The organism is Pseudomonas sp. 13B_3.2_Bac1, assembly GCF_025466205.1.
GTDB lineage: Bacteria > Pseudomonadota > Gammaproteobacteria > Pseudomonadales > Pseudomonadaceae > Aquipseudomonas > Aquipseudomonas fluorescens_H.
Window position 1 is genome coordinate 1 of the sequence record NZ_JANLOG010000103.1, and the last position, 44,697, is coordinate 44,697.

Annotated in this window: 34 protein-coding genes; 26 read left to right on the forward strand and 8 right to left on the reverse strand. The window is 62.1% G+C overall.

Annotated elements, in window-relative coordinates:
• Window positions 1-110: 110 nt before the first annotated feature.
• The 7 genes from prmA (at window position 111) to NTD85_RS15970 (ending at window position 9,842) form a co-directional block, all read left to right on the forward strand.
• Window positions 111-989 carry a 50S ribosomal protein L11 methyltransferase gene (gene prmA, locus NTD85_RS15940; RefSeq protein ID WP_027613592.1) on the forward strand — a complete coding sequence of 293 codons (879 nt, stop codon included), beginning with the start codon at window positions 111-113 and terminating at the stop codon, window positions 987-989.
• A 30-nt stretch (window positions 990-1,019) separates the two neighbouring features.
• Window positions 1,020-2,312, forward strand: coding sequence for a DUF3426 domain-containing protein (locus NTD85_RS15945; protein ID WP_262142645.1), 1,293 nt, complete (start codon window positions 1,020-1,022; stop codon window positions 2,310-2,312).
• 185 nt (window positions 2,313-2,497) lie between these two features.
• On the forward strand, window positions 2,498-3,508 hold the full coding sequence (dusB, locus tag NTD85_RS15950; RefSeq protein ID WP_003221277.1) for a tRNA dihydrouridine synthase DusB: 1,011 nt from the start codon (window positions 2,498-2,500) through the stop codon (window positions 3,506-3,508).
• Window positions 3,505-3,825, forward strand: coding sequence for a DNA-binding transcriptional regulator Fis (gene fis, locus NTD85_RS15955; RefSeq protein WP_003221275.1), 321 nt, complete (start codon window positions 3,505-3,507; stop codon window positions 3,823-3,825). The genes dusB and fis overlap by 4 nt, the downstream gene beginning before the upstream one ends.
• Window positions 3,826-3,907: 82 nt before the next feature.
• A complete protein-coding gene (gene purH / locus NTD85_RS15960; RefSeq protein WP_103520952.1) occupies window positions 3,908-5,515 on the forward strand; it encodes a bifunctional phosphoribosylaminoimidazolecarboxamide formyltransferase/IMP cyclohydrolase in 1,608 nt (535 codons plus the stop codon).
• Between the two features lie 157 nt (window positions 5,516-5,672).
• Complete coding sequence (gene purD / locus NTD85_RS15965; RefSeq protein WP_262142646.1) at window positions 5,673-6,968, forward strand: phosphoribosylamine--glycine ligase; 1,296 nt, start codon at window positions 5,673-5,675, stop codon at window positions 6,966-6,968.
• A gap of 99 nt (window positions 6,969-7,067) precedes the next feature.
• On the forward strand, window positions 7,068-9,842 hold the full coding sequence (locus NTD85_RS15970) for a hybrid sensor histidine kinase/response regulator (RefSeq protein ID WP_262142647.1): 2,775 nt from the start codon (window positions 7,068-7,070) through the stop codon (window positions 9,840-9,842).
• Between the two features lie 21 nt (window positions 9,843-9,863).
• Here the strand turns inward: NTD85_RS15970 and NTD85_RS15975 are convergent, their stop codons facing one another.
• Both NTD85_RS15975 and NTD85_RS15980 read right to left on the reverse strand, forming a co-directional pair.
• On the reverse strand, window positions 9,864-10,589 hold the full coding sequence (locus tag NTD85_RS15975; RefSeq protein ID WP_262142649.1) for a hypothetical protein: 726 nt from the start codon (window positions 10,587-10,589) through the stop codon (window positions 9,864-9,866).
• A 57-nt stretch (window positions 10,590-10,646) separates the two neighbouring features.
• Window positions 10,647-11,438: a hypothetical protein gene (locus NTD85_RS15980; protein WP_262142650.1), complete on the reverse strand. Its 792-nt coding sequence runs from the start codon at window positions 11,436-11,438 to the stop codon at window positions 10,647-10,649.
• Between the two features lie 258 nt (window positions 11,439-11,696).
• On the opposite strand from NTD85_RS15980, the gene NTD85_RS15985 reads away from it, so the two are divergent.
• Window positions 11,697-12,293, forward strand: coding sequence for a MarC family protein (locus NTD85_RS15985; RefSeq protein WP_003221263.1), 597 nt, complete (start codon window positions 11,697-11,699; stop codon window positions 12,291-12,293).
• Between the two features lie 59 nt (window positions 12,294-12,352).
• Here the strand turns inward: NTD85_RS15985 and NTD85_RS15990 are convergent, their stop codons facing one another.
• The 6 genes from NTD85_RS15990 to NTD85_RS16015 form a co-directional block, all read right to left on the reverse strand.
• Window positions 12,353-19,411 carry a TcdA/TcdB pore-forming domain-containing protein gene (locus tag NTD85_RS15990; RefSeq protein WP_262142651.1) on the reverse strand — a complete coding sequence of 2,353 codons (7,059 nt, stop codon included), beginning with the start codon at window positions 19,409-19,411 and terminating at the stop codon, window positions 12,353-12,355.
• A 406-nt stretch (window positions 19,412-19,817) separates the two neighbouring features.
• Window positions 19,818-21,518 carry a precorrin-3B C(17)-methyltransferase gene (gene cobJ / locus NTD85_RS15995; RefSeq protein ID WP_262142652.1) on the reverse strand — a complete coding sequence of 567 codons (1,701 nt, stop codon included), beginning with the start codon at window positions 21,516-21,518 and terminating at the stop codon, window positions 19,818-19,820.
• Window positions 21,518-22,252, reverse strand: a complete 735-nt coding sequence (locus NTD85_RS16000; RefSeq protein WP_408980417.1) for a precorrin-2 C(20)-methyltransferase — start codon at window positions 22,250-22,252, stop codon at window positions 21,518-21,520. Before NTD85_RS16000 ends, cobJ begins: the two co-directional genes overlap by 1 nt.
• On the reverse strand, window positions 22,249-22,875 hold the full coding sequence (locus tag NTD85_RS16005) for a precorrin-8X methylmutase (RefSeq protein WP_103520958.1): 627 nt from the start codon (window positions 22,873-22,875) through the stop codon (window positions 22,249-22,251). Before NTD85_RS16005 ends, NTD85_RS16000 begins: the two co-directional genes overlap by 4 nt.
• Window positions 22,868-24,166: a precorrin-3B synthase gene (cobG, locus tag NTD85_RS16010; protein ID WP_315975144.1), complete on the reverse strand. Its 1,299-nt coding sequence runs from the start codon at window positions 24,164-24,166 to the stop codon at window positions 22,868-22,870. Before cobG ends, NTD85_RS16005 begins: the two co-directional genes overlap by 8 nt.
• Window positions 24,167-24,313: 147 nt before the next feature.
• Window positions 24,314-24,970 (reverse strand): hypothetical protein, encoded by a 657-nt coding sequence (locus tag NTD85_RS16015; protein ID WP_262142654.1) that lies wholly within the window; start codon window positions 24,968-24,970, stop codon window positions 24,314-24,316.
• 234 nt (window positions 24,971-25,204) lie between these two features.
• Between NTD85_RS16015 and cbiE the strand changes: the two genes are divergently transcribed.
• The 18 genes from cbiE (at window position 25,205) to urtD (ending at window position 44,638) form a co-directional block, all read left to right on the forward strand.
• Window positions 25,205-26,416, forward strand: a complete 1,212-nt coding sequence (gene cbiE, locus NTD85_RS16020; RefSeq protein ID WP_262142655.1) for a precorrin-6y C5,15-methyltransferase (decarboxylating) subunit CbiE — start codon at window positions 25,205-25,207, stop codon at window positions 26,414-26,416.
• On the forward strand, window positions 26,409-27,506 hold the full coding sequence (locus tag NTD85_RS16025) for a cobalt-precorrin-5B (C(1))-methyltransferase (RefSeq protein ID WP_262142656.1): 1,098 nt from the start codon (window positions 26,409-26,411) through the stop codon (window positions 27,504-27,506). Before cbiE ends, NTD85_RS16025 begins: the two co-directional genes overlap by 8 nt.
• Window positions 27,503-28,231, forward strand: coding sequence for a cobalt-precorrin-6A reductase (locus NTD85_RS16030; RefSeq protein WP_262142657.1), 729 nt, complete (start codon window positions 27,503-27,505; stop codon window positions 28,229-28,231). Before NTD85_RS16025 ends, NTD85_RS16030 begins: the two co-directional genes overlap by 4 nt.
• A 159-nt stretch (window positions 28,232-28,390) precedes the next feature.
• Window positions 28,391-28,693 (forward strand): type II toxin-antitoxin system RelE/ParE family toxin, encoded by a 303-nt coding sequence (locus NTD85_RS16035; protein WP_003221246.1) that lies wholly within the window; start codon window positions 28,391-28,393, stop codon window positions 28,691-28,693.
• 3 nt (window positions 28,694-28,696) lie between these two features.
• The gene (locus NTD85_RS16040) at window positions 28,697-28,987 is read left to right on the forward strand and encodes an addiction module antidote protein (protein WP_003221244.1); all 291 of its coding nucleotides are present in this window, start codon (window positions 28,697-28,699) and stop codon (window positions 28,985-28,987) included.
• Window positions 28,988-29,084: 97 nt separating this feature from the next.
• Window positions 29,085-29,483: a DUF2946 domain-containing protein gene (locus NTD85_RS16045; RefSeq protein ID WP_003221242.1), complete on the forward strand. Its 399-nt coding sequence runs from the start codon at window positions 29,085-29,087 to the stop codon at window positions 29,481-29,483.
• A 47-nt stretch (window positions 29,484-29,530) separates the two neighbouring features.
• Window positions 29,531-30,010 carry a copper chaperone PCu(A)C gene (locus tag NTD85_RS16050; RefSeq protein ID WP_103485965.1) on the forward strand — a complete coding sequence of 160 codons (480 nt, stop codon included), beginning with the start codon at window positions 29,531-29,533 and terminating at the stop codon, window positions 30,008-30,010.
• Window positions 30,011-30,031: 21 nt separating this feature from the next.
• Window positions 30,032-30,478, forward strand: coding sequence for a DUF2946 domain-containing protein (locus NTD85_RS16055; protein WP_262142659.1), 447 nt, complete (start codon window positions 30,032-30,034; stop codon window positions 30,476-30,478).
• A gap of 85 nt (window positions 30,479-30,563) precedes the next feature.
• Window positions 30,564-32,684, forward strand: coding sequence for a TonB-dependent copper receptor (locus NTD85_RS16060; protein WP_262142660.1), 2,121 nt, complete (start codon window positions 30,564-30,566; stop codon window positions 32,682-32,684).
• Window positions 32,685-32,856: 172 nt separating this feature from the next.
• Window positions 32,857-34,236: a PepSY-associated TM helix domain-containing protein gene (locus tag NTD85_RS16065; protein ID WP_262142661.1), complete on the forward strand. Its 1,380-nt coding sequence runs from the start codon at window positions 32,857-32,859 to the stop codon at window positions 34,234-34,236.
• A 219-nt stretch (window positions 34,237-34,455) separates the two neighbouring features.
• A complete protein-coding gene (locus tag NTD85_RS16070; protein WP_262142662.1) occupies window positions 34,456-36,579 on the forward strand; it encodes a TonB-dependent receptor in 2,124 nt (707 codons plus the stop codon).
• Between the two features lie 114 nt (window positions 36,580-36,693).
• Window positions 36,694-37,482, forward strand: coding sequence for an ABC transporter ATP-binding protein (locus tag NTD85_RS16075; RefSeq protein ID WP_262142663.1), 789 nt, complete (start codon window positions 36,694-36,696; stop codon window positions 37,480-37,482).
• On the forward strand, window positions 37,479-38,426 hold the full coding sequence (locus NTD85_RS16080; RefSeq protein ID WP_262142664.1) for an ABC transporter substrate-binding protein: 948 nt from the start codon (window positions 37,479-37,481) through the stop codon (window positions 38,424-38,426). The genes NTD85_RS16075 and NTD85_RS16080 overlap by 4 nt, the downstream gene beginning before the upstream one ends.
• Complete coding sequence (locus tag NTD85_RS16085; RefSeq protein WP_262142666.1) at window positions 38,423-39,433, forward strand: FecCD family ABC transporter permease; 1,011 nt, start codon at window positions 38,423-38,425, stop codon at window positions 39,431-39,433. Before NTD85_RS16080 ends, NTD85_RS16085 begins: the two co-directional genes overlap by 4 nt.
• A 328-nt stretch (window positions 39,434-39,761) precedes the next feature.
• Window positions 39,762-41,027: an urea ABC transporter substrate-binding protein gene (urtA, locus tag NTD85_RS16095; protein ID WP_003221226.1), complete on the forward strand. Its 1,266-nt coding sequence runs from the start codon at window positions 39,762-39,764 to the stop codon at window positions 41,025-41,027.
• Window positions 41,028-41,190: 163 nt separating this feature from the next.
• Window positions 41,191-42,693 carry an urea ABC transporter permease subunit UrtB gene (gene urtB / locus NTD85_RS16100; protein ID WP_262142667.1) on the forward strand — a complete coding sequence of 501 codons (1,503 nt, stop codon included), beginning with the start codon at window positions 41,191-41,193 and terminating at the stop codon, window positions 42,691-42,693.
• Window positions 42,693-43,772 (forward strand): urea ABC transporter permease subunit UrtC, encoded by a 1,080-nt coding sequence (gene urtC, locus NTD85_RS16105; protein WP_262142668.1) that lies wholly within the window; start codon window positions 42,693-42,695, stop codon window positions 43,770-43,772. The genes urtB and urtC overlap by 1 nt, the downstream gene beginning before the upstream one ends.
• Entirely contained in the window at window positions 43,769-44,638 is an 870-nt protein-coding gene (urtD, locus tag NTD85_RS16110; RefSeq protein ID WP_401065072.1) for an urea ABC transporter ATP-binding protein UrtD, read from the forward strand. The genes urtC and urtD overlap by 4 nt, the downstream gene beginning before the upstream one ends.
• Window positions 44,639-44,697 lie beyond the last annotated feature (59 nt).

The following is a 44,697-nucleotide window of genomic DNA, read 5'->3' on the forward strand; positions in this document are numbered from 1 at the left end:
CGCTCCCACAGGGTGCAATGCAGCTCCCACAAAACCTGCGCGCTCGCGTAAACTTGCGCGCTTCTCGCTGGCCGCTAGGCTGCAATCATATTTTTTCAAAGGTGCCCGCCATGCCTTGGCTGCAAGTACGTCTCGCCATCAGCCCGGAACAAGCCGAAACCTACGAAGACGCTTTCCTTGAAGTCGGCGCCGTTTCGGTGACCTTCATGGACGCCGAAGATCAGCCGATCTTCGAGCCGGAACTCAACACCACCCCACTGTGGGCGCACACGCACCTGCTGGCCCTGTTCGAGGGCGGCACCGAGCCTGCGCCGGTGCTCGCGCACCTGGAACTGCTGACCGGCAGCCCGCTGCCCGAGCATCACAGCGAAGTCATCGAAGACCAGGACTGGGAACGCAGCTGGATGGACGGTTTCCAGCCAATGCGTTTCGGTCAGCGCCTGTGGATCGTGCCGAGCTGGCACGCCGCCCCCGAGCCCGATGCGGTCAACCTGCTGCTGGACCCGGGCCTGGCGTTCGGTACCGGCACCCACCCGACCACCGCACTGTGCCTGGAATGGCTCGACGGCCAGGACCTGAAGGACTGCAACGTGCTGGACTTCGGCTGCGGCTCGGGGATTCTGGCGATTGCCGCCCTGCTGCTCGGCGCGAAAGAAGCGGTCGGCACCGACATCGACGTGCAGGCGCTGGAAGCCTCGCGCGATAACGCCGGGCGCAACAATATTGCCGACGAGCTGTTCCCGCTGTACTTGCCGGAAGATTTGCCGCAGGTCAAAGCCGACGTTCTGGTCGCCAACATTCTGGCCGGCCCGCTGGTTTCCCTGGCGCCGCAGCTGTCCGGCCTGGTGAAAACCGGCGGTCGTCTGGCACTGTCAGGCATCCTCGCCGAACAAGGTGAAGAAGTCGCTGCAGCCTATGCGCAGGACTTCGATCTCGACCCGATCGCCAATCGCGATGGCTGGGTGCGTATCACCGGCCGCCGGCGCTAGAATGACCGACTGCATAATCCGGATCGCCGCATGACTGACAGCTTCGTCACCCAGTGCCCGCATTGCCAAACCAGCTTCCGCGTCAGCCATGCTCAATTGAGCGTGGCCCGCGGGGTGGTTCGCTGTGGCGCCTGCCTGCAAGTGTTCAATGCCGCCAAACAGCTGCTGGAACAACACGCCGGCAAGGACGCGGTCACCCCGGTGGCGCCGGCCATGGTCGAGCCAGTACCGTCTCAGCCGGTGGTCAGCGAGCCGCCGCCGGTGGTCGAAGCGCCCGTCAACGACGAACCGCCCGCGCCGCGCGCCATCAGCCAGAAGCAATGGAGCGCCAACGAGCTGGACCTGGACAGCCTCGATCTGGACGAAGAACTCGCCCGGCTCGAACAACGGGAAATCCAGCCGACCACCGAATTCGGTCGTCAACGCGAAGAGTCTCTGAGCGCCCGCCGCGACAGCCACGAAAGCGATGAAACGGAGTGGCGCGACAGCCTGTTCAGCGCACGCGACGATGAGCGTCTGCCCGAGCCCGAAGCTGCAGTCGAGCCTGAGATCGTCGAAGCCGAACCACTGAAAACCACGCGCACCGAGCCTTCGTTGTCGCTGGAGCCGGTGGATCTGGACGACGAACCGCCGATCCCGCAACTGCGCCTGCACGACCCGATCGACCCAAATGCCCGCCGCGAACGCCTGTCGGCCAACATCGAACCCGACGATGACGACCTGCCATCGGTCGCACCGCTGCGCAAAAAGCGTGAGCGTGCCGAACCCGGCGTGCGCGCTGAAGTGCTGCAGGACCTGACCGACGACCCGCTGCAACTGGACTGGCAGAAACGCCGTTCGCCCTGGGGCCGACGCCTGCTCTGGGGCTTGCTGGTGCTGTTGGCCGCCGCCGGTCTGGCAGGTCAGTACATCGCCTATCATTTTGACGAACTGGCGCGGCAGGATCAGTACCGCCCATGGTTCCAGCAGTTCTGTCCGCAGATCGGCTGCACGGTGCCGTCCAAGGTCGACATCGGCAAAATCAAAAGCAGCAATCTGGTGGTGCGCAGCCATCCGGAGTTCAGCGGGGCGCTGGTGGTGGATGCGATCATCTACAACCGCGCGACGTTCTCCCAGCCGTTTCCGCTGCTGGAACTGCGCTTCGCCGACCTCAACGGTCATCTGATCGCCAGTCGTCGCTTCAAACCCGGCGAATACCTCAACGGCGACCTGGAGGGCATGGCGGAAATGCCGCCGCAAACGCCAATCCACATCGCGCTGGATATTCTCGATCCAGGCCCCAAAGCGGTGAATTACAGCCTGAGTTTCCACTCGCCCGAGTGAATCGCTTCATCGCTTCAGGTTTGACGGCAGTTTTCTGACTTCGTCCGCGGCAACCAAACCGCTGGCAATAACAGAATAACTGTTCAGATTTTGTTCAATTCAGCCTTTATCCAGTCATCGAGAGCGGGTATCATGCCAACCCTTTTTCGAACTCTCATGATCCGGCCCCACTTCAGGGAAGTCCTATGTCGGCGGTACGCATCGGCCCATATACATTGCAGAACGGTTTGATTCTCGCCCCGATGGCGGGCGTCACCGACCAGCCCTTTCGTCAGCTGTGCAAGCGTCTGGGCGCAGGGCTTGTAGTCTCGGAAATGGTCACCAGTGACATGAGCCTGTGGAACACCCGCAAGTCGCGCATGCGCATGATCCACGAAGGCGATCCCGAGCCACGCTCGGTGCAGATTGCCGGTGGCGATGCGCAGATGCTGGCGGATGCGGCACGGGCCAACGTCGAACTGGGCGCACAGATTATTGATATCAACATGGGTTGCCCGGCAAAGAAGGTCTGCAACAAGGCCGCCGGCTCCGCGCTATTGAAAGACGAAGCACTGGTTACCGAGATCCTGCAGGCCGTGGTCGCTGCAGTGGATGTGCCGGTGACCCTGAAGATCCGCACCGGATGGGATCGCGACAACAAGAACGGCCTGACCGTGGCGAAGATCGCCGAGCAGGCCGGGATCACCGCGCTGGCAGTGCATGGCCGCACTCGCGCCGATCTGTACACCGGCGAAGCCGAGTACGACACGATTGCCGCGATCAAGCAGGCGGTGTCGATGCCGGTGTTTGCCAATGGCGATATCGATTCGCCGGAAAAGGCCCGTTACGTGCTTGACGCGACCGGTGCCGATGGCCTGCTGATAGGCCGGGCTGCCCAGGGGCGGCCATGGATTTTTCGCGAGATCGAACACTTCCTGCGTACCGGCGAGAAATTGCCGGCGCCGGAGCTGAGCGAAGTGGAACGCATCCTGCTGGAGCATCTGGCCGCACTTCACGCCTTCTATGGGGATGTGATGGGTGTCCGTATTGCCCGCAAGCATGTGGGCTGGTATCTCGCAACCTTGCCGGGCGCCAGGGAGTTTCGCGCCCACTTCAATCGTTTGGATGGTACGGAAACACAATGCGCCAACGTTCGGGAGTTTTTCGCCGAGCGTTACAAGAGCCTGACAGGGGACGAAGAAGGGGTGGCCGCATGACGATGATGACCGAGACTTTAGTGAGTGGAACAGCACCCGTGAGCGACAACGTGAATTTGAAACAGCACCTCAATACCCCGAGCGAAGAAGGTCAGACCCTTCGCGGGAGTGTCGAGAAGGCGCTGCACAATTATTTCGCCCACCTTGAGGGCGCGTCCGTCACGGATGTGTACAACCTGGTGCTCTCCGAAGTCGAGGCTCCCCTGCTCGAAAGCGTGATGAACTACGTCAAGGGCAACCAGACCAAGGCCAGTGAGCTGCTGGGACTCAACCGCGGCACACTGCGCAAGAAACTCAAGCAGTACGATCTGCTGTAAGCATTCAATCAAACCAGAAAGGCGCCCGCGTAAAACCGGTCGCCTTTTTTGCTGACTTCCTTTGCTTTTGATGGAAATTGAGATGACCGACCAGACTACCCGCCTGCCGATCCGCCGCGCCTTGATCAGCGTTTCCGACAAGACCGGGATCCTCGAATTCGCCAAGGAGCTTGAAGCCCTCGGCGTCGAGATCCTCTCCACCGGCGGAACGTTCAAGCTGCTGCGCGACAACGGTGTTGCCGCAGTGGAAGTCGCGGATTACACCGGTTTCGCGGAAATGATGGACGGTCGGGTGAAAACCCTGCACCCGAAAATCCACGGCGGGATCCTCGGTCGTCGCGGTATCGACGACGCGATCATGAACGAGCACGGCATCAAGCCGATCGACCTGGTTGCAGTCAACCTGTACCCGTTCGAAGCCACCATCAACAAGCCAGGCTGCGACCTGCCGACCGCTATCGAGAACATCGACATCGGCGGCCCGACCATGGTCCGTTCGGCAGCGAAAAACCATAAAGACGTGGCGATCGTGGTGAATGCCAGCGATTACGCCAACGTTCTGCAAAACCTCAAGGCCGGTGGCCTGACCTACGCTCAGCGTTTCGACCTGATGCTCAAGGCCTTCGAACACACCGCCGCCTACGACGGCATGATCGCCAACTACATGGGCACCGTGAATCAGGCTGCCGACGTGCTGAGCACCGAAGGCCGCAGCGAATTCCCGCGCACCTTCAACAGCCAGTTCATCAAGGCTCAGGAAATGCGCTACGGCGAGAACCCGCACCAGAGCGCGGCATTCTACGTGGAAGCCAAGCCTGCTGAAGTCGGCATCGCCACCGCGACCCAACTGCAAGGCAAAGAGCTGTCGTACAACAACGTGGCTGACACCGACGCCGCGCTGGAATGCGTGAAGAGCTTCGTCAAGCCGGCCTGCGTGATCGTCAAGCACGCCAACCCGTGCGGCGTGGCCGTGAGCCCGGACGCCGAGGGCGGCATCCGCCAGGCCTACGAACTGGCCTACGCCACCGACACCGAGTCGGCCTTCGGCGGCATCATCGCCTTCAACCGTGAACTGGATGCCGAGACCGCCAAGGCGATCGTCGAGCGTCAGTTCGTGGAAGTGATCATTGCTCCAAGCGTCAGCGCAGAAGCTCGCGCTGTTGTGGCGGCCAAAGCCAACGTGCGCCTGCTGGCCTGCGGCGAGTGGTCGGCGGATCGCGTTCCGGCCTGGGACTACAAGCGCGTCAACGGTGGCCTGCTGGTGCAGAGCCGCGACATCGGCATGATCGGCGCCGACGACCTGAAAGTGGTGACCCAGCGTGCACCGACCGAACAGGAAATCCACGACCTGATCTTTGCCTGGAAAGTGGCCAAGTTCGTCAAATCCAACGCCATCGTCTACGCCAAGAACCGTCAGACCATCGGTGTCGGCGCTGGCCAGATGAGCCGCGTAAACTCCGCGCGTATTGCTGCGATCAAGGCTGAACATGCCGGTCTGCAAGTGCAGGGCGCGGTCATGGCCTCGGACGCGTTCTTTCCGTTCCGCGACGGCATCGACAACGCAGCCAAGGTCGGCATCACTGCGGTGATCCAGCCAGGCGGCTCGATGCGTGATGCTGAAGTGATTGCTGCCGCTGACGAGGCTGGCATCGCCATGGTGTTTACCGGCATGCGCCACTTCCGTCACTGATTCAACTCGATACAAATGTGGGAGCGGGCTTGCTCGCGAATGCAATCTGTCAGCGACAACTGTTTCGACTGACACACCGCTTTCGCGAGCAAGCCCGCTCCCACAGAAAAGCAGCCCAGTGCTGCCTCCAGAATTAGCGTCATCCGAGGTTTTTGAAATGAATGTTTTGATCATTGGCAGCGGTGGCCGTGAACACGCCCTGGCCTGGAAAGTGGCTCAGGATCCGCGCGTGCAGAAGGTTTTCGTCGCGCCGGGCAACGCCGGGACCGCGATTGAAGCCAAGTGCGAGAACGTCGCCATCGACGTGCTGGCCCTTGAGCAACTGGCCGACTTTGCCGAGAAAAACGTTTCCCTGACCATCGTCGGCCCGGAAGTGCCGCTGGTGGCTGGCGTGGTCGATCTGTTCCGCTCCCGTGGCCTGGACTGCTTCGGTCCGACCGCCGGTGCTGCGCAACTGGAAGGCTCGAAAGCCTTCACCAAGGATTTCCTCGCGCGCCACAAGATCCCGACCGCCGACTACCAGAACTTCACCGAGATCGAGCCGGCCCTGGCTTATCTGCGTGAAAAAGGCGCACCGATCGTGATCAAGGCCGACGGCCTGGCCGCCGGTAAAGGCGTGATCGTTGCCATGACCCTGGCCGAAGCCGAAGACGCCGTGCGTGACATGCTCGCCGGCAACGCGTTCGGTGATGCCGGTTCGCGCGTGGTGATCGAAGAATTCCTCGACGGCGAAGAAGCCTCGTTCATCGTCATGGTCGACGGCAAGAACGTCCTGCCGATGGCGACCAGCCAGGACCACAAACGTGTTGGCGACGGCGACAGCGGCCCGAACACCGGCGGCATGGGTGCCTACTCCCCTGCCCCGGTGGTCACCGCCGACGTGCACCAGCGCGTGATGGATCAGGTGATCTGGCCGACCGTGCGCGGCATGGCCGAAGAAGGCAACGTCTACACCGGTTTCCTGTACGCCGGTCTGATGATCGACAAGGCCGGCAACCCGAAAGTCATCGAGTTCAACTGCCGCTTCGGCGACCCGGAGACCCAACCGGTGATGCTGCGTCTGCAGTCGAGCCTGGTGCTGCTGGTCGAAGCCGCTCTGGCGCAAGCGCTGGACAAGGTTGAAGCACAGTGGGATCCACGTCCGAGCGTCGGCATCGTGCTGGCCGCCGGCGGCTATCCGGACGACTACGCCAAGGGCGCGGTGATCAACGGTCTGGACACAGCCGCAGGCCTGGAAGGCAAAGTCTTCCACGCCGGTACGGCGCTGAAGGATGGCAACGTGGTGACGGCCGGTGGTCGCGTACTCTGCGCCACCGCCATGGGCGCCAGCGTCAGCGAAGCGCAGCAGCAAGCCTACAAGCTGGCCGCCGCCATCGACTGGGCAGGCTGCTTCTACCGCAAGGACATTGGCTACCGCGCCATTGCCCGTGAACGTGGCGAAACCCAGGAATAAGCTGTCCTTCACGTCCGGCGCGGGATGCAGTCCCTCGCCGGGCTGTTCCGCCGCCGCGCATCGTTATATTCTGGCATCAACCTACGAAGGGATTTCGCCGTGCGCTGGCTCAGGATTGCCATAAGCTTCACCGTCACGCTGCTGACCTTGCTCTGCGTGCTTCCGGCCCAGGCCGCGCAAGGCAGTGGCTGGTCGGTATTGCTTGACGATCAGGGCAATCTGCAACTGAGCGACATCCGCTCGGCTCGCTACACCAATCAATTCAGCCCTATCGAACTTGATCGCCTCACGGCGGCCGAGCCCGATGGCGCACTGTGGCTGCGCTTCAAACTGGCGCCGGGCAAGCACGAGCAAGTGCTGCGAATCTTCGCCCCCGACCTGTCCAACCTCAGCCTTTACGTGCTGGACGGCGACAAGCTGATCGAGCAACGCACCTCCGGCACCCATCAGCCACAGGTCGAACGGCCACTGCCGAGCAGCGATTTCCTGCTGCCGCTGCCGCAAAGCGACAAGTCCCTCGACGTCTATCTGCGGATGGTTTCCGACCATCAGCTACGCCCGCACATCGCCCTGCAATCGGCGGTGCTGAGTGCCGCCAACCAGAACCAGACGCTGATCTTCGGTCTGCTGTTCGGCTGCCTCGGCATGTTGCTGCTGCACAACCTCGTGCGCTACGCCTATTCGCGTTCGCGCAGCAGCCTGTGGCTGGCGGTCTGCGAAGGCCTGCTGGGCCTGAGCCTGTTGCTGTTGCTCAACCTCGCCGGCCCGTGGCTGCCGAACTGGCATGCGATCCAGACCCCGGGCGCGTATCTGGCCCTGCTGCTGACCGCCCCGGCCGGGCTGATGTTCGCCCTGCGCTTCTTCGCCCCGCTCGGCCCGCACCCGCTGAACAAACTGTTGCTGGGCGACATTCTGTTCATCGTGATCTGCAGCCTGCTGCTGTTGTTCGTCAACACCCTGCCGCTGAACATCATCACTTACGCGCTGGTGGCCCTGGCCGGTCTGAGCATGTTGCTGGTCGGCTTCTATCACTGGCAGAAGGGCTACCGTCCGGCGCGGCTGTTCGTTGCCGGGATGGTGGTGTTCAACATCGGCACGCTGATCATTCTGCCGGCGTTGCTGGGGCTGACCCTGGTGTCGCCGCAAGGCCTGATCATGACCCTGATGGCGTTTATCTGCATCAGTGGCCTGCTGATGAGCATCGCCTTGGGTGAACGTCAGCGCAGCATCACCGAAAGCCGTTTCAGCATCAGCCGCGACCTCGCCGCGAGCAACGCCGAGATCAACGCCAAGGCCGAATTCCTCGCCAAGATCAGCCACGAAATCCGCACCCCGATGAACGGCGTGCTGGGCATGACCGAGCTGCTGCTGGGCACGCCGCTGTCGGTCAAGCAACGCGACTACGTGCAAACCATCCACAGCGCCGGCAACGAACTGCTGACGTTGATCAACGAGATTCTCGACATCTCCAAACTCGAGTCCGGGCAGATCGAGCTGGACGATGTGCAGTTCGACCTCAACGCGCTGATCGACGACTGCCTGAGCATCTACCGCGCCAAGGCCGAACAGCAGAACGTCGAGCTGATCAGTTTCATCCAGCCGCAGGTGCCGCGGGTGATCAGCGGCGATCCGACCCGCTTGCGCCAGACCCTGCTGAGCCTGCTGGAAAACGCCCTGAAGAAAACCGACGAAGGCGAAGTGCTGATCGTCGTTGCCCTCGACGAGCGCAGTGTCAAACCGCGCCTGCGCATCGCCGTGCAGGACAGCGGCCAGCCGATGGAGCCGGAAGAGCGCGAGGCGCTGCTGCACGCCGAACTGCACAGCAAGCATTTCCTCTCCGCCAACCGTCTGGGCGGCAACCTCGGGCTGGTGATCGCGCGACAGCTGATTCGCCTGATGCACGGCGAGTTCGGGATCAAGAGTGGTGCCAATCAGGGCAGCACGCTGTGGCTGACTCTGCCGCTGGACCCGGATCGCCTCGAACACCCGACCTCCGACCTCGACGGCCCGCTGCAAGGTGCGCGGGTACTGGTGGTGGACGACAACGACACCTGCCGCAAGGTGCTGGTGCAGCAATGCAGTGCCTGGGGCCTGAACGTCAGCGCCGTGCCGTCGGGCAAGGAAGCGCTGGCGCTGCTGCGCACCAAGGCGCACCTGCGTGATTACTTCGATGTGGTGCTGCTGGATCAGAACATGCCCGGCATGACCGGCATGCAACTGGCGGCCAAGATCAAGGAAGACCCGAGCCTCAACCACGACATTCTGTTGATCATGCTCACCGGCATCAGCAATGCGCCGAGCAAGATCATCGCGCGCAACTCGGGGATCAAACGCATCCTCGCCAAACCGGTGGCCGGCTATACGCTCAAGACCACGCTGGCCGACGAATTGAATCAGCGCAACAAGGGTCAGGTGGTGTTCCAGCCACAAGTGGTTACCCCCGCCACAGCGGCCAAGGTGCCGAGCGATTTCCGCATTCTGGTCGCCGAAGACAACACCATTTCCACCAAAGTGATTCGCGGCATGCTCGGCAAACTCAACCTGCAACCGGACACTGCCAGCAACGGCGAAGAAGCCCTGCAAGCGATGAAGGCCCAGCGTTACGACCTGGTGTTGATGGACTGCGAAATGCCGATCCTCGATGGCTTCTCGGCAACCCAGCAACTGCGTGCGTGGGAAGTCAGCAATCAGCGCATCCGCACGCCAATCGTTGCGCTAACCGCGCACATCCTCGCCGAACACAAGGAACGCGCGCGTCAGGCCGGGATGGATGGCCACATGGCCAAACCGGTGGAGCTGTCGCAACTGCGCGAGCTGATCGAACATTGGGTCGCCCAGCGCGATCAGCAGAACCGCACGGCCTCGACCTTCTGAGCAGGCCTGCCCGGTTGCGCCTCAATCGGCTGCGCAAAGCTGTCTGACTGCCCCTTCATCGGGCAACGTCAACCGCACAACGTTGTCCTTCAACCTGTCCCTGATTTTCAGAGCAACGGCGGCGCGTGCCGGAGCATAGAGGGTCTCAGACAAGTAGGCACCGGCGTAACGCATGCACACGTCGCCGCGCACATCCTCGGCCTGAAACAGCTCGGCCAGGGGGTTGCCGCCAAGCACCCGATCAGTCGCAAGCTCAAGATAGACACTGGTCAAGGAGGTCGGCGTGTTCGCGACGACCACCAGCAGGCGCACAGCCGTGGCGGACGCAAACCCATCTCCGGACTCGGACGCCAGGATGCTCTTCTGGATGTGTCTGCGCAGCAAACCCATGGCCGGCTCGGTGCCGGACAGGCCTGCCAGACGTCGCAGCGCTACAGATGCAGCGCCACTGTTATCCACAGCGTCGCTGAACATCGCGGTGAGGACCCAATCACCAAGCGACTCGACGTTATCCTTTTCGATGGACCATTGCCGTCGAGCTCTGGAGTGGCGCAGCCAATAGTTATCCAGCAACTGCACATACGCGCCATACCAGTCGATCTCCGCCGTCTTTTCGATTTTTTTATTGGCCGCCAATTGCGCCAGCAACAGGCACTCGATCAAATCGTCATAGTGCCCCAGCTCATCCGTTACCGGAACCAGCACAACGGCGCCGCCAACAATCAATACTGAATATTCGTCATTCATATCATTGCTCCCGATAACAAAAAAGGCAGCCGAAACCGGCTGCCTTTTTTTGATCAATCAAATTTCAATATCGACAATCTTTTCACTGTGAACGATGAGTTTATTGTTAATGGCTTCACGAACCGAGTCCGCTTTTAATGTGTTTTTGACAAATACCGTTTCGCCTCGATACAGGTTCACATTACGCACATCGACATCGACGAACAGCACTTTGGTAGAAGTATTCCTGCGCTGGAAACGCACGGTGCCAAGGGCCATGATCGATTCGCCATCGACTTCAACACATGCACCTGCGGAGATTCCGCCAACACCGTGTTGCAGCAGATTGCGCTCATAAGCCGTCAGTGCGGCAGTATCACGCTTCTGCAGGGCCGAGATCGCATCTCCCGCCACCTTGAGCATCAATGCACTGGCCGGGCCTGGCAGCGCAGCGCCGGCAACCACGGAACCGAGGATTTCCAGTACCAGTTTGTCCATACGCACGCTGGTGCCCTCGACATCCAGGTTGCTGTAATACTTTCTGACAGGTGTCCAGCCTGCCTGGGTCATCACCTCGCGAAAGCGCAGATACCACTCTTTACCCTGCTCTTCGGCCGGGTACTGTTTGTTTGCTGCGAGCGTCGCGAAGAGGAAAGCGTTTGCCGCATCGCGTTGGTTTTGGAGACTCATCTTGCCCACGAAGCCCATCGTGCCTTCACCTACAACAGACCCCTTGGACGGTGCTTCTACGTCGTCCCCTATACCCATCAGGGCGTGAGGACGAATAACCAACTGGTCGTCGATCTCACACTCTTCAATCGCTTTAACACAAGAAGCAATATAACTTTCGCGAACAGCTTGATTATGCACAATAAAATCCTTATTAATTATCAGACAAGTTCCCCTTGAACTTGCGATCAAACAATAACCAAACAAACATACAACCACAAACCCGAATCTGTAACATCATATCCAAACAACAAAAACAACTAACAAAAAAAAGAACAACACAACGATCAAAATAAAATCCGTAAAAATGAACTGCCGTGCGCAGCATCTTCTGCGCACACAAGCAACTAAGCGACTGATAGACTCGCTGCCACCCCTCTCCGGATGCGAGCCGCCCTCATGCTCCACGTGTTATTCAGCGTTTACCTGAAGATGCTGGTGCTCTACAGCCCGTTCTTCGTGTTGTCCTGCTTCATCAGCCTGACCCGTGGCTACTCGCGCAAGGAACAGCGGCGCCTGGCCTGGAAAGTGGCGATTGCCACGCTGGTCTCCAGCGTCCTGCTGTATCTGTTCGGACGGGTGATTTTCGACGTGTTCGGGATCACTGCGGACGCGTTCCGCATCGGTGCCGGCAGCGTGCTGTTCATCTCGGCGCTGGGCATGGCCCAGGGCAAACCGGTGGTGCAAAGTGACAACGTGCAGCAGGATGTGACCATCGTCCCGCTGACCATTCCGTTGACGGTCGGCCCGGGCACCATCGGCGCCCTGCTGGTGATGGGCGTCAGCCAGCCGCACTGGGACGACAAACTGACCGCGATCATGAGTATTACCCTGGCCAGCTTCACCGTCGGGGTAGTGCTGTACCTGTCCAATCACATCGAGCGCATCCTCGGCGATCAAGGCTTGCAGATCGTCAGCCGCCTGATGGGACTGTTCGTCTGCGCGCTGGCGGCGCAGATCATCTTCACCGGGGTAAAGGGTTACCTGGTTTCCTGAAGATCGGTAAAAAGGCCTGCGCAGTGAGCTGCGCAGGCCTTTTCAGTTACAGCGGTGCGTCACGCCGGCACGGCGTCGAGCAATCGTTCAAGCGTGACACTGCCGTCGGCGTCTGCGCGGTCACGCAGCCACTGCACCAGGCTCGACACCGGATAGGAGCGACCGCCCTCGAATCCGAGGAACACCTCGCCACGCATCGCCGGATCACTCGAACACACATCACGCAGGATCAGGCTGTGTTGGCGGTCCGGGTCGACGATGAGCAAATGCTCCCCGACCTGCGACAGCTGCAGTTGCTGCGGCGCATCCAGCTGCCAGATCAACTTGCCGGGTATCGCCGGCACCTCGCCCAGACGGTGGCGGCAATCGACGATCACCGAATCCAGACGCAACCAGCAGGCCTTCGACAGGTGACAGGTCACATCACCCTGCCCCAAGCGCAGAACCAGGCAGCGCACGTCATCGGCAATCAGCGGCAACAGGTCCTCGACCTTGTTCTGCGCCTCGACCACCAGGACCTGGGCGTCACGCTGCACATACTCGAAAGGGCCGATACTCTGGTGGCCAGGGTAGACAACCACCCGCTGCGCCCGGCGCTCGTGCAACAACACATGGCGGTGGCGAGTGCCGAGCAATTCGCAATCCTGTGGCAGATTCTGGTCCGCCACGCGGATCAACCGCGCATTCGCCACGTCGTACCATTGCAGGCTGCCGGAGCCGGATTCCACGGCGATGAACGGCTCATATTCGGCGGTCTCGAGCAAGGCCTGCAGTGCAGCCAGCCATTGTTCGCCGTGCTCGCGGACCCAGCGCTGTTCGACGCCAATGATTCGCTCCGCTTCCTCAGACCGCAACAGGAGTGACACGCCGTTGACCGTAGTCCCGCGCAGCCCGCCGCCATCACCGGTCACACGGCTGAATCGCCAGTCCTCCCACTCGGCCTGCGGCGCCGGCAGCAGGGCGGCCGACAACAGTTGTGCGCCGCTGCCGAAGGCCTGCTCAAGCAGCAGATGGTCAAAGAACACCTGCCTGCAGATCGCGCCGCTGGCAACGTCGAACAGCCACGCTGCCTGATTGTCCGGGGTGATACCGAGCAGGCGCATCTCACGCTCGTGGCCCGAATCGCACAACAGCAAGCGGTTATCCACAGACCAGGCGCACAGGCTGCGCTCACCGCCGGCATTGCGCACTCCGAGAATGGCAAAACTGTTGATCGGATACTGCGTCGCCAGCGCTTGCAGTGCCTGCCACCACTGCGCCCGATCCTTGAGCCAACGCTCAGTAGTGCCCCCAAGCAACGCTTCACCCTGGGCGCTCAGGTTGAAAAACAGCCCGTCGTCGGTCAGCGCCAGGTACCCACCCTCAACCGCCACTACGTCCTTGAGCCCGGCGGGCTGCACCCACTGATGCGTCCACTGCGCCGGCCAGCGCTCGCTGCCGGCGGACGTGGTCCGTTGCACCCGGCACAACTTCTGCGCCAGCCGGTCGTAAATGCAAAACAGATCGTGTTCATCGCTGAGCGGCAGGAGCACCAGGTCGCCGAGCTGCCTGATCGAATCGGCCCAGCCCCGGGTGTGCGGATACGGGGCATAGGGATGAATGCACAAGCGGTCACGACTGCGGATCCACACCAGGTCACGCTTGTGCGCATCGAACAGCCAGCAGACGGACACGTAATCCGCCGGTTGCCAGTCGACCGTGGTGACCCCAGCACGCTCGGGCACCGGCGATAGCACCCCATACTCGCCAAACACCACCGACCACTGCGCGAGGATCGGCTGGGCAAATACCTGGCGACCCAGCTCCCGGTCCAGCTCGTGGACCACCGCCACCAGTTGCAACCGACCATCATGGATCAGGTAATTGAACTGCGTGACTTTCCCGTCAGCGCCGACCCATTGCTGCTCGACATGGATTACGCCTTGGGCATCGGCATCAATGCGTCGCACGTGGCATTCACCGGCCAGCACCAGCAGGCGGTAACGGTATTTGAGCAATCCGCTGACCGCTTCGACCTGCCAGATGTCGTAGTTCTGCGCTTCGTAGAAATAGGCAAAATCATTCACCACCACCGCCAGCAACGCTTCATCCGCGGCCAGCACCTCTGCGCTGCGGATGTACAGAAAACGATTCTCTGCAGCGTCGTACCAGGCCGTGGTGTAGCGCGGCTGGTCCTCGGGCTCAAACGGAATCGGGAAATGCTGAACCGGCGTGTAGGGCAACCCCAGCCGATGCTCCCGGGCCAGCCCCTGGTAATGCAGAAGCAGCGATTGCTCGTTCTCACCGGAAGGTGCGCTCTGCTCGAGAATATCCAGTCGCCCGCCAGCGCGATTGACCTTGAACCGTTGGCGCCCTGTCAGCTGAAGCATGACCTCGTGGCGCCCCCTGCCGGTGAACGTCACCTTGACGCCGCCGACAGAGAGGCCCCCACCGACTTCGACCCGCACATCCGCCTCGGTCGCCCAGGTTGCCACCAGGCTCCACTGGCACAGCTGCAGGCTGGGCGCCTGCAACTCGATACTGACGCCGCGATTGAGGATCAGCGAGCACGCAGCGCCCGCCCCTTCAATCCGGTAAGTCAGGTGATCGTGCCAGGCTGTCGGGACCATCGGCACTGCCAGCGCACGCTCGCGGGCGTCCAGCTGCACCTCGATCACCGTTGGCCGATACGACGGTGCCAGGCGATTCACGATGTAGTGGGTGGGAAAGGAGTAGAACGAAAAGAGGAATTTCCACTGGCCGTCCTTATCCTTTTTTTCCAGCCTGCGAGCGGTATCGAAGCCCGTGTCGTGGCGCAGACTGGAGAACGGCAAGGCCTTGTATTCGTAGCCGTAGAACGTGATCGGCGTACACGGCAGGACGACCAGTTGCCCACCCGGCAGCTCGACATTGAGGTGACCGGGAAGCCCCAGTTCGCGGCGCAGATCGAGCGCCTGTTGCTCATCCGGATTGAAGTCCGGCACCCCGAAATGGTCGCGCAACCGATACACCTTCGGGCTGCCGAGCAGCAGGCTGGCGCGGCTGAAATCGAGACGTTGCACGATCAGCGCAGGGTGCACGACCCAGCCCCCTTGCGCAGCATCATGGCGATATCCGACACCGCGATAGGCCCGCTCCAGATCGTCGAAAAACAGCCCGACGTCCTGCGCCTGTTGCGCAATTCTGGCAAAGCCCTGGGCCAGGGCCGCGACGCCCACGGCCAGTCCACCGAGGATCACCCCGGCGCCGCCGAGCACGGCAGCGGCCGTCGCCGCACCCGCAGTGGCCGCACCCAGACCACCAGCGGTCAATGCCAGACTGGCGGAGTCGAACGCCAGTTGCGTGCCAAACTGCGCCCGCTCGAGCTCGTTGTCCGCCGCCGCCAATTGATAGATGTCGAAGCCGACATTCGCCAGCCCCAGCACCGTTCCCACCCCTTCGTTGGCGACATGCCCCAGCGCCTCGCCAACCACCGGTGCGCAGGTGCGGGCGATGACCTTCTCTTCCTTTAGCGCGGTTCTGACCAGAGCGATCAGACCCGCGACATCCGCGACATTGCCGTGCGCCAGCTGCGCGTAATTGACGTACGCGTGCAGCCGCACGGCAGTGGTCAATGTGCGGCCGTCGCCCTCGCGACCGCGCAAGGCGTTCATCAATGCCTGGATCGTGAAGCCGCTATTGAGGGTGTGCACGGCGCCGGCCTCGATCAACTCCGGCGAGGGCCGGGTGCCGAGGGTCGCGAACTGCTCGGACAGATAGCGCCTGATCCGCAGCAGACGATGATCGGTGCTGACCACCTGCACCACCTGCTCGCTCTGCACCGGGTCGATCAGGTTGATCCGGTATTTGCCATCGGCGGTTATCTCAAGGGTTTCGAACAGCGGCACCAGCGGTTTTGCCAAGCTGTGCAGCGCCTGCAAGGCGTCGGTCGTGTGGGCGATCTGCTGTCCCCACCAATGACTGTCCAGATCGCGCAGACTGCGCCCCAGAGGCGGATTGCTGACCAGCGACTGGCCGCGCGCACTGTTCAGGCGCTGGCGAATCCGTCCACCTGAATGCTCCGGCAGCACACTGTCGGACGCCAGCAATTGCCCGACGCGAAAGCCGGCGGACAGCTGCAGAGCCGAGATCTTTTGCCCGTGCAACTCGATCAGATCAAACGTCGGGCGCGCCTCGTCACCATAGGCCGCATAGTATTTCGCCAGGCCTTGCTTCAGAAACAGGTCGGTCAGCGCCCGCCGGAACAAGGCCGGATCACTGAACTCGAACACGCCGAAGTTGGGATCGTAGAAGTGATAAGTGACGCGTTCGCCGTCGAAGGTTTTCGCCAGCAGCATGGCGTGATTGTCCGAGTTGAGCATCAGCGTGCGCGAGCTGCCGTAGGCTTCAAGGGTGCTGCCGAGCTGCTGCAGATCGACACGCCCCAGGGGCTGGCCGATGTCGTGCAGTTGCACGCTTTGCAACTCCTCGAGTGCCTCCAGGAACACCTTCGAATCGCTCTGGTGCGGCTCGACAGTCGCCAGGAAAAAACGCTCGCGCAAGCGCCGCGATGCGGCAACACCGTGCTCCAGCGCAGCACTCATGATCAGCGCAAGCGGATAACAGCGGCCACCGGGATCACCCGGGCCCTTGAGCAACAGATCCTGAGGCACCAGCTTGATGTCGCTGGCCTCGATTTGCCCCAGCACCTGCCCCAATCGCAGGATCACCTGCTCACGATGCTCGCGAGTGGCCACTTCCTGGATATGTCCGACATGCCGCCCCCACTGCAACAGCGTGTGAGCCTGCGACAGCGCCGCGCGCTTCAGCGTCAGCGCGCTGTCCGACAACAGCATCGGCTGATCGACATGGCTGGCCAGACCGGCCATGAACGCCGTCGCCCGCTGTTGATAAAGATGACGCTCGATGGCCGCGTAGCGCACCGACGCCCCCACTTCGGCAACACGGTTGGCCAGGTTGTCGAGTTCGGCAGCGACCGCCATGAAGCTTTGATTGTCCAGTGAGCGCGCGCCCAACAGTTGCCCCAACAGCACCCGCTGCAAGGCACTGACCTGGAAAAACTGCAGCGAGCCTTCGGCGATACTGCTCAGCAATTCATCCAGTGCCAGCCCCTGAACCCGCTCGTCGCTCAGCGCCACCGGCGCTTGCAGCATTGCAGGCTGCGCCTTGATGGCCTGGCGGTCGGCGAAATCGAGCCCCGGGCCCGCAGGAAAATCCAGCGCGCCATTATGGCCTCGGCGCATTGCGGCCACGAACGGTTCCCCGAGCCTGTCGATCATCCGTTGCAGAACATCCGTCAACAACACCGGCCGGCCTTCGATGACCGGCCATCCTTCTTCAAACAGCACGCTCTGCTGTTTCAGCAGGGCCGCCACATCACCGTTGTAGCGCGCGCTGTATTGCCCTTGCCGCCAGCGTTGCTGCTCGTCGACAACCCATTGTTCATCGTCGTTGGCGTTGTCTTTCCAGGAGTGATCCTGTTCTTCCTCGGTCTTGTCGTTGATTATCCAGAGCGGCTCGATGGCCGCCTCCAGGCGCAGGGTTTCCGCTTCTCGCGGGACAAAGTGCTGCCGTTCGTAATCGGCCATGCCATCGCGCATCGCCGCCGGGCCGGTCAGATAAATCGTCCCCTCGCTCTGCGGGCGGATGCCGTCACTGAAGTAGCCCGCGATGGCCAGCATCAGAAAGCTGGCCGCCACGTCTTCGGTCATCGACAGTTCGGCCAGAGGGCCAAAGGCCTGCTCGAGCACTTCGCGCGCCAGCCCGGTCATGCCGTCAAAATCGCTCAAGGCGACACCACGCTTGGCAGCAAGGCGGGTCGTTGCGTCGATCGACTCATAGTTGAACCGAAACCGCTCGATCACACTGCTAAGCATCGGCGCTTGCGCATGGGCCGTCAGGAATGAGTTGCTCAACGTGTTCTGTACGGCAACGGCTCGCAAGGCCTGTGGCCGCGCCAGCAGCTGCGCCGGGGCCTGGAACACTTCGTTCAGCGCGGGCTGTTGCCGGGCAAAGGCCTCAAGCGCGGGGCGATGCTCGGCGGGTATGCGGTCCAGGTAGTCGGTGTAGGTGTTACGCCGGGTCTGCCGTCCAGGCATCCAGTGCGGGTTGTGATCAAGCAACAGTTGCAGGACGCCCAGACGCGCATCGCCGCCGAACCCACTGATATCGACGCCCCCCAGGCGCCGGGCCAGCGGCGGCAGATTGTCGACATCGGCATAGGCGCCGCCCTCGTTATACAAGGCCTCGACCCGCACCACATCAGAGGCGGCGGCCAGATTGCCGCGCAACCGGGTCTCGCGCTCGTAGATCGTCTGCAATTGCAGTGGTGTGTCGAGGTCATGCAGGTCGCGCAACTGCAGATCGCCGCCCGCGAGATCCAGCAGACTGCGACGGTTTTGTTCGATCCGCGTCTCCAGATCTGCGGCGTCCTGGCCGTAGGCCCGGGCCAACAGGTCGACCCGCGCTTCATCCGCTGACAGCCCCTGCTCCAGCGCGGCCTGGATGTGCATGAACATCTGCTGCTTGAGAACGATCACGCGTTCTTCGTACAACGTGCCCAGAGCCGCTGCGGAAATGCTGTGATTGCCACCCTGTTGCATGGCGTCAGCCTTGGCGGCCTCAACGATCAATCTGTCGGTTTGCCAGGCCAGCAACGCGTCACTGTCGTACCACAGATGCAGGCGATAGCCCTGCCCGCTCAAGACCTGTTTCCATACGTTGAGATAATCCCGTTGTATCGGGCCCAGCCCCCCGCCGAGCCAGACAAAGTGCAGATTTTTCGGTACCTCAGTGGCCACGCTCCTGGCATAGGACTGGCTGTTTTGCAGGCGGGTTTCGAAGGCCTCGATGCGGCTGTAGATCCGCGATAAGTCTTGGGGCCGTGCTGGCGCGTCGTCGGCATCGCGGCGCACGCGCGACAGCCCGAGCAACTGCCCCAGCGATTGTTTGAGCAATGCCAGGGGTTCGATCAATCGGGGCGAATCGAGCAGACCAATGCATGCAAAGTAATAACGCCAGACTGACTGCCAGGCATCACTGTCGCGGTGCGCCAACAGGGCCTGTTCCAGATCCGCCTGTTTGAACAGGTTGATGAAATTCACATAACCACTGGCGTCTTGAAGTCTCTGATCCTGCATGAAAGTTTCTCCTTTGCCCTGAGCCGACATGTGTGCCTGCTGGCACTTTCCATGGCCGCCAAACTAACCACTGGCGAATCAGGGCTCAAACTGCAAAACATTCAATACATGTCAAAACAGACAACTAAAAAACAACTGGCAACACCTGTAACAGCAACAATTTATTGCTGGTAACCCCGATATGAATCAACGCAACTTACCAAGTCCCGTCATTACCTTAGTTTTAACTTTGGTACAGGTCTTAGAGGATTCAGGATAAGTCGGACAGAATGTAAGCAACAGGAAAGCTCTCACGTAGACGCGGAGCAAATCGTACAAGTCAGGTTGAAAAGTCAGACGCGGAGCATTTCACAGAATCCACGCGGGACATCGGCTATGGCGAGGGACCACGCACCCGCCCCAGCACTCACGATTGCGGCTTTTCGCCGTACCAACGCGGCGTGTAGACCCACTCGCCACCGTCCGCTTTGGCAAAGGTGCAAGTGGTCGAGGAACCGATCAACACCATGGTGCGCATGTCCACCTGATCGGGGGTCAGTTGCCCCAGCGTGGTCACGCGCAGGGTTTGCCCCGGCCGGCCAATGTCGCGCCCCAACACCACTGGCGTCGCCGCGCTGCGATGTTGCGCGACGATTTCCAGGGCCCGGCCCAGTTGCCACGGACGCGCCCGGGAGATCGGGTTGTAGAAGGCCAGGGCCAGATCGGCTGCGGACGCCAGATCCAGACGCTTCTCGATGATCGACCACGGCTTGAGGTTGTCCGACAGCGACATCACGCAGAAGTCATGCCCCAGCGGCGCACCCGCTTGCGCAGCCGTGGCGAGCGAGGCGGACACCCCCGGCAGGATTTCCAGTTCGACGCTGTGCCAGGCCGGATCGCTCGACTCGTGCAACGCTTCGAGCACCGCCGCGGCCATGGCGAACACGCCGGGGTCACCGGACGAGACCACAATCACCGAACGGCCCTCGGCTGCCAGCCGGAAGGCGTGGCGGGCGCGCTGCATTTCTTCGCGGTTGTCGGTGCAATGCTGCACCTGATCGTCGCGAAACGGGCCGGCCATACGCACGTAGGTTTCGTAGCCGAGCACATCGGTGGCCCGCGCCAGTTCCGCCTTGACCGCAGGCACCATCAATTCGGCAGCGCCGGGGCCGAGGCCGATCACCGCCAGGCGCCCACGCTGACGACCGATCTGCGCGACGTCCAGCGGTTGCTCGGCGAGGGCAATCGCCAGGCCGTTGGCACTGCTGATCGTGGCCTGTGGCAGTGCCTGACGGGCGAGCTCGCCGAGGTCTTTTTGCGCGGCGACAAAGCGCAGCGGCACACCCAGTTCGAGGGCCGCTTCACGCAGTCTGGCCGAGGCCATTTCAGTGTCAGCCGCCAGCAGACAGGCCAGCGACTGCTGCGCAACCCTGGCCTGCTGCAACGCGGCGCGGACAGCATTCGGCAGATCGTCTAGCTGCGCGCTCACGGCCACCGCCACGCTGCGCGGATAGATCAGCAACTCGTTGGCGCTGGCGACACGCTCGGCACTGCCGACATGAATCGAGCGCTGCGCCTGCGGGTCTTGCGGCAGCTGCGCCTGATCCAGCCACGGCGCCGCCCCTTCGATGCGCACGCTGTGCCCGGCCAGCAGATCGGAAACGAAACGCTTGCCCAGCTCCAGATCCGCCAGCGCATAACCGCTGGGTGGATTGAGCAGGCAGGTGCCAAAACGCAATTCGCCACTGGTGGTGATCGCCGCTGCGACCTGCAATGCGGCGCCGATTTCCCGGGCCATGACATTCACCCCGCCGAGGCCACCGAGCAGCGGCACCACGGCGCTGCCATCTTCGGCAACGGCGAGTACTGCCGGTTCAGCGCCCTTCTCCAGCAGCAACGGCGCCAGGGTGCGAATGACAATGCCGGCAGCGCACAAGGCAATGATCGGCGTGTCCTGCTGGTACAGCTCACGCAGGGTCGCGCCGAATTCCTGATAGCTGCAGTCGGCACCTTCGACGCGTCCGGCGAGGCCGTGGATCTGCGCCGTCGGATACAGCTGCTGGATCCGTCGCGCGGTGGCGAGTGCGCCCTGTCCAAGGATGACAATGGCCGGTGTGGATGGCGTCATCAACCTTGCCACCGTTCGCCCGGGACGATGATCAGCGAGAAGTACGGCGAGGACATCGGCTCGACCTGATCCAGCGGCACGATTTTCTGATTGGCCATGGTCGCGCGTTCGACGTACAGCGCCCGCTCGGCCAGACCGAGTTCTTCGAGTACCGCACGAACTTTGGGAAAGTTGCGCCCCAGCTTCATGATCACCGCCGCATCGGCGTCGGCCAGACGTCGCTTCAGATCCTCATGCGGCAATACGCCGGAGAGCACCGACAGGCTCTGGTTGCGATACACCAGCGGCGCACCGAGCACCGAGGCGCCGCCGAGCATCGAGCACACGCCCGGCACCACTTCGGCGTCGTAGCGCGTGGACAACCGATCATGCAGATACATGTAGGAACCGTAGAAGAACGGGTCGCCTTCACAGATCACCGCGACGTCGCGCCCGGCGTCCAGATGCGCCGCGACTTCTTCGGCGGCGTCATCGTAGAAGTCGCTGATCACTTGTTCATAAGACAGTGGCGCCGGCAGCACTTCGGTGGTCACCGGGTACACCAGCGGCAGCAGATTCTGCGCGTCCTGCAGGTGCGCTTCGATGATGCCGAACGCATTGCCCTTCTTGCCCTTGGCGACGAAGTACGCCACCACCGGCGATTCGCGCAGCAGGCGCAGGGCTTTGACGGTAATCAGTTCCGGATCACCGGGGCCCACGCCGAGGCCGATCAGACGTCCTTTGGCCTGCATCATTCGATCTCCGTGGCGAGGGCGTTCACCGCTGCGGCGGCCATGGCGCTGCCGCCGAGCCGGCCCTGCATGATCACGAACGGTACGCCACGACTGTCCGCCGCCAGGGCCGCTTTCGATTCGGCGGCGCCGACGAAGCCCACCGGGAAACCAAGGATCAGTGCCGGTTTCGGTGCGCCGGCATCGAGCATTTCCAGCAGATAGAACAGTGCGGTCGGCGCGTTGCCGATCACCACCACGCTGCCTTCCAGGTGCGGACGCCACAGCTCCAGCGCCGCCGCCGAACGGGTGTTGCCCAACTCGCGCGCCAGCTCCGGCACGCTGTCGTCGCGCAGGGTGCAGATCACTTGGTTGTTCGCCGGCAAACGCGCACGGGTCACGCCTTCGGACACCATCCGCGCATCACAGAGAATCGGCGCACCGGCCGCCAGCGCATCGCGCCCGGCCTTGCCGGCGCCCTCGGAGAACTGCAGACCATCGACTGCCTCGACCATGCCGCAGGCGTGGATCACCCGCACCGCGAGTTTTTCCAGATCGGCCGGGATGCGCGCCAGATTGGCCTCGCTGCGAATGATCGCGAAGGAGTTGCGATAGATCTCCTGACCGTCGCGGATGTAATCAAGCATCAAGGGGGCTCCGTGAGCGGGCGTCGAGCAGGATCGCGGCCGCTTCAATAGTAAGGTTGCGTGCGTGCAGCGTGCCGAAACCCGGCAGCGTTGCATCGCGAAAATAGAGGTCGTAGTAACCGGGGCTGACCGCCAGCAAAGTTGCCGGTGTGCGATGGGCCGCGGCGCAAGAACGCGGGCAACCGGACAGGTGCACGTGCTGCGCCTGTGGCAACAACGTCGCCAGCCGCCGCGCGTCGTGTTTGGTATCGGCCAGGCCTTTGCCGCAGCCGCTGGAGCCGGTGCAGGCGATCAGCCGGGACAACGGCTCGCCGGCATCCGTCAGCCAGTGCATCTGCGCCAGGTGTTGCAGGACTTGCGCAGCGTCGGTGGACTTCACGTTCGGCAACAGCAGACTTTGCCAGGGGGTGAAACGCAGGCTGCCATCACCGAACTCACGGGCCAATCGGGCCGCACCACGCAGCATGGCCGGATCGAGACGACCGAGCGCCGGCACCGCACCGACATACACCCGGTCGTCAGCGTTTTGCGCGTGCACACCGATGTGCAGCGCATCCGCCAGCGGCGTGCGCTGTCGGGCAATGGCGGCTTTGATCGCCACGCGTTCGCGCAACTGTTCGAGAAAGGCCAGCATCGGCCATTCATCGAGCAAATGGCGCATGCGCGTCTGCTCCGGCCGAGCCAGTTCAAGGAACAATTCCAGCACCGCGACCACCAGCGCATGGCCGTTTTCCACGGTCACGGCGCCGACCGCACGATCTGTCGGGCAGCCAGCCAGACCGAACGCCAGGAGCATTTCACCGTCACGTTCGAACGCCGACAGCCACAGATCATGCGGATGTTCGAGCATCGCCAATGCCTCTCCGCCGTCCAGTTGCACGGCAAACTTGGCGCTCAACTCGTGAAAACGTGGGTGCGTTTGCAGGGTCGCCAGAATCTGCTCCGCCAGTGGCCGAGTGTTGAATTGCAGTTGCCGATCGATGCCGGCACTCGGGCTGAGCATCAGGTTGCGCACATCGTCGCCCGCGGCGGTTTGCGGCCCCAGGCCGGCGGTCAGCAAGCTGTCGATCAACGCTGCGGACTGCTCGCCAATGCCGCGAATCTGCAGATTGGCGCGGTTGGTCGCTTCGATCGCGCCACTGGCGAAACGCTCGGCGGCATCGGCCACCGCGTCAGCCTGATCGGCACTGATCGAGCCGCCATTGAGCTTGATCCGGCAGATGCCGCCGTCCAGCGCCTGGACAATACGCAGCAACCCCGGGCAAGCCGAGGGGCGTAAAGCGGTGGACATAGGGCGTTCGTTCAAGGGATGACCGGCTGGCTGGCAGCGCTGTGGTGGGCGAAAGGTCGCCATTATGCCTGCTTTGCCCGAGCGCATGAAAATGCCTGCCGGTCGGAAACTGCAGCCAGGCTGCAAATCTCGCCGCCTGGCGCTGCCTCAGAGCTCGTATTCCTCAAATCTGGACGCACTCTTGCGAATGGCTTGCTCCACGCTTGCCCGTCGGGCATCCATCGCCCGGCGCGTGATCACCAGTTTTCTCGCGCGGATGTCCAGTTGCGACATCGGCTGATGAACCTGCCAGAACAGATAGTTGGTACTCAATACCAACTTGATAAAGCGAATATGGCTGAGCACCACGACCAGTTCGCCGCTGGCGTTCTGGCTGACCGGCAAAATATGCGAGGTGAAGGTTTTGCCACTCAGGGCGGTAAACCTTTGCAGCAGTGCTGCATCTTTTTCCAGCGCTTTCAGCCCTGTTTCAACCTGCTCTAATTGAGAGCGCGCGAGCAAGGGTGCTGCCAACCGCCGCCATGCCTCCTGCACACTTCCCGAAAACTCCGTCCGGACCAGCACCGCCGGTTGCTCCTCAGGGACCCAGTCGTACGACCAGAGGACCCCGGCAAAATGATCGAACCACTGCGCCGGCTGAGTGTTGCTGTTATAAACACTGTCCGCCTTGATCTGCGCGAGATAAATGCAGTTCTTCACAAAGTTGTTATCGGCCTCGGCCCGACCTTCCAGGCCGGTGAATAACATATTGTTAACGGCCATTGCATTATTCTGATTTGAACGTGTACTGGAACTGATATCCATATCATCTCCTGCCAATTTGGCATTGATTTAAAGTTATAGGTTTTATGGTGCCAGACTTACTCACAAGTGCTGACTTGAACCAAACTAACAAAAACACTCGTTGAACAAAGTACTTTTGCTCAACATCAAGTTTCCGTGCCGCTGTCAACACGCCGCGACGACAGACCTGCGTCAGATGCCGGCAGCCGCGTTATCATGCCGCCCTTGAAGATATACCCTGAATTAAGGAACGGCATGACACCCTGGCTGACGGTTGTGGGAATCGGTGAAGACGGCTTCAAGGGCCTGGGCAAAAACGCCCGGCGCGCCCTTATGAGCGCCTCGCGGATCATCGGCGGCCAGCGGCAACTGGACTTGCTGCCGGTGTGCATACGCGGCGAACGCGAACTGTGGCCGAGTCCGTTTTCTCTCGCGCCAGTACTGGAGCAGCGCAGCGCAGCCGTGTGCGTGCTGGCCAGCGGTGATCCAATGTTCTATGGCGTCGGCGCCAGCCTTGCGCGCCACGTGCCGAGCGCCGAGATGCTGATCCTGCCAGCGCCATCGTCCTGTTCGCTGGCCGCTGCACGCCTCGGCTGGCCGTTGCAGGATGTCGTGACACTGTCGCTGGTCGCACGGCCGCTGGCAGCACTCAATGCGCACCTGTTCAGCGGGGTGCGCCTGTTGTTGCTGAGCAATGACCGACAAAGTCCGGCGGCAGTCGCGGCGCTGCTGCGTGAGCGCGGTTTTGGTGGCAGTCGCCTGAGCGTTCTGGAGCACTTGGGCGGCGACGCCGAGCGGCGCATCGACGGTACTGCCAATGACTGGAATGAGCCAACGATTGCCGATCTGAATGTGATTGCCATCGAATGCCTGGCCGATGCGCTGGCACCGCGTCTGTCGCGTCTGGCCGGACTGCCCGACTCGGCATTCCAGCACGACGGCCAACAGACCAAACGCGATGTACGCGCCATCACCCTCGCCCGCCTCGCGCCGATCCCCGGCGAACTGCTGTGGGATGTCGGCGGCGGTTGCGGCTCGATCGGCATCGAATGGATGCGCGCGCACCCCAGCTGCCGCGCCATCGCCATCGAGGCGGACGCAGGCCGACAGGCCTTGATCGAACACAACCGCGACGCGCTGGGCGTACCCGGCCTGCAATTGGTGCGTGGCCGTGCGCCGCAGGCACTTGCCGGGCTGGAGCGACCCGACGCGATCTTCATCGGCGGCGGCGTGACCCGTGAAGGCGTGTTTGAAACCTGCTGGGATCAACTCAAGCCCGGTGGCCGACTGGTGGCCAACGCCGTGACCCTGCAAAGCGAAGTCACCCTGATGAACTGGCGCGAACGCCATGGCGGCGAACTGACCCGTATCCATGTCGCCCAGGCGCAACCGCTGGGCGAGTTCGACACCTGGCGTCAGGCGCTGCCGATCACCCTGCTGGATCTGGTTAAACCCTTCGATGCGTGACGAAACCGCCGAACAACCCGCGCCCCTGCGCAGCGGCCTGACCACCGGCAGCTGCGCCACCGCCACCAGCCTCGCCGCGGCACGCCTGCTGCTTGGCGGCACGTCGGCGGATGCAGTGCAAATCGTTTTGCCCAAAGGCAAGCAAGTGCAGATGCGCCTGGAGTTCTGCCGCTTGACCGCCGACGGCGCCGAGGCCGGGACGATCAAGGATGCGGGCGACGACCCGGACGTAACGCACGGTGCGCTGCTCTATTCGCAAGTGCGGCTGCTGGCCGAGCCGGGGATTCGCTTCATCGCGGGCGCAGGCGTCGGCACCGTGACCCGGCCGGGATTGGTGCTCGGCGTCGGTGAGCCGGCGATCAATCCGGTGCCGCGCAAGATGATCAGCGATCACCTGAGCCTGCTCGCCGCCGAAAGCGGTTATGGCGGCGGTTTCGAGATCACTGTCAATGTCGAAGGCGGCGAAGCGCTGGCGCTGAAAACCATGAACCCGCGCCTGGGCATTCTTGGCGGCCTGTCGATCCTCGGCACCAGCGGCATCGTCCGGCCGTTTTCCTGCGCGGCGTACATCGCCTCGATCCATCAGGGCATCGACGTGGCGAAAACCAACGGCTATCGGCACATCGCCGCGTGCACCGGCAACGCCAGCGAAGACACCATGCGCCGGGTCTACGACCTGCCGGAAATCGCCCTGATCGAAATGGGCGACTTTGTCGGCGCGGTGCTCAAGCATCTGCGCAAAGTGCCGGTGGATAAACTCAGCCTGTGCGGCGGCTTTGGCAAGATCAGCAAACTGGCGGCCGGGCACATGGATCTGCACTCGCGGCATTCCAGTATCGACCTGCCGCAACTGGCTGAATGGGCGGCGGCGATTGGCGCTGATCAGGCGTTGCAGCAGAGCATTCGTGAAGCGAACACCAGTCAGCAGGCCTTGGCGATGGCCAGCGCGGCGGGCATTGCCCTCGGCGATGAGGTCTGCCGCCACGCGCTGAATTTCGCCCGCAGCGTGGTGCCGGCGCAGGTGCAGGTCGAGGTGTTTGCGATTGATCGTCAGGGCGGCATCGTCGGCCATGCCGGAGGTTTTGCATGAAACGTATTCTGTTGCTCGGTGGCGTCACCGAAGCGCTGGCCATCGCCCGCACGCTGGGGCCAGAACACATTTACAGCCTGGCGGGCGTGGGCCGGGTGCCGACTGATCTGAGCTGCCAGGTGCGGGTCGGCGGCTACGGCGGCGCCGAAGGTCTGGCGAAGTTTATCGGCGCTGAAGGCATCGACCTGCTGCTCGACGCCACTCACCCCTACGCCGCACAAATCAGCCACAACGCCGCCCGCGCCGCGCAACTGTCCGGCATCCCCTGCTGGGCCCTGCGCCGCCCCGCGTGGCAGGCGCAGGCCGGTGACGACTGGCGCGAAGTCAGCGACTGGGCCGAACTGAGCGAAGCTCTCAAACCGTTCCGCCGCCCACTGTTCACCCTCGGCCGCGAACCACTGCAACACCTCGACGAAATCCCTGCCAACCAGTTCTGGACCCTGCGCGCCCTCGACGTCTACCCCGGCAACGAACGCTGCGAAGTCATCGGCGCCCGTGGGCCATTTCTGCTTGAAGAAGAACGCGCACTGTTCGAACGCCGGCAGATCGATGTGCTGATCAGCAAGAACAGCGGCAGCACCGCGACCGAGCCGAAACTGGAAGTGGCGCGCGAGTTGGGGGTACCGGTGCTTGTGTTGAAGCGGCCAGTCTTGCCGGGGGTTGATCGGGAGTTTGGATCTACGTCTGAAGTCCTTAATGCACTGCTGACGTCAGACTTTTCCTGATTTCGATTTAATCTGCGAATTAGCCGGCCTGTTTTGAGGAAGCAGCCGACTGTTCTTCGCTATTCCCTCACCCAATACTTCGGTTCCTTTAATCCATACAGGCAGACAACCGTCAAAAAGCGGCTTGCCAGTCTGTATCCCAAGGAATACGATCCTGACATGATCGAACTCGAACGATCCCGTATATTTTCCGAATGGCTCGACTCGTTGAAAGACATCATCGGCAAAGGCCGAATCATCTCCAGACTTCGAGCAGCCGAACATGGCAACTTTGGCGATTGCGGATTTGTCGGTGACACCGTTTACGAAATGCGTGTTCACTACGGCCCTGGTTACAGGATGTACTTCACTCGTCGAGACGAAGTGATTTATCTGCTGTTAATCGGGGGCGACAAATCGACACAACGGCGTGATATCAAGCGCGCCGTACAAATGGCACATAGCATCGGTAATGAGGAGTAAGTCATGACCGAAAAATTCACCCGTTTCGACGCCGCCGAGTACCTTAAAACCCCCGAGGACATGGCGGCTTATCTGGACGCTTGCTTTGACGATGATGAAGGCGATGGCGTCCTCATTCGTGCAGCACTGAATGACATAGCCCGAGCCCAGGGCATGACCCAAGTGGCACGTGATGCCGGCCTGGGTCGTGAAAGTCTGTATAAAGCGCTGAGCAGCACTGGTAACCCCGAATTCGCAACTATCATGAAGGTCATGAAGGCTTTGGGTTTGAGATTGCACGCCGTCGCGGTTTGATTGATCTGCGACACCAAACCGCACGACGCCTTTTTACTTATCGGCCCTGATCAGGCTAAATAGCCGCGCCTGATCGTCCACCCAACGGATCTGTCCCATGAACCGACACCGGCTCGCATTTGCCTGGATCGCCTGCTTCGCAGTGCTGTTCAACATGCTCGCCATGCCGATGACCGGGGCGATGGCGCAGGCGGCCAATTCACCGGCCGAACAGTTGCTGTGGAGCAGTTTCTGCACCGGTAGCGGGACGAAGATGGTGGCGATCAACATCGGCACCACGGAGCAGAAAGCCCCGTCCAACGACAGCCATTCCAACATGCAGCATTGCTGGTGTTGCTCGGGTTCCGCGCCGCTGGTGGCGTTGCCGGGCCATACGCCGCAGCTGTATTTCGCCCGCTACGAAAGCAATCGCAGCGTGGCGCCGCCCTCGTTGCAAACACCGACACCGCGCCAGCAATGGCCGAGCCTCAATCCCCGCGCCTCGCCTCTGGTCTGATCTGTCTCGCAATTGACCTGCGTTTCATATCGTTCCGGAGAACTGCCATGTTGAACAAACTCATCGTCATCGCTGCGCTGTTGCTGCCTGCGTGCTTCGCCCATGCCCACGAATACAAGGCCGGCGAGCTGGAAATCGCTCATCCTTGGTCGCAGGAGCTGCCGCCCAACGCGCCGACCGTCGCGGCTTATTTCGTGATCAGCAATCCCGGCAAGACCGACGACCGCCTGCTCAGCGTCGACTCGCCGATCACCGCCGAAGCGCAACTGCACGAACATGTGATGCAGGGCGACCTGATGAAAATGCAGCAGGTGCCCGACGTGGTGATTCCTGCCGGCGGCACGGTGACGTTCGCACCGATGGCCTATCACGTGATGCTGCTCAACCCGAAAGACCGCAGTCTGCTCAGCGACGGCAAACGCTTCCCGCTGACCCTGCATTTCGAGAAGGCCGGTGACGTGACCGTCGAGGTCGCGGTGCAGAAGAAACCTCCGCAAGAAACCCAGGCACACGATCACGCCCAGTAACCGATCCGGCTGACCACGCCCGTGCGCCCGCAACGCGCCGGGGCGTCCCGCCTGCATCGCCAGAGCCAGACTCTGACCCGCGGTAGCTGGATCGCCCTGTTCGCCATGTTGATGATCTTCATCGGCCCGCTGATTTCTCAGTCGATGCCGATGGATCAGCACGCCTCGACTTCCATGGCGATGCCCATGGACATGTCGATGACCATGCCGGGCATGGATCACGCCAAGCACGGTGCACAACCGGCTGCCGAACACTGTCCGCCGCAATCCTCGCACCACGCCCTGTGGGAAAAATGCGGTTATTGCAGCCTGCTGTTCAACTGCCCGGCGCTGACCGGTGGCGGCACTTTCGCCACGTTCAGCATCGCCCACGCCAACACCTTCACTCCACCCTCCCCGCGTCTGGGGCATGCCCGGCAGACCTTCTTCCCCGGCGCCCGAACCCGCGCCCCGCCCATCGCCGCGTAAACACCGCACCTTTGATTGCACACGGTTGAGAAGACAGCTTCAGGCTGCCGGCCGTGTCGTTTACGACTGTTTGATGGAAATTGTCATGTCCAGGTTTTCTGCTGTTCCACGTTTGAGCGCTGCTCGGGCGTCCTTTGCCTTGAACGAATCGCGCATTCGTTTCTCGCACGCCACCGCCGTCCTTTGCGGCGTCCTGCTGTCCCCGCTGGTGTTGGCCGATGACCACGCCGGGCACAACGAAGAACTGAGTCCGACGGTGATCACCGCGATCGCCCCGAGCTCGCCGCTGACCATCGTCACCAACCCCAAGGACCCGCGCCAACCGGTGCCGGCCAGTGACGGCGGCGATTACCTGAAGACCATTCCCGGCTTCGCCCTGGTGCGCAACGGCGGCACCAACGGTGATCCGGTGCTACGCGGGATGTTCGGTTCGCGGCTGAACATTCTCACCAACGGCAGCATGTTGCTCGGCGCCTGCCCCGGCCGCATGGACGCGCCGACCTCCTACATCTCGCCGGAAACCTACGACAAGCTCACGGTGATCAAAGGCCCGCAAACCGTGCTCTGGGGGCCGGGTGCCTCGGCCGGCACGGTGCTGTTCGACCGTGAACCGGAAAGCTTCGGCGAGCTCGGCACACGGGTGAATGCCAGCGTGCTGGCCGGCTCCAACGGACGCTTCGACAAGGTTGTCGACGCTGCTGCCGGCGGGCCTTTGGGCTATGTGCGAGTGATCGGCAACACCGCGCACTCCGACGACTATCGCGACGGCAACAACGCCACCGTGCCGTCGCGCTACGACAAGTGGAACGGTGACATCGCCGTCGGCTGGACCCCGGACGCCGACACCCTGATCGAACTGACGGCCGGCAAGGGCGACGGCGAAGCACGCTACGCCGGACGCGGCATGGACGGTTCGCAGTTCCTGCGCGAAAGCCTCGGCCTGCGCTTCGAAAAATCCAACATCACTGACGTGTTGGAAAAGCTCGAAGCACAGGTCTACTACAACTACGCCGACCACGTGATGGACAACTACACCCTGCGCACGCCGTCCGGCACCGGGATGATGGCCGGTCCCATGGCCTCCAACGTCGACCGTCGCACCCTCGGCGCGCGGATCAAGGCGACCTGGCGCTGGGCCGACATCCAATTGATCACCGGCCTCGATGCGCAGACCAACGAGCACCGCCAGCGCAGCGGCATGGGCATCGACACCTACAAGGATCAGCCCTACACCAAGGACGCCGATTTCCATAACTATGGCGTGTTCAGCGAAATGACCTGGTACGCCGCCGACCGTGATCGCCTGATCACTGGCGCCCGGGTCGACCGCGCTTCGGCCAGGGATTACCGACAGAGCATTGGTTCGGGAATGATGAGCAGCCCCAACCCGACCGCCGGCGAGACCCGCGCCGACACCCTGCCAAGTGGCTTCGTGCGTTATGAGCATGACCTGGCTGACAGCCCGGCCACGCTGTACGCCGGCCTCGGCCACGCGCAGCGCTTCCCGGATTACTGGGAGCTGTTTTCAGCGACGTCTGGCCCGGTCGGTTCGCTGAATGCGTTCGACTCGATCAAACCGGAGAAGACCACCCAGTTCGACTTCGGTGTGAACTACAAGACCGCTGAACTCGAAGCCTGGGCCTCGGGCTACATCGGCGTGGTGCGCGACTACATCCTGTTCGACTACACGCCGACGATGATGGGCATGAGCTCTTCGCGCGCGGAAAACATCGACGCACGGATCATGGGTGGCGAATTGGGCGCGGCGTACAAGCTCACCGAGCACTGGAAAGCCGATGCGACGCTGGCTTACGCCTGGGGCAAGAACAGCAGCGACGGCAAGGCCCTGCCACAAATGCCGCCGCTGGATGCGCGCTTCGGCCTGACCTACAGCGAAGACAACTGGAGCGCCGGGGCACTGTGGCGTGTGGTCGCGGCGCAAAACCGCATCGACCAGAACAAGGGCAACGTGGTCGGCAAGGACTACGACAAGAGCGGCGGGTTTGGCGTGTTCTCGCTCAACGGCGCGTACCGGATCAACAAGAACTGGAAGGTCAGCACCGGCGTCGACAACCTGTTCGGCAAGGCTTACGCCGAACACCTGAATCTGGCCGGTAACGCCGGTTTCGGCTACCCGGCCAACGACCCGCAAGCGATCAACGAGCCGGGGCGCACGCTCTGGACCAAGGTCGATATGAGTTTCTAACAGTCAAATCCCACCCTGTGGGAGCGAGCTTGCTCGCGAAGGGGACGGCACATCCAACATAGATGCAGCCTGATACGACGCCTTCGCGAGCAAGCCCGCTCCCACAGGAGTGCAGTGGTGAAACTCCCCATACAGAACAACGAAAAGATCCAAGCCAAGCGGAGCAAACGTGATGCAAAAGCCCAAAGCGAATTTCTACAACCTGGCCTGGCGCTGGCATTTCTATGCCGGATTGTTCGTCGCGCCCTTCATGGTGATGCTGGCCCTGACCGGCATCATCTACCTGTTCAAACCGCAACTCGACTCACTGATGTACAGCAGCCTGCTCAACGTCCCGGCCGGGCATCACACGGTGCCGGCCGATGATCTGCTGCAACGGGTCAAGAGCGCTTATCCACAGGGTCAGATCACCCAGTACCTGCCGCCGGCCAACGCCGAGCGCAGCGCTCAGTTTGTCGTCAAGAATGAGGGTCATGAACTCAACGTATTCATCGATCCGTACCACGGCGACATCCTCGGCGAGCAGGATGCGAAGAAAAATCTGCAAGCCGTCGCCCGCGCCATTCACGGCGAATTGATGATCGGCACGGTGGGTGATCGCCTGATCGAACTCGCCGCCGGTTGGGGCGTGGTGCTGGTGGTATCGGGGGTCTTTCTGTGGTGGCCGCGCGGTCAGGCGGCGGGGATTCTGTGGCCTCGCCTGAACAGTCGCGGCCGGGTGTTGTGGCGTGATCTGCACGCGGTCACCGGGTTCTGGGGCGCGGCATTGCTGCTGGTGATGCTGCTCAGCGGCATGACCTGGACCGGCTTCTGGGGCAAGCAGTACGCCCAGGTGTGGAACGTGTTCCCGGCCGCGATGTGGAACAACGTGCCGACCTCCGACGTCGAGGCCGGCAGCCTGAACAACGCCGCGCGTCAGACCGTGCCATGGGCGATGGAAAACACGCCGATGCCGATGTCCGGCGACCACGCCGAACACATGGCCCACGGCGGCATGCAACACGGCCCCGCCGCACCCGCGATCAGCCTGCAAGACGTGCAGAACATTGCCGTTGAACGCAAGGTCGAACCCGGCTACAGCATCACCCTGCCGACCACCGCGACCGGGGTGTTCACCATTGCCGTGTTTGCCGACGACCCGCGTAACGATGCGACCCTGCATGTCGATCAGTACACCGGCAAGGTCCTCGCCGATGTGCGTTTCGAGCAGTACGGCGCGGTGGCGCGGGCCACGGAAATCGGCGTGATGCTCCACGAAGGCAAGATGTTCGGCACCTCCAACCAGATTGTCGTGCTGCTGATCTGCCTGATGATTCTGCTCAGCGCCGTCAGCGGTGTGGTGATCTGGTGGAAGCGTCGTCCGCAGGGCAAGTTCGGCGTACCGCCGCTGCGCCATGACCTGCCGAAGTGGAAAACCGGGGTGGCGATCATGCTGGTGCTGGCCGTGATCTTCCCGCTGGTGGGGGCTTCGCTGGTGCTGGTGTGGTTGCTGGATCGGCTACTGTTGTCGCGTTTGGGCCGCCAAGCTGAATCTGCCTCAACTTCATCATGAAGCAGGCGAGATGCGCGTTTTAGACAGATCTTTAAACTGCCGGGGCTTAAACTCCGGCAGATTCCTGTGGGAGCGGGCTTGCTCGCGAAGGCGCAGTGTCATGCAACGAACAGGGTGTCTGACACGCCCTCTTCGCGAGCAAGCCCGCTCCCACAATTGCCGCTCTGCCCGCCACCAAAAGTGGTGGGCTGTCTTTTGAAGAAGTGATTCACCGCCCCGATGAACAAGTACCTCTTGTCCAGCCTCTGCCTGTTCGCCCTGAACAACGCCAGCGCCGATGGCCAACCGTTGACGCTGCCCACCGGAACCATCAGCGCCCCGGCCATGGATGACGAAAACGTCAGCCTGACCACACCGACCACCGCTGGTTCGCGCCTGAACCTGACGGCCATGGAAACCCCGGCCAGCGTCGAAAGCCTCAGCGGCGAGCAGGTGCGCGCCCGTGGCGATCGCAGCGTGCAGGACGCCGTGTCACGCAGCACCGGCATCAGCCGCACCGGCACCCCGGGCGATGGCGGCACCTCGTTGCAGGCACGCGGTTTTACCGGGCAGAGTTCGGTGATGCAGTTGTATGACGGCAACCGGATGTACAGCGGCATGGGCACCGTGACCTTTCCGGTCGACACCTGGTCGGTAGCGCGCGTCGACGTGCTGCGCGGTCCGGCCTCGGTGCTGTACGGCGAAGGCGCGACCGGTGCGGTGGTCAACGTGATCCCGAAGAAACCGTTCGAGGGCGAAATCGAAAACCACCTGCGCGTCGGCTACGGTTCCTACGACAGCCAGCAACAGGCGTTCGACAGCGGCGGCTCGCTGAGCGACACCCTGAGCTATCGCCTCAATCTCAATCGTCTGCGCAGCAACGGCTGGATCGATCGCGGCGACTCCTCCAGCGACTTCATCAGCGCCGCCCTGCGCTGGCAAGCCACCGACGACCTGACCTTCACCCTCGCCCACGACTATGGCGACCAGCGTCCGCAGAACTACTTCGGCACGCCGTTGATCAACGGCCAATTGCAAGACAGCCTGCGCAACAAGAACTACAACGTGCGTGACGACCAGCAGCACTACAACGATCAGTGGACGCGTCTGACCAGCGACTGGCAGATCAACGACGCGGTCAGCGCCAGCAATGAGCTGTATTACGTCAAGGCCCAGCGCCGCTGGCAGAACGCCGAGAACTACAACTTCGACGCCGCCACGCAACAACTCAGCCGCAGCGGCTACTTCGGCATTGGCCACCAGCAAGAGCAGGTCGGCGACCGCCAGACCTTCACCTTCAAACACTCGCTGTTCGGCCTCGACAGCCAGACCGTGACCGGCGTCGATTACAACCGCATCCGTTTCCAGCTCAACAGCAACTCACCGTTCAACGATGTGCTGCCGAACGGTCAGGCGCTGGACCTGTATCACCCGCAACCGGGCTATTTCGAAAGCGCCAACCCGTACCGCGACCAATTCGACAGCACCACCAGACAGATGTCAGTGTTCGCTGAAAACCGCACGCAACTGAGCGAGCGCTGGTCGCTGGTGACCGGCGTGCGCCGTGATTACGTGCATGTGGATCGCAACAACCTGGTCGATGGCAGCCAGAGCGACAAGACCCTGACCGGCAACAACTGGAAGGCCGGACTGGTGTTTGCCCTGACGCCGCAGACCTCGTTCTACGGCCAGGTCGCGACCAGCACCGACGGCATCGGTGGCTTGATTTCGCTGAGCCCGAGCCAGCAGCAATACGACCTGTCGACCGCGCGGCAGACAGAAATCGGCATGAAGCAGTTGTTCTGGGATCAGCGCGGCGAGTTCACCCTGGCGGCCTATCGCATCGTCAAAAAGAAACTGCTGACCGACGATCCGGGCAACCCGACGCTCAAGCAGCAAGTCGGCCAGCAATCGTCCAACGGCCTGGAAGCCAGCCTCGATCTGCAACTGCCGCACGCCTGGCAACTGCAGGCCAACGCGGCGATTGTGAAAGCCAGGTACGATGACTTCTCCGAAGTGGTCAACGGGCAAACCCTGTCGTACAACGGCAATCGCCCGGTGGATGTGCCGCGTCGAACGGCCAATCTGTGGCTGAATAAAAACCTCCGCGATGACCTGAAGGCCGGCGCCGGCGTGCGTTATGTCGATGCGCGTTACGCCGACATGGCCAATCGCAACGAGCTGCCGAGTTACACCGTGGTCGATGCGACGCTGTCGTGGAAAGCCTTGCGCAACACTACGCTGGGCCTGCAGGTGAACAATCTGTTTGACCGCCAGTACGCACAAAGCCAATACAATGAGGGCCAGCAGTGGATTCTCGGCGAACCGAGATCGTTCTTCGTCACGGCCGATTACACCTTTTGATTCATGGCCCTCTTCGCGAGCAAGCCCGCTCCCACATTGAAACGCGATCAACTGTGGGAGCGGGCTTGCTCGCGAAGGCGTCATCAGCAACGCCAGATATTTCAGAGTAGAAGCATGACCTCGCTAAACCTCACCAACCTCGCCTGGACACCCCTGGGCCACGGCCACTGCCATCACCAGTTCCAGCTGCGTGACGCTTCGTTGCAGGTGGCTGCCGGTGAGTTCGTCGGGCTGATCGGCCCCAACGGCAGCGGCAAGACCAGCCTGCTGCGGTGCGCCTATCGCTTCAGTCAGCCGGAAAGCGGTGAGGTCAGACTCGATCACCACAACGTGTGGAAGCAGTCCTCACGCTGGTGCGCAAAACGCATCGCCGTGGTCCTCCAGGAATTCCCCGATGCCTTTGGCCTGACCGTCGAAGAAGTGGTCGCCATGGGCCGCACGCCGCACAAACGCCTGTTCGATGGCGACACGCTGGAAGATCGCAATCTGGCGACGCATGCGCTCACATCCGTCGGCCTCGACGGCTTCGAAGACCATGCGTTCGCCACGCTGTCCGGCGGTGAAAAACAGCGGGTGATCCTTGCCCGCGCCCTGACCCAGCAACCGCAACTGTTGATCCTCGACGAGCCGACCAACCACCTCGACCCGCGTTATCAGCTTGAGCTGCTGCAACTGGTCAAACGCCTGCAGATCGGTACCCTCGCCAGCATCCACGACCTGAACCTCGCGGCCGCCTTCTGCGACCGACTGTACGTGATCAACCACGGACGGATCGTCGCCAGCGGCACGCCGCAGCAAGTACTGACCGCCGAACTGCTGCGCGACGTGTTCGGCGTCGAAGCGTTGATCGACTCCCACCCCCTCCACGACTACCCGCGAATCACCTGGATAACCCGACCATGACTGTGCGTTCCCTGCTTTGCGTCGCTCTTTTGTTGTGCAGTGCCCAGGCCTTCGCCGAAGCCACGAAGTACCCGCTGACGATCCATAGCTGCAACCGCGAAGTGACCTTCAAGCAGGCGCCGAAACACGCGGTCAGTCACGACATCAACATGACCCAGATGATGCTCGCCCTCGGCCTCAAATCGCGCATGGCCGGGTACAGCGGTGTCAGTGGCTGGAAGTCGGTGACGCCCGCGATGCAGTCGCTGCTCGACGGCTTGCCGGAACTGGCCGCGAAATATCCGTCGGTGGAAACCCTGCTCAACGCCAACGTCGATTTCTTCTTCGCCGGTTGGGATTACGGCATGCGCGTCGGCGGCGATCTCACCCCGCAGACCCTGCAACCGCTGGGCATCAACGTGTATGAGCTGACCGAGTCCTGCGCCTTCGTGATGAAACGCCCGGCGGCGACGCTGGACGACACCTATAACGACCTGCGCAACCTCGGGAAGATTTTCGACGTGCAGGATCGCGCCAACGCACTGATCGCCGACATGCAGAATCAGGTCATCGAAATCCGCAAAGACCTGCCCGCCGACAAGCCACGCGTGTTTCTCTACGACAGCGGCGAAGACCGCGCCATGACTTCCGGGCGTCTCGGCATGCCGCAGGCACTGATCGACGCGGCCGGCGGGCGCAACATTCTCGATGACGTCGAAGCAAGCTGGACCCGGGTCAATTGGGAGACTGTGGTCGAACGCAATCCACAGGTGATCGTGATCGTCGATTACAGCGAAATCACCGCCGAGCAGAAGATCGAATTCCTGCTGAAGAACCCGGCGCTGCAATCGGTGGATGCGATCAAGAACCAGCGTTTCATCGTCATCCCCTACGTGCAGGCCACGCCGGGGATCGATAACGTGCTGGCGGTGGAAACCCTGGCCAAGGGGTTCCACGGCGAATGATCGACCGGCGCTACGCCCTGTTGTTGACCGCCCTCGGCGCCGTGTTGCTGGTGTCGTGCGTGGTGTCGCTCGGCTTTGGTCCGGCGCGGGTGCCGGTGGACGTGGTGTGGCGGATTCTGCTGCACAAGGCCTTCGGTCTCGGCGAGGTGAGCTGGAGCGCCGGGCAGGAACACATCGTCTGGCTGATCCGCGTGCCGCGCATGTTGCTCGGGGCGTTGGTCGGCGCCGGGCTGGCGTTGATCGGCGCGGTGCTGCAAGCGGTGACGCGCAATCCACTGGCCGACCCGCACCTGCTTGGCGTCACCTCCGGCGCGACCCTCGGCGCCGTGATCGTGGTGCTGCACATCGGTGAAATCGTCGGCCTGCTGACCTTGCCGATTGCCGCATTCATCGGTGCCTTGCTGAGCATGTTTCTGGTGCTGGGCATTGCCAACCGTCAGGGCCGGCTCGACAGCGACCGGTTGCTGCTGTGCGGCGTGGCGGTGTCGTTCGTGATGATGGCAATCGCCAATCTGCTGCTGTTCATGGGCGACCATCGCGCCAGCTCGGCGGTGATGTTCTGGATGCTCGGCGGCCTCGGGCTGGCGCGCTGGGAGCTGCTGACGGTGCCGGCGCTGAGTGTGTTGCTCGGCCTCGGTTTGCTGCTGGGCATGGCTCGGCCATTGAATGCATTGATGGCCGGCGAACAGACCGCCGTCACCCTCGGCCTGAATGCCCGCGCGGTGCGCCTGCGGGTGTTTGTGATCGCGTCCTTGATGACCGGGGTGCTGGTGTCGATCAGCGGCTCGATCGGTTTTGTCGGGCTGATGGTGCCGCACATTGCCCGGCGTCTGGTCGGTGCCGAACACCGGCGACTGCTGCCGGCCTGCGTACTGCTCGGCAGCCTGTTCCTGGTGTGGGTCGATGTCGCCGCGCGCACCCTGATCGCGCCGGAAGACCTGCCCATCGGCGTTGCCACCGCGGCTATCGGCGGCCTGTTCTTCATCGGCCTGATGCGCCGCCGCTGACACAACAAACATAAAAAACTGTGGGAGCGAGCCTGCTCGCGAAGAGGGCGTGCCAGCCAACTTCATTTTTGAATGACCCACCGCATTCGCGAGCAAGCCCGCTCCCACAGTGAACGGCATTGTTTGCGAAATCGGCGCCCTAATCTGGCGCATACGAATGCACCGTCACACGCGACTCGTCCCTTCATGGTGCACCCCGCCCGCGCGCAACCGCTCTAAACCGACATTTTCCTGCCCGATCCCGACCGGGCACAGCCCTTGCAAAACAGTCTTCAGTCGTCCGCATCTGCCAACCATAAAAAACTTTAATGTTCATGGAGATCGCACAATGAAGCGTCGCAGTTTGATCAAGGCTTTCACACTCACGGCATCCATTGCCGCGATGGGCATGACCTGGACTGTCCAGGCCGCCGAGACCATCAAGGTCGGTATCCTGCATTCGTTGTCCGGGACCATGGCGATCTCCGAAACATCGCTCAAAGACATGGCGCTGATGACCATCGACGAAATCAACGCCAAGGGCGGCGTGAACGGCAAGATGCTCGAACCGGTGGTGGTCGACCCCGCGTCGAACTGGCCGCTGTTCGCCGAGAAGGGCCGGCAGTTGCTGACGCAGGACAAGGTCGCGGTGGTGTTCGGTTGCTGGACCTCGGTATCACGTAAATCGGTACTGCCGGTGTTCGAAGAACTCAACGGCCTGCTGTTCTACCCGGTGCAGTACGAAGGCGAAGAGATGTCGCCGAACGTGTTCTACACCGGCGCCGCACCGAACCAGCAGGCGATTCCGGCGGTGGAATACCTGATGAGCGAAGAAGGCGGCAGCGCCAAGCGTTTCTTCCTGCTCGGCACCGACTACGTCTACCCGCGCACCACCAACAAGATCCTGCGCTCGTTCCTGCATTCCAAAGGCGTGGCCGACAAGGACATCGAAGAGGTCTACACCCCGTTCGGTCACAGCGACTATCAAACCATCGTCGCCAACATCAAGAAATTCTCCGCCGGTGGCAAGACCGCTGTGATCTCTACGGTCAACGGCGACTCCAACGTGCCGTTCTACAAAGAGCTGGCCAACCAGGGCCTGAAGGCTACCGACGTACCGGTGGTGGCGTTCTCGGTGGGTGAAGAAGAGCTGCGCGGCATCGACACCAAACCGCTGGTGGGCAACCTCGCGGCGTGGAACTACTTCGAGTCCGTGGAGAACCCGGTAAACAAGAAGTTCGTCGCTGACTGGAAGGCCTACGCGAAGAAACACAACCTGCCGGGCGCCGACAAAGCGGTGACCAACGACCCGATGGAAGCCACCTACGTCGGCATCCACATGTGGGCGCAAGCCGTTGAAAAAGCCAAGTCCACCGACGTCGACAAAGTCCGCGAAGCACTGGCTGGCCAGACCTTTGCCGCACCGTCCGGTTACACCCTGACCATGGACAAGACCAATCACCACCTGCACAAACCGGTGATGATCGGCGAGATCCAGGCTGACGGTCAGTTCAACGTGGTCTGGCAGACCGAAGGCCCGATCCGTGCCCAGCCGTGGAGCCCGTTTATCGATGGCAACGACAAGAAGCCGGATTATGCGGTGAAGAGCAACTGAGCCATTGGGTGTCGGGCTGTTAAGACTTTCAGTCCGACACACTCCCCCTGTGGGAGCGGGCTTGCTCGCGAAAGCAGTTCGTCATTCAACTTAAATGCAAGCTGACACACCGCTTTCGCGAGCAAGCCCGCTCCCACAATTAGTCCGCGCAAGGCGACTCTTTATGCCGACTACCCTTTACCGCTTCATCCTCGTCATCGCACTTCTGTTGCCGATGACTGCCTTTGCCGGCGACGCCGAAGACTTCGTCGCCGCCAATCCCGTGCAGCAAGCCAAACTGCTCGAAGCCTGGGCCGCGCAGCCCGAGCCGGCGCGTGTCGAGCTGATCAACGCCCTGCAACAAGGCGAATTGACCCTCGACGGCCAGCCGAAAACCCTGCGCCTGAACAACCGCCTGCGGGGTCTGATCGACACCGCTTTGGCCAGCCACCAATTGCTCGCCGCCGACGCCAAAATCCGTCTGACTGCTGCGCAGCAATTGCAGAAAAGCGCGAAACCCGCGCAGCTGAAATTCCTCGACCAGCAACTGGCTGGCGAAAAAGATGAGAACGTCCACGCCGCCCTGAGCCTGGCCCTGGCCAACCTGCAATTGGTGGACAGCGACCCGGCAGTGCGTCTGGCCGCCGTGCGCCTGCTCGGTGAAACCGGCGATCCCTTGGCCCGCACCCGCCTCGAAGGCCTGCTCGAACCCGGCGTCGAAAGCGATGCCGGCGTGCGCACCGCCGCCGAAACCAGTCTGGCGCAGGTGAAACACAAATTGCTGGTCGGCGAAATCCTCGGTGAAGCTTTCAGCGGCATGTCCCTCGGTTCGATTCTGCTGCTCGCGGCACTCGGTCTGGCGATCACCTTCGGCCTGCTTGGGGTGATCAACATGGCCCACGGCGAGATGCTGATGCTCGGCGCCTACTCGACCTACGTGGTGCAGCTGATGTTCCAGCGCTACGCCCCGCAAGCCATCGAGTTCTATCCGCTGATCGCGCTGCCGGTGGCGTTCTTCGTCACGGCGGCGATCGGCATGGCGCTGGAACGCACGGTGATTCGTCATCTCTACGGCCGGCCGCTGGAAACCCTGCTCGCCACCTGGGGCATCAGCCTGATGCTGATCCAGTTGGTACGCCTGCTGTTCGGAGCGCAGAACGTCGAGGTGGCGAACCCGGCGTGGCTGTCCGGCGGGATTCAGGTGCTGCCGAATCTGGTGCTGCCGTACAACCGCATCGTGATCATCGCCTTCGCTTTGTTCGTGGTGGTGCTGACCTGGCTGCTGCTGAACAAGACCCGCCTCGGCCTCAACGTGCGAGCGGTCACGCAGAACCGCAACATGGCCGCCTGCTGCGGCGTGCCGACCGGGCGCGTCGACATGCTCGCCTTCGGCCTCGGCTCGGGCATCGCCGGCCTCGGTGGCGTGGCGCTGAGCCAGATCGGCAACGTCGGCCCGGACCTGGGCCAGAGCTACATCATCGACTCGTTCCTGGTGGTGGTGCTCGGTGGCGTCGGCCAACTCGCCGGCAGCGTGCTGGCCGCGTTCGGGCTGGGCATCGCCAACAAGATTCTCGAACCGCAGATCGGTGCGGTACTCGGCAAGATCCTGATCCTCGCGCTGATCATTCTGTTCATCCAGAAACGTCCGCAAGGCCTCTTCGCACTGAAAGGACGGGTGATCGACTGATGAACCAGCCTCTACTTGTCACGGCCACGCAAAAGGCCGGGCCGAAACTCACCCTTGCCATCGGCGCGGTGATCCTCGTGCTGCTGATTGCCCTGCCGCTGCTCTCGCTGTTGGCACCGGACAGCACGCTGCATGTGTCGGCGTATACGCTGACGCTGGTCGGCAAAATCCTCTGCTACGCCATCGTCGCTCTGGCGCTGGATCTGGTCTGGGGCTACGCCGGGCTGCTGTCGCTGGGGCACGGCCTGTTCTTCGCCCTCGGCGGTTACGCGATGGGCATGTACCTGATGCGTCAGGCGGCCGGTGATGGTTTGCCGGCGTTCATGACCTTCCTGTCGTGGACCGAATTGCCGTGGTACTGGAGCGGCACCAGCAGTTTTATCTGGTCGATGTGTCTGGTGGTGCTGGCACCGGGTCTGCTGGCGCTGGTGTTCGGCTTCTTCGCCTTCCGCTCGCGGATCAAGGGCGTGTATTTCTCGATCATGACCCAGGCCCTGACGTTCGCCGGGATGCTCCTGTTTTTCCGCAACGAGACCGGCTTCGGTGGTAACAACGGCTTCACCAATTTCCGCACGATTCTCGGTTTCGGCATCACTGAGCCGGGCACCCGCGCGGTGCTGTTTCTGGCCACCGTGCTGTTGCTGGTTGCGAGCCTGTTCATCGGTTGGCGGTTGGCGCAGAGCAAGTTCGGCCGGGTGCTGACCGCGCTGCGCGATGCGGAAAACCGCCTGATGTTCTGCGGCTACGACCCGCGCGGCTTCAAGCTGTTCGTCTGGGTCTTGAGCGCGGTGTTGTGTGGTCTCGCCGGGGCGTTGTATGTGCCGCAAGTAGGCATCATCAACCCGAGCGAAATGTCGCCGACCAACTCCATCGAAGCGGCAGTGTGGGTCGCCCTCGGCGGTCGTGGCACGCTGATCGGGCCGCTGCTCGGTGCTGGCGTGGTCAACGGCATGAAGAGCTGGTTCACCGTGGCCTTCCCCGAATACTGGCTGTTCTTCCTCGGTGCGCTGTTCATCGTCGTGACGTTGTATTTGCCCAAAGGCGTGATCGGCCTGCTGAAGAAACGAGGTGAACAATGAGAGTCACTGCGAGTGCTGAATTCATGCTCGAACCGGCGTTTTTCCCCGTGGAGCCGAACAAGGACGAAGGCACCAGCCGCGACTCGATCGGCCTCGGCCAGCGCGTCGGCCCGGGCCTCGACACCCGGCACGGCACGATCCTGACCCTGGAAGACATCAGCGTCAGCTTCGACGGCTTCCGCGCCTTGAACAATCTGAACCTGTACATCGGCGTCGGCGAACTGCGCTGCATCATCGGCCCCAACGGCGCGGGCAAGACCACGCTGATGGACGTGATCACCGGCAAGACCCGCCCCAGCCACGGCAAAGCCTGGTTCGGCGAAACCCTGGATCTGACGCAGATGAGCGAAGTGCAGATCGCCCAGGCCGGGATCGGGCGCAAGTTCCAGAAACCGACGGTGTTCGAAGCCCTCAGCGTGTTCGAGAACCTGGAGCTGGCGCAGAAGACCGACAAGTCGGTCTGGGCCAGTTTGCGCGCGCGTCTGAGCGGTGAGCAGAAGGATCGCATCAGCGAAGTGCTGGAAACCATTCGCCTGACGGCCTCGGTCAATCGCCCTGCCGGACTGCTGTCCCACGGTCAGAAGCAGTTTCTGGAGATCGGCATGTTGCTGATGCAGGACCCGCAACTGCTGCTGCTCGACGAGCCGGTGGCGGGCATGACCGATGCCGAAACCGAATTCACCGCCGAGCTGTTCAAGTCGCTGGCCGGCAAGCATTCGCTGATGGTGGTGGAGCACGACATGGGCTTCGTCGGCTCGATTGCCGACCATGTGACGGTGCTGCATCAGGGCAGCGTACTGGCGGAAGGATCGCTGGAGCAGGTGCAGGAAAACGAGCGGGTGATCGAGGTCTACCTCGGCCGCTGACGATCCATCCCCTGTGTAGGAGCTGCCGCAGGCTGCGATCTTTTGATCTTGTTTTTAAG

Excerpts from the sequence above, each read along its gene's own strand:
- prmA (WP_027613592.1), top strand. The coding sequence starts at position 111 with ATGCCTTGGCTGCAAGTACGTCTCGCCATCAGCCCGGAACAAGCCGAA.
- NTD85_RS15945 (WP_262142645.1), top strand. The coding sequence starts at position 1,020 with ATGACTGACAGCTTCGTCACCCAGTGCCCGCATTGCCAAACCAGCTTC.
- dusB (WP_003221277.1), top strand. The coding sequence starts at position 2,498 with ATGTCGGCGGTACGCATCGGCCCATATACATTGCAGAACGGTTTGATT.
- fis (WP_003221275.1), top strand. The coding sequence starts at position 3,505 with ATGACGATGATGACCGAGACTTTAGTGAGTGGAACAGCACCCGTGAGC.
- purH (WP_103520952.1), top strand. The coding sequence starts at position 3,908 with ATGACCGACCAGACTACCCGCCTGCCGATCCGCCGCGCCTTGATCAGC.
- purD (WP_262142646.1), top strand. The coding sequence starts at position 5,673 with ATGAATGTTTTGATCATTGGCAGCGGTGGCCGTGAACACGCCCTGGCC.
- NTD85_RS15975 (WP_262142649.1), bottom strand. The coding sequence starts at position 10,589 with ATGAATGACGAATATTCAGTATTGATTGTTGGCGGCGCCGTTGTGCTG.
- NTD85_RS15985 (WP_003221263.1), top strand. The coding sequence starts at position 11,697 with ATGCTCCACGTGTTATTCAGCGTTTACCTGAAGATGCTGGTGCTCTAC.
- NTD85_RS15990 (WP_262142651.1), bottom strand. The coding sequence starts at position 19,411 with ATGCAGGATCAGAGACTTCAAGACGCCAGTGGTTATGTGAATTTCATC.
- cobJ (WP_262142652.1), bottom strand. The coding sequence starts at position 21,518 with ATGACGCCATCCACACCGGCCATTGTCATCCTTGGACAGGGCGCACTC.
- NTD85_RS16000 (WP_408980417.1), bottom strand. The coding sequence starts at position 22,252 with ATGATGCAGGCCAAAGGACGTCTGATCGGCCTCGGCGTGGGCCCCGGT.
- NTD85_RS16005 (WP_103520958.1), bottom strand. The coding sequence starts at position 22,875 with ATGCTTGATTACATCCGCGACGGTCAGGAGATCTATCGCAACTCCTTC.
- cobG (WP_315975144.1), bottom strand. The coding sequence starts at position 24,166 with ATGTCCACCGCTTTACGCCCCTCGGCTTGCCCGGGGTTGCTGCGTATT.
- NTD85_RS16015 (WP_262142654.1), bottom strand. The coding sequence starts at position 24,970 with ATGGATATCAGTTCCAGTACACGTTCAAATCAGAATAATGCAATGGCC.
- cbiE (WP_262142655.1), top strand. The coding sequence starts at position 25,205 with ATGACACCCTGGCTGACGGTTGTGGGAATCGGTGAAGACGGCTTCAAG.
- NTD85_RS16025 (WP_262142656.1), top strand. The coding sequence starts at position 26,409 with ATGCGTGACGAAACCGCCGAACAACCCGCGCCCCTGCGCAGCGGCCTG.
- NTD85_RS16030 (WP_262142657.1), top strand. The coding sequence starts at position 27,503 with ATGAAACGTATTCTGTTGCTCGGTGGCGTCACCGAAGCGCTGGCCATC.
- NTD85_RS16035 (WP_003221246.1), top strand. The coding sequence starts at position 28,391 with ATGATCGAACTCGAACGATCCCGTATATTTTCCGAATGGCTCGACTCG.
- NTD85_RS16040 (WP_003221244.1), top strand. The coding sequence starts at position 28,697 with ATGACCGAAAAATTCACCCGTTTCGACGCCGCCGAGTACCTTAAAACC.
- NTD85_RS16045 (WP_003221242.1), top strand. The coding sequence starts at position 29,085 with ATGAACCGACACCGGCTCGCATTTGCCTGGATCGCCTGCTTCGCAGTG.
- NTD85_RS16050 (WP_103485965.1), top strand. The coding sequence starts at position 29,531 with ATGTTGAACAAACTCATCGTCATCGCTGCGCTGTTGCTGCCTGCGTGC.
- NTD85_RS16060 (WP_262142660.1), top strand. The coding sequence starts at position 30,564 with ATGTCCAGGTTTTCTGCTGTTCCACGTTTGAGCGCTGCTCGGGCGTCC.
- NTD85_RS16065 (WP_262142661.1), top strand. The coding sequence starts at position 32,857 with ATGCAAAAGCCCAAAGCGAATTTCTACAACCTGGCCTGGCGCTGGCAT.
- NTD85_RS16070 (WP_262142662.1), top strand. The coding sequence starts at position 34,456 with ATGAACAAGTACCTCTTGTCCAGCCTCTGCCTGTTCGCCCTGAACAAC.
- NTD85_RS16075 (WP_262142663.1), top strand. The coding sequence starts at position 36,694 with ATGACCTCGCTAAACCTCACCAACCTCGCCTGGACACCCCTGGGCCAC.
- NTD85_RS16080 (WP_262142664.1), top strand. The coding sequence starts at position 37,479 with ATGACTGTGCGTTCCCTGCTTTGCGTCGCTCTTTTGTTGTGCAGTGCC.
- NTD85_RS16085 (WP_262142666.1), top strand. The coding sequence starts at position 38,423 with ATGATCGACCGGCGCTACGCCCTGTTGTTGACCGCCCTCGGCGCCGTG.
- urtA (WP_003221226.1), top strand. The coding sequence starts at position 39,762 with ATGAAGCGTCGCAGTTTGATCAAGGCTTTCACACTCACGGCATCCATT.
- urtB (WP_262142667.1), top strand. The coding sequence starts at position 41,191 with ATGCCGACTACCCTTTACCGCTTCATCCTCGTCATCGCACTTCTGTTG.
- urtC (WP_262142668.1), top strand. The coding sequence starts at position 42,693 with ATGAACCAGCCTCTACTTGTCACGGCCACGCAAAAGGCCGGGCCGAAA.
- urtD (WP_401065072.1), top strand. The coding sequence starts at position 43,769 with ATGAGAGTCACTGCGAGTGCTGAATTCATGCTCGAACCGGCGTTTTTC.